The organism is Roseicyclus mahoneyensis (assembly GCF_003148775.1).
Classification (GTDB): Bacteria; Pseudomonadota; Alphaproteobacteria; order Rhodobacterales; family Rhodobacteraceae; genus Roseicyclus; species Roseicyclus mahoneyensis.
Genome location: NZ_QGGW01000001.1, coordinates 731014 through 788684, shown reverse-complemented (window position 1 = coordinate 788684; position 57671 = coordinate 731014). Strand labels below are relative to the sequence as shown.

Below are 57671 nucleotides of genomic sequence, written 5' to 3'. Positions count from 1 at the left end.
ACGCGCCCGGGTGGTTAGCTCAGTTGGTAGAGCGCTTCGTTTACACCGAAGATGTCGGGGGTTCGAGTCCCTCACCACCCACCAATCCCCCGTCTCCAGATCCCGCCGATCTCATGGCGCTTCGATCATAGCGCTCTTGCGTGATCCGTGCGGGGCGAAGTCGTGCAGGTTCTGCCTCCGCGACCTAAAATTTTCCGACGGTCCGGCGTTGTCTGAGCAAACAGCTCTTTGAGGACACGATCATGCTCGACAGCGCCCCAGCAGAAACTGCGATCGACGAAGCCCAGTCCGCCTTGTTGCGCATGGTCGATGCAACACAGGCCGTGATCCACTTCACCGTGGACGGGATCATCTTGCAGGCGAACGCCAATTTCCTCGCGGCGCTTGGATACACGGCCGATGCGATCGTGGGCCAGCATCACAAGATGTTCGTCTCCCCAGATTACGCGCGCAGCCCGGACTACGTGCGATTCTGGGACAAGTTGCGTTCAGGCCAGAGCTTTACGGATCAATTCCCCCGCATCACCCGGACCGGCCAGACGATCTGGATTCAGGCGACCTATGCGCCCGTCTTCGACCCTGCGGGCAGGGTGAGCCGCGTCATCAAGATCGCGACCGATGTCACCAAACGGCGTCAGGTGATCGATGACCTTGCCCATGGGCTGGAGCGGCTGCGCGACGGTGACCTGACCTGCCGGCTGGCGGTCAGTGATCTGCCGGATCTTGCGATTCTGGGCGAGGCGTTCAATCGCACCACAGAGGGCTGGCGTGCGCTGGTCGGGCGGCTGTCGCTTGTGACCGATACGGTCGGCACCATCAGCGGCACGATCGGCGCGCTGTCCACGGATCTGTCCGAACGGACAGCCACGCAGGCCTCGGCGCTTGGTCAGACCGCCGCCGCCGTGGCGCAACTGACCCAGACCGTGAAAAGCGCGGTCGAGGATGCGCAGCACGCCGACGGGATTGCCTCCGAGACCCGCAAGAAGGCCACCGGCAGCAGCAAGCTGGTCGAAGAGGTGATGGAGGCGATGACCCGCATCCAGAAATCGTCTGGCCGTATTTCCCATATCGTCAGCACCATCGACGCAATCGCGGTGCAGACCAACCTTCTCGCGCTCAACGCGGCGATCGAGGCGGCCCGCGCCGGTCCTGCCGGGCGCGGCTTTGCGGTGGTTGCCTCGGAAGTCCGGCAGTTGTCGCAACGCAGTTCGGAAAGCGCCCGCGAGATCGCAGAGCTGGTCGATGAAAGTGGTCGCCACGTGGCCGATGGCGTTGAACTCGTCAACAACGCCGGCCGCGAACTGAGCGGCATCTTTCAGGGCATCGAGCATCTGTCCGAAACCATGGCGCGGACCGCCGCCGAGATCGCGGCGCAATCGGCAACGCTGTCGCAAATCAACGGGGCAGTCGGTCAGCTTGACCGGGTCACGCAAGAAAACGCGAATATGGTGGTGCAGACCACCTCGGCGGCGCGGGCGCTGTCGGAAGCCTCGGACAACCTGACCTCCGAGGTGTCGACCTTTCAGGTCGTGGATGCGCGGCCCGGCGTCGATCCGCGCGCAGCCCTTGCCTTGTGGGGCCGGATCGCGCGCGGCTGAGGCGCGCGGGGCAAGGCGCGCGGGGCCGTCATTACCGCGCAACCAGTCATGGCCCGTCGCGCAGACCCATTGCCGCCGCGCGCGCGCCGGGGCAGGGTGCACGCCATGATGATCCGACGCGCAACTCCCGCTGACCTGCCCGCCATCGGGGCGCTGCATGCTGCCAATTGGCGACGGGATTATGCAGACCTTCTGCCCGACAGCGTTCTGGGCGCCACCACCGAGGCGGCGATGCGGCAGCGCTGGGGCGCGGGCGCCCTGGACGGCCCGCTGTCGGTGCTGGTGGCGCTCGATGGGCCCGGGCTGGTGGGTTCGTCGCCTTCGATCCTGCCGACCCTTCGGGCGTGCATGTCGATGCGCTGCACGTCGCGGCGAGACAGCGCGGCCGTGGCATTGGCGGGGCGTTGCTGGCGGCCGTGTCGCTCTCGGCGAAAGGGCAGCCGGTCTGGCTCGAGGTGCTGGAGGGCAATGCCTCCGCCCGCGCCGTCTATGCCGCTTGGGGCGGGGACGAGGGGCCGGTCTTCGAGGATGTGGTGCTGGGGGCGGTGGTCCCGGCGCGGCGCGTGACATGGGCCGACAGCCGCCGCCTTGCCGATCCAGCGAAGGGCAGAGCCCGCAGATGAGCCCGCAGGCCCGCGCGATCCTCTTCGTTCTGGTCGCGGTGTTTTGCGGCTCGGTCAATGACAGCGGGATCAAGATGTTGTCGGGCGATTACCCGCTGCACCAGACGGTGTTCTTCCGCTCGGTCGTTGCGCTGACGGTCAGCATGGCCTTTCTCTACCACGAGGGCGGGCTGGCCCTGTTGCGCACCGACCGGCCGGGGCTGCATGCCTTGCGCGCAGGGCTGGTGATGATCTCGAACATGACCTTTTTCGCGGCGCTCGCGGTGATGCCGCTGGCGGCCGCGACGGCGCTGTTCTTCGTCGCGCCGCTGTTCATCACGCTTCTGGCCATCCCGGTGCTGGGGGAGCCTGTCGGCCGTCACCGGCTGACCGCGATCGTCGTGGGGTTGGCGGGGGTGGCCGTGATGATGGCGCCGGGCGTCGACTGGGGGGATATCGGGCGGGCGAGCCTGCTTTTGCCGCTGGCGGCGGCGGCCTGTTATTCGTGGATGCAGGTGCTGACCCGCAAGCTGGGGGCGCGGTCGACCGCCTCGGCCATGGCAGTCTATATCCAGGCCAGTTTCCTCGGCTTCTCGGCGCTGTTTTATGTCGTCGCGGGCGATGGTCGTTTTGCCGAAGGGGCGACGCATCCTTCGGTGGTGTTCTTGCTGCGGGCCTGGGTCTGGCCTGCGACGGCGGATGTACCGGTCTTCGTGCTGATCGGTGTGATGTCGGCGATGATCGGCTATTGCATGGGCATGGCCTACAAGCTGGGCACGGCCTCGGTCGTGGCGTCTTATGAATATGCTGCCTTGCCGCTGGCCATCTTGTGGGGCTGGCTGATCTTTGGCGAGGTGCCGCGCGCGGCGGTCTGGGTCGGCATCGTCCTGATCGCGGGGGCGGGGCTTTACGTCTTTGCGCGCGAGCGGGCGCAGGGCCGCACCTTGGCTTCGGCGCGCCCGATCCGGCGGATCTGAGAAATCGGGCGGGCCGCGCGAAAGGGCGCTTGACGGCCCGGACTGGGGAACCTAAAGCACCCCTCACGCGCGGTTGTAGCTCAGTTGGTTAGAGTACCGGCCTGTCACGCCGGGGGTCGCGGGTTCGAGCCCCGTCAACCGCGCCACTTCTTCCTTTTCGCTACCGTCCTTGCGGCTGGTGAAGCGTCTGTGGGCCTGTCACGAGCGCATGACCTTGCCCGCAAGGTGTCGGCCCGCCTCCGTCATCTCGCGCGCACGGTGGAGGATCGGTACCAGCCACGACATCACCGGTTCGCCCCAGAACCTTGCGATGATCAGGGCGTCATCCGCGTTGGCCGCCAACCATTTCAGGGCCTCATAGCTGGCATTGCCGACAACGCCCTGCACGCTTGCCTGCATGATGCCGCTGGTGGCCAGAATGACCAACCAGTTGCGCACCAAGGGCGTTCGCAAGCCGCTGAACTGATCCTCGACCGCACCATCCGCCGCCGCCCGCGCGAGGGAGGCCACTTGCTGCGCCGCCAGCGGGCTTTCGGCAATCGCCTCGGCCAGCCGGGTTTCCGCCTCGATCTCCGCCTGATCGCGGCGCAGCAGCTGGTTTTCCCGGATCCGGTCCAGCAGCAAGGTGACTTCGGGTGTGCCAAGCGTCAGCCCGGGCCCGATATCCAGCACGACCGCCAGCGTTTGCACCATGTCCCGGTCCGCCATCGGTGCAAGCTGCCGATGCGCCCGGCGCAACGTCTCGATGCACAGATGCACCCGCACCGGTTCCATCGCGCTGAGGCCGCCGTGCAGGCGGTCGCGCAACCGACAGGCCTCGCGGTAGATGCCATCGTCTTGATTGGCCGAGATGCGGATCAGATCTTTGACCCGCTCCTCCAGTTCGTCGAAAAGGGCGGCGCGCAGCGGATCATCATCCGGCCGCTCCAGCGGCGCCGACAGCAAGTCAATCGCACCGTCCACAACCTGCAAGGGCAGGGCCGGGTCCGGGGCAGGGGCTGCCGTTCGGGTCTGCTCGGCCCCATACGGCAAGGGCTCCGGCCAGGGCGGCAGGGTGCGCAGATAGGCCAGTGTCTGAGATGTGCGCGTCTGATCGTCCTCGATCGCCGACAGCCGCGCCAACTCGGGATCGCGCAGGGCAGGGGTGTCATGGAACCATAGGTTGGCTGTCTCGGACTCTCCCAGTTTGGCCAAGTCACGAAGGGGACGTAGGTCGATGACGTGTGTGCCGCTAAGCTTGAGCCTGTTCAGCGCAGTTAGGCCCGCGAGGGGGGTAATGTCCGCGACCTGAGTGCCGTCCAGCCCGAGTGATTCCAGTGCTGGGAGACCAGACAAGGGGGAGACGTCGGCGACCAGTGTATTGTTGAGCCCAAGCAACTGCAGCGCGGTGAGACCTGCCAGGGGAGAAATGTCGACGATCTGTGTCCGGTCAAGCCAGAGCGATTGCAGCGCGCTCAGGCCCGCCAGAGGAGAGATATCGGCGACCTGACTGCGGGTCAGATAGAGCGATTGCAGACCGGGGATGCTCGCAAGGGGGGAGATATCGGCGACCTGTGTGCGATCAAGCAAGAGCACTTGCAGCATGGTGAGGCAGGACAGGGGGGAGATATCTTCGATCTTCGTGCTCTCGAGCGAGAGCGCTTGAAGCTCTTTGAGACCCGAAAGGGGCGAAAAATCTGCGACTGGAGTGCCCGCCAACCTGAGCGATTGTAGCGCGATGAGGCCCGCTAGAGGAGAGATATCGGCTACTTGAGTGTCACTGAGATCGAGCGACCTCAGCACAGTTAAGTCCCCGAGGGGGGTGACGTCGGTTACCTGCGTGTGGTTGAGCCATAGAACCTTAAGCTCGTTGAGGCCCGTGAGGTGGCTAATGTCGGCGATCCTTGTGCCGTCCAGCCTGAGCGATTGCAGTGCGGTTAGCTCCGTTAACTCGGGGGGCAACCGGTTTAGCGCAGCGAACCGATCCTCGCTCAAGTCAAGCTCCGTCCCACCCGCCGCCTTGACCCGCGCGATCTCCTCCAATGCTGCCGCGTAGGCGTCTTCTGCCGCGCCCATCCCTGCCTCCGGTCCAATTCCGCTCGATCCTCCGCCATCCGGCGGCCTGCGCCAAGCGCGAACTTGGGGGCAAAGCCTGCCGTTTCGTGCTTGACCGCATCCGCCCCCTCGGCTACCTCCGCCACCACGCGCGGTTGTAGCTCAGTTGGTTAGAGTACCGGCCTGTCACGCCGGGGGTCGCGGGTTCGAGCCCCGTCAACCGCGCCACTTTCTCTCTTATCCTTGGCCCCGCTGGACCTGCCCGCGCCTTGCGCTAGGCTTGCTCGCCATGCGCTTCCTTGTCCTCGCCCTTGCCTGTATTGCCACTCCCGCCGCTGCCCAAGAGACACGGCCGGTGACGCTCGACCCCGCCGCTGTATTGGCTTTGGCCGCCGAGCCTTGGCGTGACCGGGCGGGCTTTGTCGCGCGGCTTGAGGCCGTTCTTGGCCCGGTTACCCTCGACCAGCCGGACTTGCCCGAGACGCTTCACGGCGACGATCCCTTCCTGTGGTCCCTGACCGGGCGGTTCGGCGCGCCTTTGCCGGGCAGCACCGTGGCAGGCGGGATCATAGCTTGCGCGCGCTACGGCCTGGCCACGCGTGACCGGCTAAGCGGGACGGCCTTTTCGGACCGCGAGGTCTTTGCGCTCTTTGCGGCCACCCAGCCCGCCAATGACGATGCAGTGGCCTGGCCCGAGACCGGGCTGGCGCGGCTGGCTTGCATGATTACATGGGATGACACCCGCCGCGTCGCCATCATTCCGGAGGCCGCCGCGCGCGGGGCGGTGTTTGCGCTTTTCGCCTCGGTCACGCGGGACGATGACGCCAGCCTGCGGGGCGGAGCCCCGGCAGGCCATGCGCCGATCTATGGCGCCGAGGGATACCGGCTGGAGGGGCGGGGCGGACTTGAGACCAGCGTGATGCGGCTCGATCGCGGCTTGATCGAGTTGCAGCTCAGCCATCAGGTGATCCGCTTCCGGTCCTACCTGCTCAATGGCGGCATGTGAGCGGGGAGCCAAGGACCGGGGCATCGAGCACGGTCCCGCGCCTGTGCCTCCGGCGGGAGTATTTTCGAAGCAAAAACGGGGTGGCTCAGCCCCGGTGGATCCAGCCGCCGCCCAGCACCCGGCTGCCATCGGTGTGGTAGAAGACGCAAGCCTGCCCCGGGCTGACGCCTTCCTCGGGGGTAAGCAGCGTCACCTCGGCCTCGGTGGGGGACAGCGGGCGGATCACCGCGGGGCGCGGCGGGCGGGTGGAGCGGATCTTGACCTCCACCTCCCACTCGTCCCGCGAGGTCAGCGGCACGTCGCCCAGCCAGTTGATCTCGCGCAAGGGCACGGTGCGGGTCGAGAGCATGTCCTTTGGGCCGACGACGACCTGCCGCGTGTCGGGGTCGAGCTTGACGACGTAAAGCGGGTCGGCAAGGCCCCCGATGCCAAGGCCGCGGCGCTGCCCGATGGTGTAGTGGATCACGCCGCGGTGCTGGCCCAGAACGGTCCCGTTGGCATCCACGATGTCGCCGGGGTCGGCAGCGCCCGGGCGCAGTTTCTCGATCACGGCGGCATAATCGCCATTGGGGACGAAACAGATGTCCTGACTGTCGGGTTTGTCGGCGACGGGCAGGCCGTATTTTGCTGCAAGTGCCCGCGTCTCGGCCTTGGACGCCAGATGGCCCAGAGGGAAGCGCAGGAAATCGAGCTGGTCCTGCGTGGTCGAGAAGAGGAAATAGGACTGGTCGCGCGCGGCGTCCGTTGCGCAATGCAGCTCGGCCCCGTGCGCGCCCGTCTTGCGCTGGATGTAATGACCAGTAGCCATGCAATCGGCGTCCAGATCGCGCGCGGTCTGCAGCAGATCCTTGAACTTGACCCTTTCGTTGCAACGGATGCAGGGCACGGGCGTGGCGCCCGCCAGATAGCTGTCGGCGAACTCGTCGATCACGGCCTCGCGGAATGTGTTCTCGTAGTCCAGCACATAATGCGGGAACCCCATGGTTTCGGCCACGCGCCGCGCATCATGGATGTCGCGGCCCGCGCAGCACGCGCCCTTTTTCGCCAGCGCCGCGCCATGGTCGTACAGCTGGAGAGTCACGCCCACAACGTCATAGCCTTCCTCGGCCAGCCCTGCGGCCACGACCGACGAATCGACCCCGCCCGACATGGCGACCACCACGCGGGTCTGCGAAGGCGGCTTGGCGAAGCCGAGCGAATTGAGCGTGTCGGGCCGGTCGAGGGCCATGGCGGCGTCCTTTGGTCGGAGCAGGCGGGCAGGGGGTTTCGTGGGGAATATAGGAAAATCGCGCCTATCCACAAGCGCCGCGCTTACCTCGAATTAAGCCGGGCCTGCGCAAGTGTCGCTTGGCACGACCACAGGAGAGATGGCCAGCAATGTACATCCGACGCATTCCGGGGCCCCATGCGGTGACCCTGCCTGACGGGCGCACGATGACGCGCGCCGATCTTCCCGCACCCGCGACCCAGCGCTGGGTCGCCAGCCGCAAGGCCGCCGTGGTGCAGGCCGTGGATGGCGGTCTGATCACCGCCGAAGAGGCGCTGGAGATATGGGGCCTGTCGGTGGAAGAGCTTGACAGCTGGCGCGGTGCGGTCGCGCGCCATGGCATCCGGGCGCTCAAGGCGACGGCGCTGCAACGCTTTCGCAATTGATATCCCGCATGCTCTCAAAATGAACGCAGAAACCTGTCGAAAAGGGTAACTTGAAATTAACCATTTCGGCGGACGCTCAGGAGAACCAGATTGAGATTCGGAGTGACCTGATGCGCGTTTTGCTTGTCGAAGACGACCCCACCACGTCCCGCAGCATCGAGATGATGCTTCGTCATGCCAACCTCAATGTCTACGCCACCGATCTGGGCGAGGAAGGCATCGATCTGGCAAAGCTCTATGATTACGACATCATCTTGCTCGACCTGAACCTGCCCGACATCCATGGCCATGACGTCCTGCGCCAGTTGCGCAGCGCGCGGGTCAACACGCCGATCCTGATTCTTTCGGGCCTCGACGATCCTGATACCAAGCTCAAGGGCTTCGGGTTCGGTGCCGATGATTACCTCACCAAGCCCTTCCACCGCGAGGAACTGGTGGCGCGCATACATGCCATCATCCGTCGCTCCAAGGGGCATGCGCAATCGGTCATCAAGACCGGGCGCATCGCCGTCAACCTCGACGCCAAGACCGTGGAGGTGGGCGGGCAGACCGTGCATCTGACCGGCAAGGAATACCAGATGCTCGAACTGCTGAGCCTGAGGAAGGGCACGACCCTGACCAAGGAGATGTTTCTCAACCACCTTTACGGCGGCATGGACGAGCCCGAGTTGAAGATCATCGATGTCTTCATCTGCAAGCTGCGCAAGAAACTCTCGGTTGCGACCGGCGGGCAGACCTATATCGAGACCGTATGGGGGCGCGGCTACGTGCTGCGCGACCCTATTGCGGGTCAAGATGCGATGGGCATCGCCATGAACGCCTGACGCGGGCTGGAAATCTGCACGCGACCCTCCTAAACCCAATCACACCAGACCGGGCAGGAAGGGAGGGGGCAGCCGCATGGCCGATGAGACCGATCGCGCGACGGAGCGAGCCGCTGCCTTGACCGAGACAGACGCGCGCGTGCGGCTAGGCGAACTGGCACGCCTTCTCGAAGGTGCCAACCGCGCCTATTACCAAGATGACGCGCCCGAGCTTACGGACGCGGAGTACGACCGGCTCAAGCGCGAGAATGCCGCGATCGAGGCGCGCTTTCCCGCGCTCAAGCGCGCCGACAGCCCCAGCGACCGGATCGGGGCCGTCCCTGCCGAGGGGTTCGGCAAGATCATCCACGCTCAGCGCATGCTGTCGCTGGCCAATGCCTTCGACGCGGCGGATGTGGCCGATTTCGTGACGGGCATCCGGCGCTACCTGAACCTGCCCGAGGACGCACCGCTGGACTTTACCGCCGAGCCAAAGATTGACGGGCTGTCGCTGTCGCTGCGCTACGAGGGTGGGCAGCTCGTCAGCGCCGCCACCCGCGGCGACGGTGAGACCGGCGAGAATGTGACCGCCAATGCGCGCCAGATCGCCGATATTCCAGACAAGATCACCGGCGCGCCCGATGTGCTTGAGGTGCGCGGCGAGGTCTACATGAGCCACGCCGATTTCGCCGCGCTGAACGCGCGCCAAGAGGCGTCTGGGGGGAAAAGCTTCGCCAATCCCCGCAACGCCGCTGCCGGGTCACTGCGCCAGCTTGACGCCGCGATCACCCGGGCCCGGCCGCTGCGCTTTTTCGCCTATTCCTGGGGTCAGATTTCCCAGCCTCTTGCCGCCACGCAGGCGCAGGCCATCGCGCGGCTGGCGGCCTTGGGCTTTCAGACCAATCCGTTGACCCGCCGCTGCGAGTCGCTGGAGGCGATGCTGACCCATTACGCCGGCATCGAGGCGGCCCGCGCGACGCTGGGCTATGACATCGACGGCGTGGTCTACAAGCTTGACGATCTGGCGCTGCAGGATCGGCTTGGCCTGCGCTCCACCACGCCGCGCTGGGCCATCGCGCATAAATTCCCCGCCGAGCTGGCCTGGACCCGGCTTGAAGCCATCGACATTCAGGTCGGCCGCACCGGCGCGCTCAGTCCTGTAGCGCGATTGGTGCCCGTCACCGTCGGCGGTGTCGTGGTGTCTAACGCCACGCTGCACAACGAGGATTACATCGCGGGGCGGGATGCGCGCGGGCACACCATCCGCGACGGCAAGGATATTCGCGTGGGCGACTGGGTGCAGGTCTACCGCGCGGGCGATGTGATCCCCAAGATCGCCGATGTCGACCTGTCGCGCCGCCCTGAAAGGGCGCTGCCCTATGTGTTCCCGACGGCTTGCCCGGAATGCGGATCGGATGCCGTGCGCGAGGAAGGTGACGCCGTGCGCCGCTGCTCCGGCGGGCTCATCTGTCCGGCGCAGGCGGTCGAGAAGCTGAAACATTTCGTCTCGCGCGCGGCCTTCGATATCGAGGGTTTGGGGGCGAAGCAGGTTGAGGCCTTCCATGCTGATGGATGGGTGAAGGAGCCCGCCGATATATTTGATCTAAAAGAGAAATACGGTCAGGGTTTGCAGCAGCTCAAGAACCGGGAGGGGTGGGGCGAGAAGAGTGCTGCAAACCTGTTCGACGCGATCGACGAGCGTCGGCGCATCGGGCTGGGCCGGTTGATCTTTGCCCTTGGCATCCGCCATGTCGGCGAGGTGGCGGCGAGCGATCTGGCGCGCCACTTCGGCACCTGGGCCGCCTTCATCGACACGGTCGACCTCGCCGTGCGGGAGCCTGCGGCCGCAGCGCCGGACGCCAAGGCGCGCAAGGCTTGCCTTGCCGACAGTCCCGCCTGGTCCGAGATCACCGCCATCGACGGCATTGGCGAAGCGGTCGCCGTGGCGCTGACCACCACCCTGTCACAAGAGGCCGAGCGCGCCTCGATCGACCGGCTGATCGCCCATCTCGACATCATGGCCCCGCCCGCGCGCAAGACCGATGGCAGCCCGGTGGCGGGAAAGACCGTCGTATTCACCGGCACGCTCGAAAAGATGACCCGCGCCGAGGCTAAGGCGCGGGCCGAGGCTTTGGGGGCCAAGGTCGCGGGCAGCGTCTCGGCCAAGACCGACATCCTTGTCGCCGGGCCCGGCGCGGGGTCCAAGGCCACGAAGGCCGCCGAACTGGGGATCGAGACGCTGGACGAGGATGGCTGGCTGGCCTTGATCGCCGGGGCGGCGCCCGGCGATGGCTGAGGGGCCGTCGCATCCCAAGGGGCGGCCGGAAGAGCTATGGCCGCTCTTTGCGGGGCTTGAGACGCTTGACGGTGTTGGCCCAAAGACAGCCAAGCATTACAAGGCATTGGCTGTCGAGACGCCGAAAGACCTGTTGCTGACCCTGCCCATCGGCGGCGTGGACCGGGCGCGCGCGACCTCGATCCGCGACGTGCCCCTGCCCGGCGTGGCGACGGTCGAGGTGACGGTGGGCTTGCACCGCGCGCCCGCGGGCCGCGGCCCCTATCGCATAGAGGTGGAGGATGCCAAGACCAGTTTCCAGCTCGTCTTTTTCCATGCCAAGGGCGATTACCTCGCGCGCATCCTGCCCACGGGCAGCCGCCGCATCGTGTCAGGCAAGGTGGAGCTGTTCGACGCCATCGCCCAGATGCCGCACCCCGACCATATCCTGCCGCCCGAGGAGTCGGACGAGATCCCGCCCTTTGAGCCGGTCTATCCGCTGACGGCGGGCGTCACGCAAAAGGGAATGCGCCGGGCCGTCGCCTCGGCGCTGGAGCGTGCGCCGATCCTTGGCGAATGGATCGACATTCCCTTGGCCGAGCAAAAGAACTGGCCCGCCTGGCATGACGCCATCGCCGCCGCCCATGCGCCGGCCAGTGCTGCCGATCTGGCGCGGGGCGCACCGGCGCGGGAGCGGCTGGCTTTTGACGAGCTGTTCGCCCACCAGTTGACGCTGGCCTTGGCGCGCGCCTCGGCTCGCCGGGGCAAGGGGCGCGTGACGCAAGGGAACGGGCGTTTGCGGCAACAGGTGCTGGCAAGCCTGCCGTTCCGTCCGACGGCCGCGCAGATGCGCGCCATCGACGAAATTGCCGCCGATATGGCGGAGCCGACCCGGATGAACCGGCTTTTGCAAGGTGACGTCGGCGCGGGAAAGACTCTGGTGGCGCTGATGGCGCTCTTGGTCGCGGTTGAGGCGGGCGGGCAGGGTGTGATGATGGCGCCGACCACGATCCTTGCGGGTCAGCATTACGCCAATCTCAAACCGCTGGCCGAGGCGGCAGGTGTGGTGATCGAGTTGCTCTCGGGGCAGGACAAGGGGGCGGAGCGGCGCGCGAAACTCGCCGCGCTCGGGCGGGGCGACATCCAGATCCTTGTGGGCACCCATGCGGTGTTCCAGTCCGACGTGGCCTTCGCCGACCTGCGGCTGGCCATCGTCGACGAACAGCACCGCTTCGGCGTGCGCCAGCGCATCAAGCTGGGCGAAAAGGGGCAGGGCGCCGATGTGCTGGTGATGACGGCCACGCCCATCCCCCGCACGTTGAGCCTTGCGCAATACGGCGACATGGATGTGAGCGTGCTGGATGAAAAGCCGCCCGGTCGCACGCCGGTGACAACCGCGCTGGTGTCCTCGGGGCGGATAGACGAGGTGGTGGACCATTTGCGCCGCGCGGTGGCCGAGGGGCGGCAGGCCTATTGGGTCTGCCCTCTGGTCGAGGAAAGCGAGAATTTCGACGCGACCGCTGCCGAAGAACGGTTCAAGCTCTTGCGCGCCGCCTTGGGTGAAGGGGTGGTGGGGCTGGTCCACGGCCAGCTGCCGCCCGACGAAAAGACGGCCGCGATGATGGCCTTTGCGCAGGGCGAGACGCGGGTGCTGGTCGCCACGACCGTGATCGAGGTGGGCGTGGATGTGCCCAACGCCTCGATCATGGTGATCGAACAGGCCGAGATTTTCGGCCTTGCGCAACTCCACCAGTTGCGGGGCCGCGTCGGCAGGGGGGCGGCCGCCTCTACCTGCCTGTTGATGTATCGCCCCCCTCTGGGCGAGACGGCGCGGCGCCGGTTGATGGTGCTGCGCGACACCGAGGACGGGTTCCGCATCGCCGAGGAGGATCTGGCAATCCGCGGCGCGGGCGATGTGATCGGCACCGCACAATCGGGTCTGCCGCGGTTCCGCATCGCCGATCTGGAGGCGCAGACGGGGCTGATGGCCTTGGCGCAATCGGCGGCGCGCACGCTTTTGGTGCGCGATCCCGGTCTGATCGGCCCGCAGGGGCAATCTGCCCGCGTGTTGCTGTGGCTGTTGGAGCAGGACAAGGCGATCCGGCTGATTTCGGCAGGGTGACCCGTTTTGTTCGCCTATGTTCTCAAAAAGTTCTTGACCTGTGGTCGGGAAAATGAGAACAAAGCGGTAACACGACGGCAATAGGAGCGAAGCCCATGACCCGCATCACCGAGTTTCTGGCCCGCAACGGCGACACCCTGCTGGGTGACACCGCAGGGGTTCTGGCACTGGCGATATTCACCTACGGGCTGTTGCACCTGCCCGGCCTCGTCTGAGTTTTTTCGGTTTCTGCCTGCGGTCCGACAGGGCCAACGGGTGCGGCGACTGTCCCCGCCCGCACCCTTGCCAAGCCCGGATTGCCTCCCGGGACGTGGTCTTGTCGATGGATACGCTGACTGCCGCCGCCCTCCTGTCCGGAGGTGCGGCGGTTTTTTCTTGTGGCGCCTTTTATGCGCAGGCGGTGGCGCGCTCGGCCTCGGCCATGGCTTCGGCGGTGGCCTCGAGCGAGAGCAGGATCGAGGCGTGGCGGTTGCGATAGTCGCGCGCGGGTTCCAGCACGTCATAACCGTGGAAGGGGGCTCCGGGCGCAGGCCCGCTGTCACGCAACATGGCGCGCAGCGCGTCGCGCGCGGCCTCCACCTCGGGTTTTGTGCGACCAAGGATGTCCGCCCCCATCAGGGCGGCGGCGGCCTGTCCCAGCGCGCAGGCCTTCACATCCTGACCGAAGCGGGCGATCCGCCCGTCCGCCATGTCGAGATCCACCGTCACCGTCGAGCCGCAGAGCGGCGCGCGTTTGCGCAGGCTGACTTGCGGGTCCTTGAGGCGGCCGGCATGCGGAATATCGGCCGCCAGCGCCAGAATGCGCTGCGAATAGAGCTTGATCAGATCAGTGTCGCCGGACATGGGTTTCGCCTCAATCGCTGCGCTTCTATAGGTAGCGGCGTGAGGCGATTTTGCAAAGAGGAACCCCATCCCCATGGCCGAGTTCGATGCCAAGACCCTGCGTTATGACGCCAACGGCCTGATCCCTTGCATCGCGCAGGAGGCCGCGACGGGCGAGGTGCTGATGCTGGCATGGATGAATGCCGAGGCCGTCGAGTGCACGCTGGAGACGGGACGCGTGACCTATTGGAGCCGGTCGCGCGGGGCGTTCTGGGTCAAGGGTGAAAGCTCGGGCCACGTGCAGGAGCTGGTGGAGCTGCGTCTGGATTGCGACCGCGATTGCCTGCTGGCGCTGGTGCGTCAGACAGGGCCTGCTTGCCACACGAACCGGCGGGTGTGTTTCTACACGGCCGTGCGGGACGGGCAGGAAGTCGAACTGATGTCGCCCGAGTGACGGGTCGGTCGCGGGCATATTTGTGGAAAGATGAAGCCTGTCAGAGGCCGATCTTGCGGCGGATGTCCTCGGGCGTGGCGCCCTCTGCCCGGTAGGTGCGGATCGCGCGGGCATCGTCGCGCTTGGCCAGACGCTTGCCGGTATCGTCGCGGATCAGGCGGTGATGGTGGTAGATCGGGGGCGACAAACCCAATTCCCATTGCAAGAATCGTTGCACGAAGGTGGCCTCGAACAGGTCTTCGCCGCGAATGACATGGGTTACACCGCTTTGCGCATCGTCGAGGATGACCGCGAAGTGATAGCTGGCCGCCATGCCAGGACGCGCAAGGATCGGGTCGCCCACGCGCGTCAGAAGATGTTCGGCCGTGACCTCGTGCCGGCCGGCATGGGTCGGGCCGGTTTCGGTAAAGGCGGGCATGCGGGGCGGCGGGCCAACCGTTTTTGACAGATCGTAGCGCAGGGCGTCGGTCGGTTGCCGGTCGCCATAGGCACGACTGCGGCAGGTGCCGGGATAGATGCGGCCATCGGGGCCAAAGGCAGGCACGCCTTCTTGCGGGGCGGAGGCAGCGGCTTCGATATCGCGGCGCGAGCAGGTGCAGGGATAGACGGCCCCCTGTTCCGCGAGGTTATGGATCGTCTGGCTGTAATGCTCGAAATGCTCGGATTGGCGTCTTACATTGCCGTCCCAGGCAAGACCAAGCCATCGCAGATCTTCGAAGATGAGCTCCTCCCATTCCGGGCGGCAGCGCGATTGGTCGAGATCGTCGATCCGAAGCAGGAATTCACCCCCGGCCGCCCGGGCCATGTCATGGCCCAGGATGGCGGAATAGGCGTGGCCGAGGTGCAAGGGGCCTGTGGGAGACGGGGCGAAGCGGGTTCGAAACGTCATTTCAGCCGATGATCTGTGTGGCGAAGATCACGTTTCGTCTGAGGATCAAGCCGCATCGGCCCGCGTCGTTCCCAGCCACTCCTGCCAGGCGGCCTTGGCGCGGTCGGTATAGGCTTTGTAGCGGTCCTTGCGGCCGCGGCGACCTGCTTTCAGCCCTTCGACCGGCGGGAAGAGGCCGAAGTTGACGTTCATCGGCTGAAAGGTCTTGGCCTCGGCCCCACCGGTGATGTGATGGACAAGCGCGCCCATGGCGGTAACCTGCGGGACGGGTCTCAGGGTTTCGCCCCGCAATTCGGCGGCGGCGAGGCGGCCGGCCAAAAGGCCCATTGCGGCAGATTCGACATAGCCCTCGACCCCGGTGATCTGGCCCGCGAAGCGGATGTTGGGCCTTGAGCGCAAGCGCATCTGATCATCAAGCAAGGTTGGCGAGTTGATGAAGGTGTTGCGGTGGATGCCGCCAAGGCGGGCGAAACTGGCGTCTTGCAAGCCGGGGATCATCTTGAAAACAGATGTTTGCGCGCCATACTTCATCTTGGTCTGGAAGCCCACGATGTTGTAAAGCGTGCCCAGCGCATTGTCGCGGCGCAGTTGCACCACAGCCCATGGCTTGACGGTCGGGTCATGCGGATTTGTCAGGCCCACGGGTTTCATCGGTCCATGGCGCAGCGTCTCGCGGCCGCGTTCTGCCATCACTTCGATGGGCAGGCAGCCGTCGAAATAGCCAGCGGTCTCGCCCTCGTGGAACTCGGTCTTGTCGGCAGCGAGCAGCGCGTCGATGAAGGCGTCGTATTCCGTGCGCGTCATCGGGCAGTTGATATAGGCACGCTGTTCGGCCTCGGTCTCGCCCTTGTCGTAGCGCGACTGTTCCCAAGCCACGGACATGTCGATCGTGTCGGCATAGACGATGGGTGCGATGGCATCGAAAAATGCCAGACTGTCCTGTCCGGTCTGGGCCGCGATGGCCTCTGCCAATGCGCCGGAGGTCAGCGGCCCGGTGGCGATGATCGCGGGGCCATCGGGCAGGGCGGTGATCTCGCCCCCCACCACTGTGATGTTGGGATGCGCGTGCAGCCGGGCTGTCACGGCCTCGGCGAAAGGGTCGCGGTCGACGGCCAGCGCGCCGCCTGCGGGGAGGCGGTGGGCATAGGCCGTTTCCATGATGATGGAGCCCGCAGTGCGCATTTCCCAATGCAGCAGGCCAACGGCATTTTGTTCGTCGTCATCCGAGCGGAAGGAATTGGAACACACCATTTCCGCCAGCGACCCGGTGCGATGGGCGAAGGTGCCGACGGCGGGCCGCATTTCGTGCAGCGTGACTTTGATGCCGGCCTCGGCGGCCTGCCACGCGGCCTCGGAGCCGGCCATGCCGCCGCCGATGATGGTGAGGTCTTTGTATGTCATGTCGGCGGATGTAGCGCGTGAAGCTGCGGGATGCAAAGGGCCTCTCAGCCCTCTGCCCCCGGTGTGCTATCTTCCTCTTCGGCCTGATCGGCGATCCAGGCCACACTGACGACTTCTTCGCCCTTGGCGGTGTTGAACACCTTCACCCCGCCCGCGCTGCGCGAACGGAAGCTGATGCCCTCGACCGGTACCCGGATGGATTGGCCGGTCGAGGTGGCCAGCATGATCTGGTCATGGATTTCGACCGGGAAGCTTGCCACCAGCGCGCCACCGCGCATCGCCTTGTCCATCGCCATCACGCCTTGGCCGCCGCGACCGCGCACGGGGTAGTCATGGCTTGACGACAGCTTGCCCGACCCGCTGGCGGTGATGGTCAGGATCAGGTCCTCGGCTGCCGACATCTCCGCATAGCGATCGGGCGACAGTTGGCCCTCGGCGACGGCGTCCTCATCCTCGTCGGTCTCGATCTCTTCCTCGGGCGCACCGGCCATCAGGCGGCGCTGCTTAAGATAGGCGGCGCGTTCCATCGCTTCGGCCTCGAAATGGCGGATCACGGCCATCGATACGACACGGTCGCCCTCCGCCAGACGGATGCCGCGCACGCCGGTGGAATCGCGGCCCTTGAAGACCCGCACCTCGGTCGTGGGGAAGCGGATCGCGCGGCCAAGAGCCGTCACCAGCATGATGTCGTCATCTTCGGAACAGATGCGCGCGTTCACAAGGCTCACGGATCCCTCCTCGGGCAGTTTCATCGCGATCTTGCCGTTGCGCATGACATTGGTGAAATCCGACAGCGCATTGCGGCGCACGTCCCCGTCCGAGGTGGCGAAGAAGATCTGCAATTCGTCCCAATGCGCCTCGTCCCGGTCGACGGGCATGACGGCGGCGATGCCGGTGCCGGGCTCGATCGGCAAGATGTTGACGATGGCCTTGCCGCGCGACGACCGGCTGCCCAAGGGCAGGCGCCATGTCTTGAGCTTGTAGACCATGCCGCTGGTGGTGAAGACCAGAAGCGGCGTGTGCGTGTTGGCCACGAACAGCGACGTCACCACGTCGTCATCCTTGAGCGCGCCGCCCGCCACACCCTTGCCGCCGCGCTTTTGCGCGCGGAAGTCCACAAGCGGCGTGCGCTTGATGTAGCCGCCCTGCGTGATTGTGACGACCATGTCCTCGCGCTCGATCAGGTCCTCGTCGTCCATGTCGCCCGACCAGTCGGTGATCTCGGTGCGGCGGGGCACGGCGAAAAGATCCTTCACCTCGGCCAGTTCGGCCGAGATGATCGCAAGGATGCGCTCGCGCGAGCCGAGGATGTCGAGGTAATCCTTGATCTTGCCCGCAAGCTCCTGCAGCTCGTCGGTGACTTCCTTGACGCCCAGTTGCGTCAGACGCTGGAGCCGCAGATCGAGGATGGCGCGGGCCTGCACTTCGGACAGGTTGTAGGTGCCGTCCTCGTTGGCGGTATGGGTCGGGTCGTCGATCAGCTTGATAAAGGGCAGGATTTCCTCGGCGGGCCAGCGCCGGGTCATCAGTTTCTCGCGCGCCTCGCCCGCGTCGGCGGATTGGCGGATGGTGCGCACCACCTCGTCGACATTCGACACGGCCACGGCCAGACCGCAAAGCACATGCGCCCGGTCGCGCGCCTTGCGCAACTCGAACGCGGTGCGGCGCGCCACCACTTCTTCGCGGAAATCGAGAAAGGCGGTCAGGAATCCGCGCAGCGTCAGTTGTTCGGGCCGCCCCCCGTTCAGCGCCAGCATGTTGCAGCCGAAATGCGTCTGCATCTGGGTGAAGCGGAACAGCTGGTTCAGCACCACCTCGGGCGTCGCGTCACGTTTCAGCTCAATCACCACGCGCACGCCGATCCGGTCGCTCTCGTCGGCAACGGCGGAAATGCCCTCCAACTTCTTTTCGCGCACGAGATCCGCGATGCGCTCGATCATCGACGCCTTGTTCACCTGATAGGGGATTTCGTCGATGATGATGGCGTAGCGATCCTTGCGCACCTCTTCCACACGGGTCTTGGCGCGGATGATGACGCTGCCGCGCCCCTCGAGGTAGGCTTTGCGCGCGCCCGCCCGGCCGAGGATCATCGCACCGGTGGGAAAATCGGGGGCGGGGATATAGTCGATCAACTGCTCTGACGTCAGGTCGGGGTTCACGATCAGCGCCTGGCAGGCGTCGATCACCTCGCCAAGATTGTGGGGCGGGATGTTCGTCGCCATGCCGACGGCGATGCCGCCCGCGCCATTGACCAGCATGTTGGGAAAGCGCGCGGGCAGAACCGTGGGTTCTTGCTGCTTGCCGTCGTAATTGTCCTGAAAATCGACGGTGTCCTTGTCGATATCTGCCAGAAGATAGGCGGCGGGCTTGTCCATCCGCACTTCGGTGTAGCGCATGGCCGCCGGGTTATCGCCGTCCATCGAGCCGAAATTGCCCTGACCGTCCAAAAGCGGCAGCGACATGGAAAAGGGCTGCGCCATGCGCACCAGCGCGTCATAGATCGCGCTGTCGCCGTGGGGGTGATACTGGCCCATCACATCGCCCACGGGGCGGGCGGATTTGCGATAGGATTTTTCGTGGGTGTTGCCGGTTTCGTGCATGGCAAACAAGATGCGCCGGTGCACCGGTTTCAGCCCGTCGCGCAGGTCGGGGATCGCCCGGGAGATGATGACCGACATCGCGTAATCGAGGAACGAGGTCTTCATCTCGGCCGCGATATCGATCGACGGGCCGTGATGAGGCGCGCGCTCGGGGGCGTTTTCGGTATCGTTCTCAGGGGGTTCGGGGGTATCGCTCACGGGGTCCGCCTGTGTCTGTGGCCGCGTCTATATCTTGTTGCGGCGTAGTATACGTTCCCCGGATATGGGGTGCAATGGCGCAGGGCGATTGCGATTGGCAGCCACCCAGAATGATTGCCAACAGATTGTTTTTATTGATTTTTAAAATCTCTGAGGCAAGCTCGTGTCGTGGAAGAGGCAACACCAGAGGTGCCCATGAAAACGACCGAGACCGAGCTGATGCTGAAGGGCTACGGACTGACCACCGCCGAGATGGTCTACCGGATGCCCGATTACCGCAATGTTCTCAACACCTTCGTCTGGCAAGACTACGATCTTGCGCCCGATCATCCGCGCCTGTTCGAGTTCATCGAGTTCTGGCAGGGCAGCATCGAGGCGCCGCTGCATTCGGTGCGGTTTGTGCATCGCAAGATGATCTCGCCCGGCGAATGGCGCAACGTGACGGGGGAGTTCACCTACCACTAGGGCGCAACCCTTGCGCCGCGCGGGCCCGCGCGGCCGCGAGCCAGAACGCCACCAACACAAGGCTTGCGATGCCGTTCCACGATGCCATCGACAGGCCCAGCATCGACCATGGCACATCCGTGCACATTACGACCGCGCCGCCCTGGGTAGGGTCGAGCAGCGCGGAGATGTCCATCGCGCGCAGATCCTCGCCGCCGCCCGTGCAGCTGAGATTGAGCGTCCACCAGCCGCGTTCGACGCCGGTGTGCATCAGCGCGATGCCCGCACCCGTCAGCATCGCCGCAGCGCCCGCAAGGGCGACAAGGGCGTGCGGCAGGGCAAGCCCCACGCCACCAATGACGATGGCGGCGGCATGCGGCCAGCGTTGCCACAGGCACATCGCGCAAGGGGCAAGCCCGCCGATGTATTGAAAGGCAAAGGCGCCCGCCAACAGGCCCAGCGACCCCAGCGCCGCCAGCGCAATCAGATGTGTGCGTTGCATATGCCCCTCATGCTCCCAGCCATGTTCTGATCAGGCTTGCCACGGTCGCGCCCGCCACCAGCAACGTCCCGATCCAGGCCATGCCCAAGACTGCGCCGAAGATCACCAACATGCCATCGCGCTGCAACAGCCCCATCGAAACGATCACCACGGCAAAGCCCGGCACCGTGTTCGTGCCCGGCAAGGGCACGAGGATCGAAGCGCTGAACAGCACCAGCACGACTCCAACCACCTGATCCAGAGGGCGCCGCGTGAGCGCCGCAAGCCGGGGGCGGCTTACCGCCTCGATCCGGCGCAGCCAAGGTCCTGCCCGGCGGGCCAAACCCTCGAGGGTCGTCTTGGCCACCGTCCGTGTGCCCAGCTTTTGCGGCAGCCACGGTGTTTCGCGACCGAGCAGGATTTGTCCCGAGACAAACATCAGCGGCAGGGCGACGATCTGGGGCAGGCCATAAAGGAACGGGATGCAGCACGGCAGCGCCAGCACCAGCAAGAACAGTCCGAAGGCCCTCTCATGCAGCTGCTCCAGGATCCAGTCCAGCGTGACGGCGTCGCCCTGCGCGTCTTCGGCCAGTCTGTTCAGGCGTTGCGAAATCGTCAGTGGCTCACCGGCAGGTGCCGTCATTGACCTGTCTCCTCCTGTGATCCCGAACACGCTGCGTCATCACGACTCGTGGCCATCGGTAGCAAACCCGGCGTGGGCTCGCCAGCGTGCAGCGGACCGATGCCGGACACTGCTCCGCCCCTTGCGACCACGCCATGATTTGGGCTGGACGAGATACGGCGCTTTCGGTATCCGGACAAGCGTTGCCCGAGTGGCGGAATGGTAGACGCAGCGGATTCAAAATCCGCCGCCGCAAGGCTTGCCGGTTCGAGTCCGGCCTCGGGTACCACAATCATGACATATTGATCGCATCCGTTCCGATTCGTGGAACAATGGGTGGAGCGAGGCGAGGCACCTGTCCTTTTAGACAGGTCTAAGTCGCATGAAACATGGCGGAATTGTGTCTGTCGTCGCCGAGACGTGACACACTGTTTCCAGATCGTCTGCACTTGCCATGCAGTCAGACCCAAGCTCAGCACCAGGGTCCAAGCCCGCCCAGCTATCGAAAGATTGGTGGTTAACGCCAATGATACTTGATCATACCAAGGGCAGAGCGGTGGTTGGCGACGGTCTCGGCCTCATATGTTTGCCTCAACGCCTCGGCTTGCCCATGGCCGCAACTGGTCAAAAAAGCGGCACGTTTTGCATAGGTCTTAAGATATTCTCGAAACTTTTTGCTTTCTGTTCTGCACTCATTCCGGATATCAGAACGCAAGCCCAACTGGGGGGCGATGTTTGCTAAGGCCACGGGGGCGGCCGCACGACCTGCGCTTTGAAACGCGGGGACGCTATGCGCGGCGCGCGGTCATTTGGACCGACGTCTCGCATGTTCGAAAGGGATGCCTTGAGCCATCCTGAGTAGCACGCTTGTGCACTTGCGGCACGGGAACGTCTCCTTTTTTCGTGGCGGCGGTCGGGCGCGCTGCCATTTGTCTTGCAGGGATCGTTCCGCGGTTAGTCACATATAGCAGCCCGGGAGGCCGGGATTCGCGACGCCGGACCGGCGCCGAAAGCGGGAGATACGACCATGACCTTGTTTTTCACGAGCAAAACTGCTTCGATTTCTGGCCGGATGTTCACCGACACCAATGGCGACAACAGCGAATTCAACGCTGCTGGCGGCTTCGAGGTCGGCATCGGCGGACAGACGGTTCAGTTGCTCGATGCGCACGGTCGTGTCGTCAAGACGACGCATACCGACAACTTCGGCAATTACAGCTTCTCCAATCTGGCCAAGGGCGACTATTTCGTGAAGTTCCCCACCCAGACAAATACGGGAACGCTGGTCCAAAAGGATGCCGCGGATTTCACCGCTGACAGCGATGCTAACGTGACGACCGGGATCACAGACCGCATCCACCTGGCCCAGGGGCAGAAGCTGCGTGAGGTCGACGCGGGCTACGCCGACCCCATGACATCCGCCATTCTCGGCCGTGTGTTCAATGACACAAACGGAGATGACACGGAATTCACTGATGGCGGCGGCTTTGAGCCTGGCATCGAAGGTGTGAGCGTCCAGCTGCTTGATCGGTCCGGAAACGTGGTTCAGTCCACCCAGACCGATGCTTTCGGTCTCTACAGTTTTCAGGGGCTTGCGGCGGGTGATTACGTCGTGAAGTTCCCGACCGAACTGGGTAAACTGGGGCTGGTTGCCAAGGATGTCGGAGATTTCACCGGTGACAGCGACGCGGATGTGACGTCCGGATTGACGGATGTGGTTCACCTGGGGTTCGGCACCGTTCTAGCCGAAGTCGACGCTGGTTACCGGTCCGACGTCACCGCTGACTTCATCGTCGAGGGCACGTCCGGCGCCGATTTGATCGACGCGGCCTACACCGGCGACCCCGATGGCGACATGATCGACGCGGGCGACAATGCCACCGGCGGCGACGAGGATGTCGTGGATGCGGGCGCGGGCGATGATACGGTTCTTGCCGGCGCGGCGGACGACACCGTCTTCGGCGGTTCGGGCGACGACAGCATCGACGGCGGCGCGGGCAATGACGTGATTTTCGGCGATCAGTCGTTGGGGCTGGCCGACGGCAACACGGCGAGTGTCCGCGAGAGCCTGAACTGGAGCCTTGTGGATGACCCCAACGGCCCCAACCCGATCGACAATGGCGATCCGATTGACGGGTTCACCCAAAACACCGGCAGTGTGAACGTCACCTTCAAGGTGCTGCACCCTAATGGCCACGTGCTGAACCAGTTCGAGAACACGGCCCAGAACATCGCCGGTATCGACAGCGGATCCGAGACAATCAACGCGACCAGCTCGTTCTATTCCGAGACGCGCGGCAAAGGGAATTCGGAAAGCTACGAGCTTGGCTTCTCGACGCCGGTCGAAAACGTGTCATTCCGCATCAACGACATTGACGGCGATGGCGTGGTGCGGGTGCAGGCCTTCGACGCAGCCGGCAACCCGATCGAGATCGAACTGACCGCGGGCAACCGGATCACGCTTCTGGACACCGATGCCGTGCCGGGTGTGGACACCGCGGATTCGAACGGTGGCTATCTCGAGGATACCGCGCCGGAATATTCGCTCCTGGTCGAGATCCCCGGCCCGGTGGCGCGCATCGTCATCACCCACAGCCAGAACGGCTTCAACAATTCGGGCGTCAACGTCACCGACGTGTTCTTTGATGTGCCGGTGGTGGCCGATCCCGAAGGGCCGGGCAACGACACGCTCGTGGGCGGTGCCGGCGACGACCTGATATTTGGCGAGACAGGCAACGACTCGATCCTCGGCGGCACGGGCAACGACACGCTGTATGGCGATGACGCGCCCGTGGGCACGCCGATCGGGCCGAACCTGATCGTAAACGGGTCCTTCGAGGACACGACGGGGATGACGCCGACCTTCTACGGGTTTGTCGCCGTCAATGGCGTGATCCCCGGCTGGACCGACACCAGCGGCAACGAGATCGACGTCCACAACGACAGCCGCGACGGTCAGGTGGCCACCGACGGCAACAACTGGCTCGACCTTGAGGCCAGCCCCGGCAACAACCGCATCGGCCAGAACGTCGCGGGTGTGCAGGACGGCCTATCCTATCGCCTGACCTTCGATGTCAGCGACAGCCAGTTCCTGACCTCGATCGACGGGCCGGACGAGAACCTCGTCAATGTCTACTGGGGCGGCCAACTGATCGCGACCATCGACCCCAGCAATGTCGGCGAGAGCGATTTCGAAACCATCACGCTCGACCTGATCGGCGGTGCGGGCAACGGGTCCAACCGGCTTGAATTCGAAGGTCTGGGCCGTGAAGACGCGTTTGGCGCAGCGATCGACAATGTAAGCCTTGTGCAACTGTCGCAGGCGACCGGCCCGGCGGGCAATGACACCATCTTCGGCGATGACGGCGATGACGTGATCTTTGGTCAGGGCGGCGATGACAGCCTTGTGGGTGGCATGGGCAACGATGTGCTGGATGGCGGCGACGGCAACGACACGCTGATCGGCGGCAACGGTGACGACACCGTTCTGGGTGGTTCGGGCGACGACATCCTGCGCGGCAACGAAGGCAACGACTTCCTCGACGGTGGCGAAGGCAACGACTCGATGGGTGGTGCCGAGGGCAACGATACCCTGCTCGGCGGCGCGGGGAATGACACCCTCAACGGCGGCTCGGGCGATGACGTGCTTGACGGCGGCACCGGCAACAACAGCATCACCGGCGGGTCGGGCAACGACTGGATCGTGGCGCTCGAGGGCAACAACACAATCAATGCCGGGATCGATGGCACGCCGGATCGCGGATTCCCCTTCTTCGGGTTTGCCGACAGCGATCCGAACGATGACCGCGATACGGTCCTCACCGGCTTTGGCGATGACCTGATCAGCACCGGAGATGATAACGACATCATCACCTCGTTGGGTGGCAACAACACTATCGACGCCGGTTATGACGACGACAGCATCACCACCGGCGATGGGGATGACCTGATCATCTCGGGCGAGGGGTCGGACACGGTCTTTGCCGGTGGCGGCAACGACACGATCTACGGCGGTCTTGGCTCGTCGGTGCCCGACAGCTTCAACGTCATCGACTTCGATCTCGACGGCAACCCGGTCGACCCGATCCGCGACAACGGCCGGGATTTCCTCGACGGCGGCGACGGCGACGACCTGATCTTTGGCGAGGATGACGACGATACGATCTATGGTGGTGCCGGAAACGACACGCTGGACGGTGGCATCGACAATGACCTGATCTTTGGTGGCGATGGTGATGACCTGATCATCGGTGGCCAGGGTGCCGACACGATGGACGGTGGGTTCGGAAACGACACCTTCAAGATCGGGCTCTATACCGATCCGCTGACGGGCGACGTCTATGCCGAAGGTGCCGGCGATGTGATCATCGGCGGCGAAGATCCTGACGGCAAGGATGTCGACGTGCTCGACCTGTCCGGTGCTGGCCCGCTCAAGATCATCTTCGACGATGCGATCGACCCCACCGGCACCCCGGGCGAATCCGGCAAGGTCATCTTCTACAAGGATGCCGCCCAGACCCAGATCGCGGGCGAGTTGATCTTCAAGGAAATCGAGAACGTCATCCCCTGCTTCACTCCCGGCACGCTGATCGCGACGCCGCGTGGCGAGGTGCCGGTGGAGAACCTGCGCGTCGGTGACCGGGTTATCACCCGCGACAACGGCATCCAGGAAATCCGCTGGGTCGGCACCCGGACGCTCGACCGGTCGGAACTGGCGCAGAACCCGAACTTCAAGCCGATCCTGATAAAGAAGGGAAGCCTCGGCCATGGCCTTCCGGAACGCGACATGGTCGTGTCGCCGCAGCACCGGCTTCTGATCGCCAACCAGATGACCGAGCTGTACTTCAACGAAACCGAGGTTCTGGTTCCGGCCAAGCATCTGTTGAACAAATGGGGCATCTCGCAGCTCGAAACGCTGCGGACGACCTACATCCACTTCATGTTCGACCAGCACGAAGTGGTCTTGTCCAACGGGTCCTGGACCGAAAGCTTCCAGCCGGGCGAGCAGACGATGAGCGACATGGGCGAACACGTCCGGTCGGAAATCTTCGCGCTCTTCCCCGACTTGAGGACCAAGGACGGGATCGAGAACTACGCCGCCGCGCGCCGGTCCCTCAAGGCGCACGAGGCTCAACTGCTGCAGCTCTGAGCCCTGCGGCCCGGGTCTCCGGGTGCCTGCGCGGGCGAGGAAAAGGGAAAAGGGGCGGCCTGCAAGGGCCGCCCCTTTTTCATGCCGGGCGGGTCGCGCGCCAGGCCGCCCAGGCTTCGGGCGTGTCGAGATCGACCACCGCCCGGTCATCGGCCAGTGGCAGAAGATGCACGCGCGCAGCCTCGCGTGTCAGGATGGATTTCGCGCCGGTATCACCGGTCAGGCGGGCCAGATCGGGCAGAAGATCGGCCGGAAACAGGACCGGGTGACCGGGTGTGCCGTCCTTGGTCGCGGCGCGCAGGATCGCCTTGGGGGATTGCGCGGCAAGGCTGACCATCAGGTATAGATCGTTGGCCGTGATCTCGGGCATGTCTGCCAAGGCCAAGAGCACCGGGCCGGACAGCCCGTTCACGCCCGCGCGGATGGATGCGGCCATGCCATCGGCATCTTCTGCCTCGACGATCTCCACCGCCAGCACGTCCAGCGCTGCGCGGCGCAGGGGTTGGACCGGGCCCAGCACCACGCGCACCGGCGCGCCCGCCTTGACCGCGCGCCCGGCCATTAGGCGGATCAATGGCAGGCCGCCCACATCCTCCATCAGCTTGTCGCGGCCCCTCATGCGCGAGGAACTGCCCGCGGCCAGCAACACGATGGTGGGGGCCGGCACGGTCTCAGGCCCGCATCCGTGGATCATCCCATAGCGGCGCCGTCACCACGCGGGCCGGTCGCCGCTCGCCCAAGATCTCGATCTCGACGGCCAGCCCCTCGGCGATGCGGTCGGCAGGCAAAAAGCCCATGGCGACCGATTTCCCAGACCCATGCGCATACCCGCCCGAGGTGCAGAAGCCCACAACCGCATCCTCCAGCCAGATCGGCTCGTAGGCCACCACATCGGCATCGCCCGCCGCGACGACGAATTGCGCCAGCCGCCGGGCCGGGGGGCTTGCCCGCTCGGCCTCGGCGGCCGCGCGCCCGATGAAATCGGTGTTCTTCTTCCAAGCGATGAACCGGTCGAGGCCGGTCTCGGCGGGGGTGTAATCGGGCGAATATTCCCGCATCCACGAGCCGAAGAACCGGTCAAGACGGAGCGACATCATCGCGCGCATCCCGAATGGCTTGATCCCGAATTCCTGCCCCTTGTCCCACAAGAGCCGCCACAGCGCGCGGACCTCCATCGCGTCGACGTAGATCTCGTAGCCCAGATCGCCGGTGTAGCTCACGCGTTGCACGATGGCGTCCGACAGGCCGATGGGCAGGCGACGCACGTCCATGAAACGGAACGCCTCGGGCGCGACATCGGCACGGGTGACGGCCGCCAGCAGATCGCGCGCGCGGGGCCCTGCAATCTGGAACCCGCTGCGGCTGTCCGAGATGTTCGTGACCTGAACATCGCCCTGCAACCATTTGTCGAACCAGCGCAAATGGTAATCTTGCGCACCATAGCTTGCGGTCAGTTGGAACTCGGTTTCCGACAGGCAGGAGACGGTGAAATCGCCGATGATCTTGCCTTTTTCCGACAGCATCGGCGTCAGCGACAACCGGCCCGGCGCGGGGATGCGGCCCGCCATCACCCGGTCGAGCCAGGCCCGCGCATCCGATCCCGTCACGCGGTATTTGCCAAAGTTCTGCAGCTCGTTGATGCCGACCGAGTTGCGCACGGCCTGCACCTCGCGCGCGGTGGCCTGCCATGCGTTGGAGCGTCGAAAACTCGGCGTCTCGTAGCGCGCCTCGCCGTCGGTGGCGAAGTAATTGACCACCTCCAGCCCGTATTGCTGGCCCCAGACCGCGCCCATGGCGTCGAACGTGTCATACATCGGCGTCGTGCGATGGGGACGGGCGGCGGGTTTTTCCTCGTTGGGATAGACCACGGAAAACCGCGTCTGGTAGTTCTCGATCACCTTGGGCAGCGTGTAGCCCGGCCCGATCCAGCGCCCGAAACGGGCGACATCCATCGCCATCACGTCGCGCTCGCATTCGCCCTCGACCATCCATTGCGCCAGCATCAGGCCCACGCCGCCGCCTTGCGAAAAGCCCGCCATCACGCCGCAGGCCGACCAGTAGTTGCGCAGCCCCGGCACCGGGCCCACCAGAGGGTTGCCGTCGGGGGCGAAGGTGAAGGGGCCGTGGATCACCGATTTCACGCCCGCGCGTTCCAACACGGGGAATCGGCGGTAGGCAAACTCGATGCTGGCCTCGATCTTGTCGAAATCATCGGGCAAAAGCTCGTGGCCGAAGCCCCATGGTGTGCCATCGACGGCCCAGGGGCGGCAGGGTTGCTCATAGAAGCCGATGCACAGACCGCGCCCCTCTTGCCTCAGATAGCTTTCGCCGGCGGGGTCCATCACATGCGGATGCTCGCCCCCTGCATCGAGCATGGCCATGATCTCGGGCACATCCTCGGTCACGATATACTGGTGTTCCATCGGGTGCAGCGGCAGGTAGCAGCCCGCCATCGCCGCCACCTCGCGCGCCCAGAGGCCTGCCGCATTGACCACATGTTCGGCGTGGATGGTGCCCTTGTCGGTCACAACGTCCCATGTGCCGTCGGGGCGGGGATTGGTTGCGATCACCTTGGTATGCAGCACGATCTCTGCCCCGCCCATCCGCGCGGCGCGTGCATAGGCGTGGGTCGTGCCGGAAGGGTCCAGATGCCCGTCGAGAGGATCATAAAGCGCGCCGAGGATGCCGTCGGTGTTCGTGATGGGCGAGAGCTTGCGGATTTCCTCGGGGCCGATGATCGCGGTGTCGTTGCCCATGGTGCGGTGTTTCGCGCGCTCGGCCTTGAGCATGTCGAAGCGTTCGGGCGTGTCGGCCAGCGTGATGCCGCCGACATGGTGCAGACCGCAAGACATGCCTGTCAGCGCCTCTAGCTCGCGGTAGAGGCGGATGGTGTAGCCCTGCAGCGCGGCCATGTTGGTGTCGCCGTTGAGCGTGTGGAACCCGCCGGCCGCATGCCATGTGGACCCGCTGGTCAGTTCCGAGCGCTCAAGCAGCATCACGTCCGACCATCCCATCTTGGTCAGATGATAGGCGGCCGAGCAGCCGACGACCCCGCCCCCGATGATGCAGACCCGTGTGGTGGTTTTCATGTCAGCCTCCGCCTGTGTTCGCGGGCATCAAAGGCGCGCACCCCGGCCGGTTCATGTCAGAAAGCGACATCGGCTGGCGCGCTTGAACCGCCCGGCTCAGCCCAGTTTCCGGACCTTGAGGCGTGTCAGCCGGTTGCGGTCGCGTTCGGCGACCTCGAACCGGAAGCCATGGAAGCTGAAGCATTGGCCCACCACGGGGATGGTCTGTGCCTCGTGGATGACAAGGCCCGCGACCGTGTTGGCCTCTTCGTCGGGCAGGGTGAAATCGGTCGCGCGGTTGAAGTCGCGGATCGTCATTGACCCGTCGATCAGATAGTTGCCATCGGGCGCCGGTGTCAGCTCCGGGGCCTCTTTGACGTCGAATTCATCGGTGATCTCGCCCACGATTTCCTCGAGGATGTCCTCGAGCGTGATGAGACCGCGCAGCGCGCCGTATTCATCGACCACCAGCGCGAAATGCGTGTGACGGCGCAGGAACTGGCGCAGCTGGTCGTCAAGCGTGGTGGTCTCGGGGATGAAATAGGGTTTCACCGCCACATCCATGATCTTGAAGCCCGAGATGCCCGGTGCATCCTCGCCGCGGGTCAGGCGGTCGACGGCGCGCAAAAGGTCCTTGGCATGGACAAGACCGATGACGTTTTCCGGCTCGCCCTTGAAGACCGGCAGACGGGTGTGGGGCGATCGCAGCGCCTGGCTCAGGATCACCTCAGGGTCGGCCTCGCCGTCGATCATCTCGATGCCGGAGCGGTGGAGCATGATTTCCTCGACCGTGCGCTCATGCAGGTCGAGCGCGCCCAGCAGGCGGTCGCGCTGTTCCTTTTCGACCGTGCCTTCGGAATGGCCGATCGACAGCGCGCCCATGATTTCCTCGTGTACCGACAGCATGTTGGCGCTGGCGTCGATCTTGACGCCGAAGATGCGCAGCACGCCACGCACGATCAGGCGCACGATCGCCACGACCGGGGCCATGACGGCAATGACCAGCCCGATGGGCCGCGCTGCGCGCGCCGCCGTCCGCTCGGGGTCGTTGATGGCGTAGGTCTTTGGCAGGACCTCGGAAAAGATCAGGACAAGCGCGGTCATCACCAGCGTGGCGATGGCCACGCCGCCTTCGCCGACAATGGCGGTGAAGAGCACCGTCGCCAGCGAGGTGGCCAGGATGTTGACCAGGTTGTTGCCCAGCAAGATGCCGCCGATCAGCCGCTCGCTGTCTTCCTTGAGCACCAGCGCGCGCTGCGCGCCTTTCGCGGCCCCGTCGGAGCGATCGGCCATCGCGCGCAGCTTGCCGCGCGAAGCTGCCGTCAGGGCCGTTTCAGACCCCGAGAAGATGCCCGAGCAGACGAGCAGCACAAAGATCACGGCGGCCGTGATCCATGTCGAGGGGTCGGCCAGTGCGGCCGCGGTATCTGTCATCGTGGAGGGTTCCATGGCTTGGTTATGGAGTGTGGCGCGCGTTGCTGCAAGATGGCGTGCTTGCGCCCGACGGTCGATGTTGCAGGGGGGCTCTGCCCCCAACGGCCTGCGGCCGTTGCCCCGGGATATTTGCAAAACGAAGAAGGGCGCGCGCGGCGCCTTGATGCGGGATCAGCGCGTCGCCAACGGGTGGTTTTCGAGGACGAGGCGCTTGAGGCGGTCGTCGAGGATGTGGGTGTAGATCTCGGTGGTGGCGATGTCGGCGTGGCCCAGCAGCGTCTGGATCGCGCGCAGGTCTGCGCCGTTTTGCAACAGGTGGGTGGCGAAGGCATGGCGGAGCGTGTGGGGCGTGATCTTGGCCGGGTCGAGCTTGGCGGCCAGAGCCAGTTCCTTGATCAGCGTGAAAAAGCGGATGCGCGTCAGATGTCCCTCCCTGGCTCGGGAGGGGAAAAGGAAGGGCGAGGGTCTGGCACCGGTTTCCATACGCGCGCGATCCTCCTCGGCGTCGCGGTGCGCGAGCCAGTCAGTGATCGCCACGCGCGCGGGTGGCGAGAGCGGGACCATGCGGTCCTTGTCGCCCTTGCCGCGCACCAAAAGAAGTTGGGGATTGCCGCGCACCGCCGCCACAGGCAGCGAGACCAGTTCGGTGACCCGCAGGCCCGTGGCATAGAGCACCTGCATCAGGCAGGTGTTGCGCAGCCGGTCGGCGGGGGTGCGGCCATGGGTCGTGGCCGCAATGAGCAGTGCGTCGACCTCGGCCATGCTGAGCGTGTCGGGCAGGGCCCGGCGCTTGCCCGGCCCCTTGATCTGCAGCGCCGGGTTGTCTGGGCGCCAGCCTTCGTCGACCGCGAAGCGGTAGAACTGCTTGAGCGCCGAGAGGCGGCGCGCGCGGGTGGCGGGGGCCAGCCCCTGCGCGTCGAGATGCGTCAGGTAGGCCTCGACCGCGGACCGCGCTGCATGGCTGAGGTCGCCGCCCTGGCGGGCAAGCCAGTCACGGGCATCTTGCAGGTCGCGGCCATAGGCCAGCCGCGTGTTGCGCGCAGCACCTTGTTCGGCGGCCTGCGCGTCGAGGAAGACGGCAATCTTGCGGGTGTCGTCTGGCGGGGCGGCCATCGCGGTCATTCGGCCAGCAAGACGAGTTGCAGCGCCGCGCGCCGTGCCACATCTTCCAACCCAACGGTGCGGTAGAGTGTGAGTGCGTCGGTGACATCATCGGGGTCGCGGTCCGGGTCGGAGAGGACGAGGGCCGCGCGCAGCAGCGCCTCGCCCAGACGGTCGTTGTCGAGAAACCAGGCATAGCGATGGTCCGGCAGGGTGTCGGCATAGGCCCCTGACACGGCGGCGGCCATCAGGCCCGCGCCCGTGGGCAGTTCGGCGGTCTGGCCGGTGGCAATGGCGAAGGCGAAACGTTCCGCCTCGCTTTGCGCCACCGCCGCCTGCGCCACCTGTTCATAGCGCGAGGACAACAGCGCGATGCGCCGCGCAAGCAACCCCGCCTCGCCCGTGAGCGGCAGGCGCATCAGGGGATCGGCATAGATCTCGGCAAAAGCGACCTCGAGGCCCGCGGCCACCATCGCCTCCCATGCCGGGGCAAGATGGGCGGTGGTGCTGGCCGTGTCGCCAGCAAGGATGGCGGCGTCGAAGCGTTGCAGCGCCGCGACCCGGTCCCAGACCCCGCCCGAGGCCGAGGGGACGCGCGCGGTGTAGATCGCCAGCCACTGTGCCGGTTCGATCGCGCCCGAGCGCGTCAGGCGTTCGGCGGCGTCCAGTTGCGCGCGCCAGCCGGCCAGATCGCTGAGATCGGCATGGGCGAAGGCCAAGGGCAGGCGGGCGGTCGAGGGCCGTTCGCCGATCGCCGATCGCATCTGAAAGGTCAGCGGTGTCAGGGCCGTGTCGGGCGGCAGCGGGTCCTCGCCCTCGAACAGTTCGGGGTCGAGAAAGCGCGCGATCAGGTCGCCCTCCTCGGTGGTGATCCGTCCCAGCGCCTCGCCGGTGCCTAATGTGAGCGCGGCGGCCGACCAGTCGCCCGAGCGCGCAAGGCAAAAGATGCGTGCGGGTAGCGTGGGGGCGATGTCGGGGTTGGCGGCCATCGCCGTGCAGGCCCGTTCGGCGTGGTCCGATAGAAGCGAAATGTCGAACCAGCGGCGGAAGACCTCGGGGTTGCGCGGGGTTGCGCGTTCGATCAACGCCTGCGCCGGGTCAAGCGCGCCGCGTGCCAGCAACAGGTCGAGGCGCGCCAGAAACAAGGCCGCGCGGTCAGGGTCGGCATCGACGGGCGGGTCAAGTTCGGCCAGCACGAGGGTTTCGGTAAAGCTCTGGATCGCGGGCAGCCCCTGCACCGGTTGCGCCCCGATCAGGCGGGCGAGCGTTTCGGTCTCGGAACTGCCCCAGAGGTCGCGCGGCAGGCCGGTGATGGCAGGGGGCAAGAGGCCGATCGCCTCGATCTCGACCGCGCCGATGGGCATGACGGTGATCTGGGGTGGCAGGGCCGAGGTGGCGACATTGGCATGCGGCCGGGTGATGGTGTCAGACAGCCATTCGGGGGCTGTCATCTCGGGCAGGTCGGACAGATCGCCGGGGTTTTGGGCCTGCGCAAGGACAGGCGGGGCGCAGATCACAAACAGGCCGAGCGCCGCAGCGGCGGGTTTAATCGACATCGATCTCCACCGGCAAGGTCACGGTCTGCTGCGCGGGGACGAGATAGCCGGAATAGGAATAACCGATCAGGCCAAGTCCCCCCAGCATGATCAGGATCAGCACAAAGCGAATGATGCGCCCCATGGTCTTGCGCTCCTTGCCTCAGATCACCTTCCACGCGTAGATCGCGCGGATCGGCGTTTGCCGCCGTTCTGAAATCCTTATAAGGCATGACCGGCGAAATTGCGCCAGTCAGAGGAAAGTTTTTTCGGGGCCATGGGCGAAACGACGCCACAATCGCGTGAAGACCGGGGCGAAGCGCTGTGCCGCACCGTTGTCCTTGTGGGGATGATGGGGGCGGGCAAGACTGCCGTGGGTCGCGCGCTGGCCACGCGGCTGGGGGTGGAGATGCGCGACTCGGATGCCGAGATCGTGAATTCCAGCCAGCTCTCCATCGCCGAGATCTTCGAGCGTTACGGCGAGCCCTTCTTTCGGGAAAAGGAAAGCGCCGTCATCGCCCGGCTGCTCGAAGGGCCGCCGTCGGTCCTGTCGACGGGGGGCGGGGCCTGGATGGCGGAGGCCAACCGAGGGCTTTTGACGGCAAACGCCGCGGTGGTCTGGCTCAAGGCCGATCTGGAGCTGCTCTGGTCGCGGGTGCGGCACAAGACGACCCGGCCGCTGCTGCGCACCCGTTCGCCCAAGGCCACCCTGACGGCGCTTTATGCCGACCGCGCGCCGGTCTATGCGCTGGCGCCGCTGTCGGTCGAGGTTCATGCCGATTGGTCGATCGAAGAGACCGCCGAACATGTCATGACGGAACTGGCGCGCGTGGGCGCTGTGGAGGGATATCGCGGATGAACGTGACAGTGCATGTGCCCTTGGGCGAGCGCGCCTATGACGTGCGGATCGGGGCGGGCCTGATCGCGCGGGCAGGCGAAGAGATCGCGCCCTTGCTGCGGCGGTCGCGGGTCTGGATCGTGACCGAGGAGACGGTGGCGGGCCTGCATCTGGTGGGGCTGGAGGCAGGGTTGCGCGCGGCCGGTGTGCAAGCCGCAGCGCTGGTGCTGCCGCCGGGCGAGGGCACGAAAAGCTGGCCGCACCTGATCCGGGTGGTCGAATGGCTGCTGGAGGAGCGGGTCGAACGGCGCGATGTGGTGCTGGCCTTCGGCGGTGGCGTGATCGGCGATCTGGTGGGGTTCGCCTGCGCGATTGTGCGGCGCGGCGTGCGGTTCGTGCAGGTGCCGACTTCGCTGCTGGCGCAAGTCGACAGCTCTGTCGGCGGCAAGACGGGGATCAACACCAGCCACGGCAAGAACCTTGTGGGCAGCTTTCACCAGCCAAGCCTCGTTCTGGCCGATATCGATGTTCTGGGCACGCTTGCGCCCCGCGATTTCCGCGCGGGGTACGGCGAGGTGGCGAAATACGGGCTTTTGGGGGATGCAGATTTCTTCGACTGGCTGGAGCTGAACGGGCCTGCCTTGGCGGCGGGCGACGCGGGCCTCAGGGCCGAAGCGGTGCGCCGGTCGGTGCAGATGAAGGCCGACATCGTGGTGCGTGACGAGACCGAGCAGGGCGACCGCGCGCTGCTCAATCTGGGCCATACCTTTGGCCATGCGCTGGAGGCCGCGACGGGCTATTCCGACCGGCTCTTGCATGGCGAAGGCGTGGCCATCGGCTGCGCGCTGGCTTTTGATCTGTCGGCGCGGCTGGGGCTGTGCGCACAGGAGGAGCCGAGCCGGGTCAGGGCGCATCTGGCCGAGATGGGGATGAGGTGCGACATGTCCGACATTCCGGGCGATCTGCCGGATGTGGACGGCCTGGTGGCGCTGATGGGACAGGACAAGAAGGTGGTCGACGGCCAGCTGCGCTTTATCCTTGCCCGCGGGATCGGGCAGGCTTTCGTCGCCGCCGATGTTCCTGTGGAGGCGGTGCGGGGCGTGTTGTCGGATGGATTGGACGGTTAGGGCCGCATTTTCGGGCGGCCTCAATCCTTCCCGCGATAGGGCTCGACGTATTGCAGCGCCATGTCCCACGGAAAGAAGATCCAGGTGTCCTGGCTGACGCCGGTGATGAAGGTATCCACCATCGGCTCGCCCTTGGGCTTGGCGTAGATCGTGGCGAAATGTGCCTTGGGGTAAAGCTGGCGGACCAGTTCCAGCGTCTTGCCGGTGTCCACAAGGTCATCGACGATCAGCACACCCTCGCCATCGCCCATCATCGCGTCGTCGGGGCTTTTCAGCACCTCTGCCTCGCGCTGGGTGTCAGCCTTGCCGCCGCCCGCGTGGTAGGATTTCACGCTGATCGTGTCGACGGTGCGGATATCAAGCTCGCGCGCCACGATCATCGCGGGCGCCATTCCGCCGCGTGTGATCGCCACAACCGCGCGCCACGCGCCATCCGCGCCCGGCCCGCGCTTGTCCAGCCGCCAGGCCAGCGCGCGCGCGTCGCGGTGCAACTGATCCCAGCTGACGTGGAAGCCTTTTTCATGGGGCAGGGGCGTGATCATGCTGTCAGCCTTCCTTTTTCTCGAGCGACATGTCCGGCGCTTCGGGGTTCTTCATCCCGATGACGTGGTAGCCTGCATCGACATGCAGAACCTCGCCGGTCACGGCGCTCGACATGTCCGACAGCAGGTAAAGCGCGGATTGCCCGACCTCGTCTTGTGTCACGGTGCGCCGCAGGGGCGAGTTGTATTCGTTCCATTTCAGGATGTAGCGGAAATCGCCGATACCGCTGGCTGCCAGCGTCTTGATCGTTCCCGCCGAAATCGCGTTCACCCGGATGCCGTCACGGCCCAGATCCTCGGCCAGATACATCACGGATGCTTCCAGCGCGGCCTTGGCCACGCCCATCACGTTGTAATGCGGCATGACCTTTTCGGCGCCGTAATAGGTCAGCGTCAAAAGCGAGCCGCCATTGGGCATCATCTTTTCCGCGCGCTGGCAGACGGCGGTGAAGGAGTAGACCGAGATGTTCATCGTCATGGCGAAATTCGCGGGGCTGGTCTCGACATAGCGCCCGCGCAGCTCGTTCTTGTCGGAGAACCCGATCGCATGGACCACGAAGTCGAGGCTGCCCCATTCCGCCTGCAGCGTCTCGAAGAGCGCGTCAAGCGACCCCTCGTCACCCACATCGCAGGGGATCATCAGGGTCGAACCAAGGCTGCCCGCCAGCGGCTGAACGCGCTTCAGAAGCGCCTCGCCCTGGTAGGAAAAGGCCAACTCGGCCCCTTCGGTGGCCAGTGCCTTGGCGATGCCCCATGCGATGGATTTGTCATTGGCCAGCCCCATGATGAGCCCGCGCTTGCCAGTCATCAAACCCATCTCAAGTCACCGTCCGTTCTGCGTTTCTGCTGGATCGCTTAAGGCATCGCCCGCAAGGCATCAAGAGACGCAACCTTGCACGGCGCGCATCCGGGCGCTAGCTGACGCGAGTAGGTGACAGACAAGGGGACATGGCATGAGCGACCGAACTGGCATTTTCGCGGGCGATGACCCTTTCGTTCTGGCCCGTGCTTGGTTGGCCGAGGCCGAGGCCGCCGAGATCAACGACCCCAATGCCATCGCGCTGGCCAGCGTCGACTCCGACGGCCTGCCAAATGTGCGCATGGTCTTGCTCAAGGAGATCGAGGCGCCGGGCGCGGGGCAGGGGGCCTTTGTCTTCTACACCAACTACGACAGTGCCAAGGGCCGCGAGATCACGGCCTCTGGCAAGGCGGCCTTCGTAATGCACTGGAAATCGCTGCGGCGCCAGATCCGGGTGCGGGGCACCGTCACGCGGGAGGAGGGCGCGCAGGCCGATGACTATTACGCCTCGCGCTCGCTGAAAAGCCGGCTTGGGGCATGGGCCTCGAAGCAATCGCAACCGCTGTCGGGCCGCGCCGCGCTGGTGGCCGAGGTGGCGCGCGTGACCACCCAACAGGGCGTCAATCCCGCCCGTCCGCCGTTTTGGGGTGGCTTCCGCATCACCCCGGTTGAGATCGAGTTCTGGGCCGACGGACCGTTCCGTCTGCATGACCGGTTTCGCTGGACCCGCCCCGAAGCAGGCGCTGCGTGGGACGTCTCGCGCCTGAACCCCTGACCGCCCAGAAGCCTGTCTGGCCGTGCCCTGACGTTGCGGAAGCGGCAGAGGTCTTTCCATTTCACGAAGCGTGAATTTTCAAGTAGCTGTTATGTAGATGTATTTTTGCCTTGTATCGACGCCAGCACCACTGCCATCCTGTCATGGGATGGCGTTGTGAGGGGCGGTGAGATGGGATATGCCATAATGGCCGACGAAAACGGGAGCGGCGCGGCGCAGCTGAGCGGCCGCGTGAAGTGGTTTGATGCCGGCAAAGGGTTCGGCTTTCTCCTTGACGAGGAGGGTGGTCCGGACATCTTGCTGCATGCGAATGTGTTGCGGAACTTTGGTCAGGGCTCTGTCGTCGAAGAGGCGCGCGTCACCGTTATGGCGCAAAATACCCCGCGTGGCATTCAGGCCGTCGAGGTGCTGTCGATAGAACCGCCCGAAGGCGCTTCCCTGGATGGCGACATCGTGGGTCTTGCGCCCGATGTGGCCTTTGTGGCTGCGCGGGTGAAATGGTTCGACCGGGCGAAAGGCTTTGGCTTTGCCAATGTCTTCGGGCATCCTGAGGATGTGTTCGTGCATGTGGAGGTCTTGCGTCGCTGTGGTCTTGCCGACCTGCAACCCGGTGAGGCGGTTGCGATCAAGGTCGTCGACGGGCTGCGCGGCAAGATGGCCGCCGAAGTGCGCAGCTGGGATTACATCTGACCCAATCTTGAGAGACCGTCTGTGCGTTTGTTCATCTCGTTGCTGGCCGCCACCTTTGCGGCGTTGGTGCTTCCCCACGCCGCAGAGGCTGCTTGCAGCGAGGACCGCCTCGAGATGCGCGGCGATTTCGGCATCGTGCGGTTTCGGGTCGTCATCGCCGATACGCCGCAGTTGCGCGCGCGCGGTCTGATGCATGTGCCCGAGATGCCGCGAATGTCCGGCATGCTCTTCGTCTACGAGCGTCCGCAAAGCGTCAGCTTCTGGATGGAAAACACGCTTATCCCGCTCGACATGATTTTCGCCGACGAGACGGGGCTGGTGCGCCGGATCCACGAGAATGCCGTGCCGCTGGACCGAACGTCGATTCCGGGCGGCGATGGCATCCAGTATGTGCTCGAGATCAATGGCGGCATGGCCGCGACGCTGGGCCTGTCCGAGGGTGATCAGATGCGCCATCCCGCCATCGTCCAAGACATCGCCGCCTGGCCCTGCGTGGTCGAATGAAGCGCCGGGGGCTTTCCAATGCGCAACGGGCGCTGTAACAGAACCTTCGTCGGGGCGTAGCGCAGCCTGGTAGCGCGTCTGTTTTGGGTACAGAAGGTCGTGAGTTCGATTCTCGCCGCCCCGACCATTTCCATTTTTGCCCTCTACCTGTGGCCATCGTGCCGCGCAGTGCAACCATATGTTGTGGCAGGTCCCGTCGCGCCGCGCCGGTCTTGGCTGCATTTGCGCCGTCGGGCTTGTGGAGAAACTTCACCCATTGCTTCGGGTCCGTTGCGCAAGCCTGCTCGAGAAAAGGAAATTCCGCTTTCTGAGTGGGATTTAATGATTTGGGGATGAATCATTGCCTCACGGTCGGCAAGCAGGACCGGTGCGATTGCAACAAGAAAATCTGTAACGCGCCGGTAAAAAAAGCGTTGACCGCGGGGGGCGTCCTACGTCAGTTTGTGTGAGCCGGTACGAACGCCACAACATATGGTGGGTGGCGGCAGGGACGGGGCACACCCACACAACCATCACACCGCCTGCGATGCACAGGCGCAAACGACCCTTTGGGGCTTGGTCGTTGGGGGTGTTTGGCGTGCCGCCAACCACAAGACGGTCAGAGCGCAACGACGCTGGCAGACCGCGGACCGGAAACGAAGGGCTAAAAGGGGCAGCCACAATGAAGATTGAACGCAGATTTACTCGCGCCGGCGCAGATGTTTACGCCGATCTGGATTTCACCACCACCACCTCCGAGATCCGCAATCCGGACGGCACCGTGGTGTTCAAGCTCGAAAACGTCGAAGTGCCCCTTGGCTGGAGCCAGGTCGCCTCCGACGTGATCGCACAGAAGTATTTCCGCAAGGCAGGCGTGCCCGCGCGGCTCAAGCCCGTTCGCGAAAAAGGCGTGCCCGAATTCTTGTGGCGGCAGGTCGCCGATGAACAGGCGCTTGAGGCGCTGCCGCAAGACGCCCGCTATGTCGGCGAGATCTCAGCCAAGCAGGTATTCCGCCGTCTGGCTGGTGCGTGGGCCTATTGGGGTTGGAAAGGGGGCTATTTCACCTCCGAATCCGACGCCGAGGCCTATTTCGCCGAAATGCAGCTGATGCTGGCGCGCCAGATGGCCGCGCCCAACAGCCCGCAATGGTTCAACACCGGCCTGCACTGGGCCTACGGCATCGACGGCCCGGCGCAGGGCCATTTCTATGTCGACTACAAGACCGGCAAGCTGACCCGCTCGACCTCGAGCTACGAGCATCCGCAGCCGCATGCCTGCTTCATCCAGTCCGTCGCCGACGATCTAGTGAATGACGGCGGCATCATGGACCTGTGGGTCCGCGAGGCGCGCCTGTTCAAATACGGCTCGGGCACCGGCACCAACTTCAGCCATCTGCGCGGCGAGGGCGAGAAATTGTCGGGCGGCGGCAAGTCGTCGGGCCTGATGGGCTTTCTCAAGATCGGCGACCGGGCAGCGGGTGCGATCAAGTCGGGCGGCACCACGCGGCGCGCGGCCAAGATGGTCATCGTTGACGCCGACCACCCCGATATCGAGGCTTTCATCGACTGGAAGGTGATCGAGGAACAGAAGGTCGCAAGCCTTGTCGCGGGCTCCAAGAGCCACGAGAAAATGCTCAACGGCATCTTCACCGCGATCCGCGAATGGGATGGCAGCCGTGAGGCGGCCGTCGACCCGGCGCAGAACGAAGCGCTGAAAAAGGCGATCCGGGCGGCGAAATCTGCCTCTATTCCGGAAACCTATGTGAAACGGGTTCTGGATTACGCCAAGCAGGGCTACACGAGCATCGAATTCCCGACCTATGACACCGATTGGGACTCCGAGGCCTATTCCAGCGTGTCCGGCCAGAATTCCAACAACTCGATCCGTGTAACCGATAACTTCCTGAAAGCGGTTGAGCGTGACGAGGATTGGCAGTTGCTGAACCGGGTCGGCGGCAAGGTGGCCAAAACCATCAAGGCGCGGGAGCTGTGGGACAAGGTCGGCCATGCCGCATGGGCCTGCGCCGATCCGGGCATCCAGTTCCATGACACGGTCAACGCCTGGCACACCTGCCCCGAGGATGGGGCGATCCGCGGGTCGAACCCCTGCTCGGAATACATGTTCCTCGATGACACGGCCTGCAATCTGGCGTCGATGAACCTGCTGACCTTCCATTCGGGCGGCAAGTTTGACGCCGAAAGCTACATCCACGCCTGTCGGCTCTGGACCCTGACGCTGGAAATCAGCGTGATGATGGCGCAGTTTCCGTCCAAGGAAATCGCGCAACGGTCCTACGACTTCCGCACGCTGGGTCTGGGCTACGCCAACATCGGCGGCCTGTTGATGAACATGGGCCTTGGCTACGACAGCCCCGAGGGGCGTGCGATGTGCGGCGCGCTGACCGCAATCATGACCGGCGTGTCCTATGCCACCTCGGCCGAGATCGCGTCGGAGCTTGGCGCCTTCGCAGGCTTTGCCAAGAACCGCGAGCACATGCTGCGCGTCATCCGCAACCACCGTGCGGCCGCCTATGGCAAGACCGACGGCTATGAGGGGGTGAATGTGAACCCCGTGGCCCTCGACCATGCCAATTGCCCCGACCAGCGGCTTGTGGCGCTGGCCCGGCAGGCATGGGACGAGGCGCTGGCCTTGGGTGAGCAGCACGGCTACCGCAATGCACAAGCGACCGTGATCGCGCCGACCGGCACCATCGGTCTGGTGATGGATTGCGACACCACCGGGATCGAGCCCGATTTCGCGCTGGTCAAGTTCAAGAAACTGGCCGGTGGCGGCTATTTCAAGATCATCAACCAGTCCGTGCCGGGCGCGCTGGAAACCTTGGGCTACAGCTCGTCCCAGATCGAGGAAATCATCGCCTATGCGGTCGGTCATGGCACGCTGGGTCAGGCACCGGGCATCAACCACACCGCGCTGATCGGCCATGGCTTTGGCCGGACCGAGATCGAGAAGATCGAAGCAGCCCTGCCGTCGGCCTTCGACATCCGCTTCGTGTTCAACCAGTGGACGCTGGGGGCGGAGTTCTGCACCAAGACGCTGGGCATCCCGGCTGACAAGCTGAACGATCCCACCTTCGAGATGCTGCGCCATCTGGGCTTCACCAAACCCGAGATCGACGCGGCCAACGACCATGTCTGCGGGACCATGACTCTTGAAGGCGCGCCCTTCCTCAAGACGGACCACTATCACGTCTTCGATTGCGCCAACCCCTGCGGCAAGAAGGGCAAGCGCTACCTCGGCGTCGACGCGCATATCTACATGATGGCGGCGGCGCAGTCCTTCATCTCGGGCGCGATCTCCAAGACGATCAACATGGCCAACCATGCCACGATCGAGGATTGCCAGAAGGCCTACGAGTTGTCGTGGTCCTTGGGCGTGAAGGCCAACGCGCTCTACCGGGACGGCTCCAAGCTGTCGCAGCCGCTGGCATCCGCGCTTGTCGAGGATGACGAAGACGCGCAGGAGGTGATGGAGTCCGGCACGACCATGCAAAAGGCGCAGGTCATCGCCGAAAAGATCGTCGAGAAGATCGTCATCAAGGAGGTCATCAAGGCCCACCGCGAAAAGCTGCCCTCGCGCCGCAAGGGCTATACGCAAAAGGCCATCGTCGGCGGTCACAAGGTCTATCTGCGGACCGGTGAGTATGAAGACGGCAACCTTGGCGAGATCTTCATCGACATGCACAAGGAAGGTGCAGGCTTCCGGGCGATGATGAACAACTTCGCCATCGCGGTCAGCGTCGGCCTGCAATACGGCGTGCCGCTGGAGGAATTCGTCGACGCTTTCACCTTCACCAAGTTCGAGCCGTCGGGCATGGTGCAGGGCAACGAGGCGATCAAGAACGCGACCTCGATCCTTGACTATATCTTCCGCGAACTCGCGGTCAGCTATCTGGACCGCACCGATCTGGCCCATGTCCAGCCGCAGGGCACCAGCTTCGACGATGTGGGCCGGGGCGCCGAGGAGGGCGTTTCGAACATCCGCGAGGTGCCCGAAAGCCGCGCCTCGACGCCGATCGAGGTGCTGAAGCAGGTCGCCTCCACCGGCTATCTTCGCAAGCGCGCGCCGCAGGAGTTGATGGTGTTTCAGGGCGGCATGGACCCTGTCGTGACGCTGGAAACGCTGATCCCCGAGGTCCGGGGCGGCGGCACCACCATTGCGGCTGTCGCCTCCACCACCGCCGTCACCACCGGCACGGTCAGCATGGATGCCGCGACGCGCGCCAAGATGCAGGGCTACGAGGGCGAGGCATGCGGCGAGTGCGGCAACTACACGCTGGTCCGCAATGGGACATGTATGAAGTGCAACACCTGTGGCGGGACGAGCGGGTGCAGCTGAGGTTTTGAGGGGCGTCCGCATCGGGCGCCCCTTTTCGAACGGGGTGGGATCCGCGAAACCTCCGGTTTCGCTACATCTCACTCCAAGCGTTTCCTTCGGAAACGCTTGGTATCCAGGGCGGGTGCGCTCGCCCTCGACGCGGATCAGGCGGCAGGCAGAAACCTCGGGCAGATAGATCAGAGCCTGATACGCGAGACTTGAACGGGGGGCCAATGGCCCCCCGCTTTTCTGTTAGATCAATGAGTGGCGGCGCGATCGTCACGCGCTCGGGCGGAACGTGTAACCCTCGCCCTCCGCCTCGACCGTGCCGATCCCGCCATGGCCCAAGTGAAAGCCCACCACCGTCAGCCCGTCCGCCGTGATACGGTCGAACAGCCGCATCCGCGTCGCTGCTGCCGCCTCCGGGTCCTGATCCGAGCCCGAGATCCAGCCGGGCCGGGCAAAGGCGATATGGTCGTTGCCGATCGCATCGCCCAGCACCATCACCGCATCAGACCCGTCACCGATGGTGAACACCAGATGCCCCGGCGTGTGTCCGGCCGTCAGCCCCGCCACCACGCCCGGCAGCACCTCGTCGCCATCGCCGATCCGGGTCACTTGATCCGCGATGACCTCCAGCCGCCGCTGCGCGCCGACGGCAAAACTGGCGCGCGCCTCGCCGATGCTGGCGACCGTCCCCTCGTCCATCCAGTAGTCGAATTCCACCCCGCCCATCATGTGCTCGGCATTGCCGAAAAACGGCTCGTCGAAATCATCGAGCACGCCCCACAGGTGATCGGGATGGCCATGGGTAAAGATCACATGGGTGATGTCGAACGGGTCGATCCCCGCCGTGGCCAGCGCATCGGGCAGGGTGCCCGCATTGGGCGAGAACTGCGTGCCCGCGCCGGCATCGAAAAGCGCGAGCGTGTCGCCCCGGCGCAGAAGTGTCAGGTTGCAGGGCGGGGTCAGGGGCGCGCTCGGGTCGATGCCGTATTGCGCCAGAATGGCGGCCAACTCGTCTTGCGGCATGGGCCCGAAAATGAAGTCGGCGGGCAGGTCGAGCCAGCCATCGCTCAGCGTGATGATCTCGGTGTCGCCCATCATCAGGCTGGTCTGCGTCCAGCCGCGACGGGGCAGGGCGCTGGCGGCCAGCGTGGCGGTGGCGCTCGCCATCAGGCGACGGCGGGTGATCTGCATGTCGGTCTCCTCCCGGGGTTGCAGCGGCACCCTAGCGCGGGAAACATATGCAGGAAAGTTGATATGTGATTGCGGGTGACCAGATCGGCGGCGCGCCGCACTTTAAGGTCAAGTTTACGGAAAACCTGCACAACGGGAACGATTGGGGGCAGACTGGCGTTAGGCGACCATTGCAGGGAGGGAGCGGGACCATGAAACCGGGTCATGTTGCGATCGGGGCGGCTCTTGTTGGCGCGGGGGCGCTGGCAGCACTCTGGGTGCCCTTGGGGCTGGTGGGGGCGCTGGCGCTTCTTGCGCTGCTACGCATCTGCTGGTTGGAGGACAATATTGTCTCCGACCTCTTTGGTCGGGACCGCTTGCCGCCCGGCTACCGCAGCACGGCCGAGCTCAGGCGCCTGTTCTTCTTTCGCTGGTTCGGCATAGATCCAGAGGACTCTGGCGCGGAACAGTCGGCGCATCTGTTGGCAACGGCCATGCGGGCCGAGGTGCAGATCTGGGCCACGCTCTTGCTGGGAATGTCCGCAGCCCTCGTGGCGCAGAACGGTCTGTTCGGCCCAATGGTCAATCTGGCCATCGGTGCCGCTCTTTTCGTGATGGCGTTGACGCGCGCCGACCGTTTGGCGCTGTCTTTGGTCCATTGCGACAGCGGCAGGCCTTTGCCCGACCACATGCTGATCCCCAGTCGCCGTCGCGTGCTGGCGGCGCGCAAGCGCTAGGCGTCCCGCGCGACACCGTCGAAGGAGATCACCGGCGCCATCCGGGCTAGGATGTCATCGCTCAGATGGCACTTGATTTGATGGCTGTCGGCCACGGTGCGGGCGACAGGCACCTCGGTCTCGCAGCGGTTGCCCGACACTTCCGCTTTCCAGCCGCACCGCGTCTGGAACGGGCAACCGGATGGCGGGTTCATCGCCGAGGGGATATCGCCCTCCAGCACGATCTCGCGCTTCGTCACGCTGGTGTCGGCGATGGGAACGGCGGACAGCAGCGCTTCGGTATAGGGGTGGTAGGGCGGGCTGAAGACCTGTTCGGTCGTCCCGATCTCGACCACATGGCCCAGATACATCACCATCACCCGGTCACTGAGATAGCGCACGATGCTGAGGTCGTGGCTGATGAACAAAAGCGTCGTCTTTTCGCGGCGCTGGATCTCCATCAACAGATCGTTCACGGCAGCCTGCACGCTGACATCGAGCGCCGAGACAGGCTCGTCCGCCACCACGATCCGCGCGCCGCCCGCAAAGGCCCGCGCGATGCCCACACGCTGCTTTTGCCCGCCCGAGAGTTGTCGCGGCATCCGCTCGGCAAAGGCGCGCGGCAGCTTCACCAGATCCAGCAGCTCCAGCATCCGCGCGCGCCGGTCGGCGTCGCTGTCGCCCACGCCGAAAACCTCCAGCGCGCGAATGATCTGTCGCCCCACGCTCATCGAGGGGTTGAGCGTGTCGAACGGGTTCTGGAACACCATCTGGATCGAGGAAATCGTGCGCGTGTCGCGGTTTTCGATCGGGATGCTTTCGATCGAGCGGTTGTCGAGGAACACGCTGCCCTCGGTCGCCGTTTCCAGCCCCATCAACACCTTGGCGAGCGTCGATTTCCCGCAACCCGATTCGCCCACGATGGCCAGCGTCTCGCTTTCGCGCGCCTCGAAACTCAATGTCTCGTTGGCCTTGACCACCCGCGTCTCGCCGCCGCCGAACAAGGCACTGGCTGCCACCTCGTAGTATTTCTTGAGGTTCTCGACGCGCAGCACCACGTCGCCGACCTCGCTTTTCTGTGTGGTTTCGCTGACTGCCACGGGCGCGCGCCAGTCGATCTCGGCGTGGCGCAGGCAGCGGGTCTCGTGGCGGTCGCCCTCGGCCAGTTCGGCCATGGGAATATCGCCTGAGTCGCAGCGCCCGGCCTCGAAATAGCTGCAGCGCGGCCCGAAGTTGCAGCCCCGGGGCCGTTCATGGGGCAGGGGGAAATTGCCCGGAATGGCGACCAGCGGGCGGTCGTTCTTGTCGGCGCCCGGCAGCGGGATCGAGCGAAAGAGCGCCTGCGTATAGGGGTGGCGCATCTTGTCGAAGACATCGGTGATCGACCCGGTCTCGACCGCCTCGCCAGAATACATCACGCAGATCCGGTCGCAGGTTTCTAGTACCAGCCCGAGGTTGTGGCTGATGAACAGCATGGATGTGCCGTATTTCCGGCCCAGATCTTTTACAAGATCGACCACGGCAGCCTCCACCGTCACATCGAGCGCGGTGGTGGGCTCATCGAGGATCAGGAGGGAGGGTTTCGACATCAGCGCCATGGCGATAACGATGCGCTGCTGCTGGCCGCCGGACAGCTGGTGGGGATAGCTGCGCAACATGCGTTCCGGGTCGGGCAGGCGTACGTCGGTGACGACCTCAAGCGCGCGCCTGCGCGCCTCTTCGGCGGAAATGCCTTCGTGGATCATCGGCACCTCCATCAACTGCTGGCCGATGCGCATGGCGGGGTTCAGGGACGCCATGGGTTCCTGGTAGATCATCGCGATCTCCTTGCCCCGGATGGCGCGCAACTCCTCCGGCGACATGGTGTTCAGGTCGCGGCCCTTGAACTTGATCGAGCCGCCGACGATCCGCCCGTTCACACCCAGATCCTGCATCACGCCAAGCGCCACGGTGGATTTCCCGCAACCCGACTCGCCGACCAGCCCCATCGCCTCGCCGGGCATGACGGTGCAGGAGAAATCCATCACGGCGGGGATTTCGCGCAGCCGGGTGAAGAAGGAGATCGACAGGTTCTCGATCTCGAGGATCGGGCCGTCGTAGCTGTCCGGGACGACCGCTGAGGCATCGGGGGCTTGGTCGAGCATGCTCACGCACCTCCTTGGGGGCGGGACCAAATCTTCGTCCGAAGATTTGCAAGCTTCAGAATTTTCGTAGGAAAATTCTGCATGTCAGTCCTTCAGGCTTTCTTCGCGCAAACCGTCCGCAAGCAGGTTGAGGCCAAGAACAAGGCTCATCAGGGCAAGCGCGGGCGGCAGGGCAGGGTGCGGATAGACCGTCAGCAGGCGACGGCCCTCGTTGATCGTCGAGCCCCAGTCAGGAGACTCCGGCGACACGCCCAGACCGAAAAACCCCAAGGTTCCCAGCAAGATCGTGGTGTAGCCGATGCGCAGGCAGAAATCGACGATCAGCGGCCCGCGCGCATTGGGCAAGATCTCCCACAGCATGATGTACCACGGGCCTTCGCCGCGCGTCTGGCCCGCCGCCACATAGTCCCGCGTCTTGATGTCGAGCACGATGCCCCGCACGATGCGGAACACCGTTGGGGAGTTCACGAAGACGACCGAGACAAAGACGATCAGGAGGTTTCCGGGAATGTCGAAGAGGTCCAGCATCTCGGGCCAGAGCCGGAAAAGCCAGGGCAGGTTCGGATCGGACGGGTTCGAGATCAGCGACAGATAGGCAACACCGCCCAATATCACGGTCGCGCCCACCAGCAGGTTGCGCCGCGGCGGGTCGGTGCGGAAGCGCGAGTTGAACAGCACCACGAAGAAGATGATGGGAAAGATGAACAGCACCATCGACAGGTAGTTCGGGATGCCCGCCGCCACGATCTCGGGCGTGACCAGCAGGTAGAACAGCAAGATCACCGGAAAGGCGAGGACGAGGTTGGCCAGAAAGGTGATGACCGTGTCCAGCCGCCCGCCGTAATAGCCCGCAGGCAGGCCCAGCGTGATGCCGACCATGAAGGCGAAGACGGTCGCCAGAGGCGCGATCTTGAGCACCTCGAAGGCGCCGTAGATCACCCGGCTGAACACGTCGCGCCCGAGGTTGTCGGCACCCAGCAGATACCAGCCATATTGCCCCTCGGTGGGGTTGGGCAAGGGGCTGCCGGGCAACTGGTTGCGCATCTGGCTGATCACGGTGATCGGACCATGGGTCGCCACCATGCCGGAAAACGCGGCGGTGAAGATCCAGAACATCACAAGGCCAAAGCCTACCATGCCGATCGGGCTGTCGAACAGCTTGCCGTAAAGACCCAAGCGGCGCTTGAAGGTGATGGAGACCGCAAACAGCGCCACCAGCGACAGCCAGACGGGCGTCAGCCTTGCGGCCATCGCGCCCAGAATGCCGCTGCGGGTCGGGTCGGCCAGCACCATGCCGCCGATGATGTAGCCCACCACCCCCAGCACGAGCACGAGGACGGCGTATTTCATCGCCATGAGTGCGAAATCGACCGGCGTGCGTTGCAGGCTCAGCGTGTGGTCCGCATTCACCACCATCTCGCCGGGGCGCTGGCCTGCGAGCACAAGGGCGAAATTCGCCACGAAACCCGCGACGAACAGTGCCACGGCAAATCCCATCAGCGGGTTCAGGAAGGTGCCCAGATCACCGGACCATGTCAGCGGTTCCATGCTTGGTCCCCCTCAGGAAATGCGGATGCGCGGGTTGAGAAAGACGTACCCGATGTCTGAAATCAGCTGCGTGACCAGCACGACAAGGACGGCCACGATCGAACAGGCCAAAAGCAGCTCGATATCGTTGTTGGAGGCCGCCTGGACCAGCGTCCAGCCAAAGCCGTTGTAGTTGAACAGCGTCTCGACGATCACCACGCCCGTCAGCAGCCACGGGAATTGCAGCATGATGACGGTGAAGGGCGCGATTAGCGCATTCCTCAGCGCGTGTTTCAGCACGATGTTGCGGAAACTCACGCCCTTGAGCCGCGCGGTGCGGATATATTGCGCGGTCATCACCTCGGCCATGGAGGCGCGGGTCATCCGCGCGATGTAGCCCATGCCGTAAAGCGCGATGGTCATCACCGGCAGGGTAAAGTTCCAGAAGGTGACATTGTCCATCGCGCTGCGGGCCGAACCGAAGAACAGTGTGCCGCCCTCAAGCCAGCCCCATTCGACCAGCAAGGGCGACAACCCGACCTGGGACGAGGCCAGAAGCACGATGAAGATCACGCCCGAGACATATTCGGGCGTCGCGGTCGTGGCGATCGACAGGGTCGACAATGTCCGGTCGGTGCGCGAGCCCTCGCGCATGCCTGCCAGCACGCCGACCAGCAGGGCCGAGGGCACCATGACGGCAAAGGCCCAAAACATCAGGATACCGGTCAGTTGCAAGCGCCCGCCAATGATGCTCGACACTTCGGCGGCCGAGACGGTGGAATAGCCCAGATCGCCCTGCAAGAGCCCGCAGTAACGCGGCGCACCTTCGGGGTTCTGCCCGCGCGTGATGCAGCGCCCGCGCCATTCGCCATTGATCGGGTCCTCGCGCAGCCAGCCCGGCACCACGCCCAGCCATTCGCCGTAGCGCACCACCAGCGGCCCGCCATAACCGTTGCGGTCGAGCCATGAGATGACCTCGGCGTCGCTCATCCGCGCGTTGCCTTGCGTCTTGGCGAGCTTCTCGAGGTTTGGCGCAAGATTCGTGAGGAAAAACACCACGAAGGTCAGGCACAGCGCCGTCAGGGCCATCACGCCGACCCGGCGGAGGATGAAAAGAGCCATCTGTTTCCCTGTCCTTGCGACCCATCATTTCGGGCCTTGGGATGGTCCGCCACGGCGGGCCAATCCGGCTGCTGGGGGGACCCGCCGGCACTGGGCGGGAGATGGGGGCGCGCGACAGGCGCACGCCCCCTGTCAGGTCAGGCCGACAGGCCGAGGTGATGGACGTTGATCTCGAACTTCGGATGCATGTCCGCGTTCACCACGCCGGGGCGGTAATGCCGGAACAACGACCGCCAGTAAGGCACGATGGTGACCGCGTCTTCTTGCATGATCTGCTGCAGGCGGGCCATTACCTCGCGGCGGGCATCGGCGTCCTGAATGCCGTTGGCCTCGTCGAGAAGCTGGTCGAATTCCGCGTTGGAAAACGCGGTTTCGTTCCACGCCACGCCCGAGCGATAGGCAAGGTTCAGGATCTGCACGCCCAGTTCGCGGTGGTTCCATTCGGTCGCAGAGAAGGGAAAGTTCAGCCAGTCGTTCCAGAAGGTGGAGCCGGGCAGAACCTCGCGCGTCACCGTCATGCCTGCATCGCGCATCTGGGCCGCGACCGCGTCGCAGGTAAAGCGCGTCAGGCCATCGTCGAGCGAGACAAGGGTAAAGTTTGCATCGCCATGCCCCGCTGCCTGAAGCCGGGCCAACGCTGCCGCTTTGTCCACCACTTGGGCCGGCAGTTCGGCATATTCGGGGTGGATCGGGCAGACATGGTGGTTTTCGCCCACCGTGCCCTGACCGTTCATGCCCAGTTCCAGCACAACCGACAGATCGACGGCTTCGAGGATGGCGCGGCGCACCTCGACATTGTCATAGGGCGCGTTGAGCTGGTTGGGCCGCACGCAGACCGTTGCGCCTGTGGTCACGTCGGACCGTTCCCAGCCGACGGCCGAGAACAGATCGACGAATTCGCCGACCGTCTGGTAGGTCATGTCGAACTCGCCAGCCTCGGCGGCAGCGAACCATGCCGCCGGGTCAGTGCCGAGGTCGATGAAGGTGATCTCGTCCAGATAGGCCTCGCCCCAATAGGTGTGATCGGGGTTGCGTTCCATGCGGGCCGAGATGCCGACCTGATAATCGACCATCCGGTAGGCTCCGGTGCCCACGCCATGATCCAGCGGATTGGTGCCGATCAGGTCGCGGTGCATGATCGCGGCCGGGTAATCGGCCATGCCGGGGACCAGCGTGATGTCGGGGGTGGGCAGGTTGATCTGCACGGTCAGGTCATCGACCACGACGATCCCGCCATCGCGCGCCTGCCCGCTGTCGGCATCGACCAGCCCGCCCATGCGGGCGGCCATCGAATTGCCCTCGACCGTGGTGTCGCACCAGGCGGTGAAATTCGCGGCCACATCCTCGGCGGTGAAGGCATCGCCGTTGTTCCACGTCACGCCGGGGCGGACGCGCAGCGTGTATTGCGTGGCGTCCTCATTGGCTTCCCAGCCTTCGAGCAGCATGCCGCTGAAGCTGCCGTCGCGGTTGTATTCGACCAGATATTCGATCAGGCCGCGCGTCACGTTGCCGTGCTCGGACCAGTCATAGGTGCGCGGGTCCTTGAGGGCCAGAACGCCCTGCTGAATGCGCAGGCGGCCGCCCATCGCGGGGGTGGCGCGCTGCGCTATTGCGGGCTTCAGCCCGATCAAGCTGTAGGCTGCAGCCGCGCTAAGCCCCAAAGCGGTGGAGCGCACGAGAAACTCGCGACGGCTGAGCTGTCCCGCCTTGTATTCGCGGGCATACATCTCGGCGGCCGGATGGGTCGCCAGATGCGGGGTGGTGGTCGATGGCATGGTGTCGTCTCTCCCTGTGACTACTTTTCGGACGCCCGCAGACGGGCGCAGGTGGCATGGTGCGGATTCTTGTGTGACCCGTTCATGACCTTGTCCCAATTGCGCAGGCTTTGGGTCCCTGCGTCAATCGCAAGTTGCGAAGTGTCATGATCCATTTCCGACATATGCCTGCAGGAAAAACGACATCCGCAGGGATCGCAACCCCCAAAGCGGCTTTTTCTGCGGCAGCGCAGCGCCTTTGACAGGTGCCCGCCGATCCGCCGTCAGGTGCGCGCGGCCCGAACGGGCGCGCGCAGGGGCGCGCGGAACTCGGTCGGGGTGCGCCCGGTTGCCTGCTGGAAGGCGCGGGTGAAATAGGCGGCCGAGGAGAACGACAGCGTTTCGGCAACCTCGCGGGCGGGCATGTCGGTGTCGCGCAGCAAGCGGCGCGCCTCATGCATCAGGCGTTCGGTCAAGAGCGCATGCGCGGGGCGGCCCGCCGCCTCGCGGCAGATACGGCTGAGATGGGTGGGGGTGACGCCCAGCGCCTCGGCATAATCGGCGACGCCGCGCCCGCTGCGAAAGCGCGCCTCCATCATCGTGCCGAAAAGCTCCGCCAGACGATGCGTGCGCTCGCGCAAGATCGACCCCTCACCCCTCGACAATTCCCGCTCCATCCAAGCCGAGATCAGCAGGCCATAGCCCGTCATCGCACGGTCCATCGCCGGGGCGCGGGCGGCCAGTTCGCGTTCGATGCGTTCCAGATGGCTGGTCAGGCTGGCCTGCGCCTCGATGTTGGAGATGCGCAGGTGAAATGGCTCGGCCGGCAGGCCCAGCGCATCGCCGGGCGGCAGGTGCAGTTCCAGACCCTGCAATTGCGACGGCAGTTCCAGCGCCATCTGCACGCCCGCCGGGACAAAGACGGCCGTGTTGGGACCGTAACCGCGCGTCAGGCAATTGACCGTGACGCGCCCCTGACCGCGCGTGATCCAGTAGAGCCGGTGTTGTGGGCGGCCGTGCAACAGCTCGATCCGCCAAGGCTCCTGCATCCGCAGCTTGCCCAGCGACAGGACGCTGAAAGGAGGACGCGAGTCGGTCATGGCCCGGAGGCTGTGGGCGGGGTCGGGAAAATGCAAGGCTTTGGTGCGCAGAGGCCGAGTATTGGCCTGAAAGGACCTGATTTGTGCAAACCGGGCCTGTCCTGCCCCCTCATGGCTGCGCGATCCGGCTCCAGCCGTTCATCCGGGCCCTGAACCACGTGCGTTGCCGCTTGGCATATTGGCGGCTGGCGATGATCGCGGCCTCTCGGGCCTGTGCCAGCGTGATCTCGCCTTGCAGATGCGCGATTAGCTCGGGCGCGCCGATGGCCTTGCGCGCACCGCCTGCGTGGTCCCAGCGGGGCAGGTTCGTGCGTGCCTCCTCCAGCGCGCCAGTATCGAGCATCTTGTCGAAGCGGCGCGTGATCCGGTCGGCCAGCCAGTCGCGGTCGGCGTCGATCAAGATCGGCAGCGCCGCATCAAGGGGCAGGGGTGGTGGCCCGGTCTCGGCCTGCCAATCCGACAAGGGGCGCCCGGTCGTGCGCAGCACTTCCCACGCGCGGCGCAGGCGGGCGGGGTTTTGTGTGTCGATCCGCGCCAGGATGACCGGGTCGCCCCGTTCCAGATCGGCGATCAGGTCGGCGGGCGCGCATGCCTCGGCTGCCGCCCGCACCGCTGGCGGCGTCGGCGGGATCTCGGCCAGACCCTCGGTCAGCGCGCGGAAATAAAGGCCCGTGCCGCCCACGATGATCGGCCGCGCGTCGCCCTGCAACAGCGGCGCGACCGCGCGCAGCCACTCGCCCACGGAATAGTCGGCGTCAAAGGGCACATGTCCATAGAGCGCATGTTGCGCGCGCGCCTCCTCCTCCGGGCTCGGCCGGGCTGTTAGCACGCGCCAGCCGTCATAGACCTGCAATGCGTCGGCATTGATGATCACACCACCGCCCGTCTCGGCGATGGCCAGCGCCAGCGCCGATTTGCCCGACGCTGTCGGCCCGGCGATCAGGACCGGTAGGGACGGGGGGATGGCGCTTGGGTCGATCATGGGGCGCATGTCGCAGGGTCAGGGGGTGGAAGGGGCGTTGAACACCGGCCGCTTTTAGACCATGGTCCGCCCCGCGCAACCGCCCTCACAGACCTGTCCCAAGGAGACCGCCATGCCGGACGAACCCGATACCTCGTTCGCGCCGCTCTATACCCGTGTCATGCTCAAGATCTCGGGTGAGGCGCTGATGGGCGATCAGGGCTACGGCCTGCACCCGCCGACCGTCGAACGCATCGCGCGCGAGGTGAAATCGGTCCATGACCTTGGGGTCGAGATCTGCATGGTGATCGGGGGCGGCAACATTTTCCGCGGGTTGCAAGGCAGCGCGCAGGGCATGGAACGCACGACCGCCGATTACATGGGGATGCTGGCCACAGTGATGAACGCGCTGGCGATGCAATCGGCGCTGGAAGGGATCGGGGTCTTCACCCGCGTCATCTCCGCCATCACCATGAACGAGGTGGCCGAGCCGTATATCCGCCGCCGCGCCGTGCGCCATCTGGAAAAAAAGCGCGTCTGCATCTTTGCCGCCGGAACCGGCAATCCGTTCTTCACCACGGATACGGCCGCGACGCTCCGCGCCAACGAGATGAATTGCGAGGCGATCTTCAAAGGCACCAAGGTCGATGGGGTCTATGACAAGGACCCCAAGAAACACGCCGATGCAAAGCGCTACGAGACCGTCACCTATGACGAGGTGCTGTCGCAGCATCTGGGGGTGATGGATGCGAGCGCCATCGCGCTGGCGCGCGAGAACGATCTGCCGATCATCGTCTTCTCGCTCGACGAGCCGGGCGGATTCCGCGGCATCCTGGCCGGCCGGGGGACATACACCCGCGTCTCCTGAGCGGCGCGCTGCCCTGTCGCGTTTCGGTTCTGGAATCTTGACGCAACGCAGGCTATCACCGCGTCAAAAGGACCGAACGAAGGGCAGTCCCCCATGGCAGAAGACGAACTTGATATCGACCTCGATGACCTGACGCGCCGGATGGAGGGTGCGCTTGGCGCGCTGCGCACTGAATTTGCCTCGTTGCGCACAGGCCGCGCCTCGGCCTCCATGCTGGAGCCTGTGATGGTGGATGCCTACGGCAGCCCCACTCCGATCAACCAGGTGGGCACGGTGAACGTGCCCGAAAGCCGCATGGTCACGATCAACGTCTGGGACAAGGCGCTGGTCGGCAAGGTGGAAAAGGCGATCCGCGAGTCGGGGCTGGGCATCAACCCGCAGCTCAACGGCACGATCATCATGCTGCCGATCCCCGAGTTGAACGAGGAACGCCGCACGCAACTGACCAAGGTCGCCGCCCAATATGCCGAACACGCCCGCGTGGCGATCCGGAACGTGCGCCGCGACGGCATGGACCAGATCAAGAAGGCCAAGTCCAAAGGCATGTCCGAGGACGACCAGAAGCTATGGGAAGGCGAGGTGCAGGAACTGACCGATGCCCATATCGCCAAGGTCGATGCCGCGCTGGAATCCAAGCAGGGCGAGATCATGCAAGTCTGACCCTGACCATCGGGGCTGTATCTCATATCCCACACATGGCGCGGTGATGTTCCACGTCCCTGTTGCCCGGCCATGACGGTAGGGCAAACCTCACAACGGCGGCAGGGCCTGCGTCCATAAGGTGGGGACGGACAGCAAGTCAGGATCAAGGACGCGTGCAAATGACTTCGGACAGGCAACGCCCGGCACATGTGGCGATCATCATGGATGGCAACGGACGATGGGCGCAACTGCGTGGGCGTCCGCGCCTGTTCGGCCACCATCAGGGCGCCAAGCGCGTCAAGGAGATCGTGCGCGCCTGCCCGGGCCTCGGTGTCGATTACCTCACGGTCTTTGCCTTCTCGACCGAGAACTGGAAGCGCACCCAGACCGAGGTCGCGGGCCTGATGCGCCTGTTCAAAAGCTACATCCGCCGCGAGGCGCGCAGCCTGCACGAGGAAAACGTGCGCGTCCGCTTCATCGGCGACCGGGTCAAGCTGGAACCGGCGCTGGTCGACCTTATGGACGGCCTGGAACTGATGACGGCCGGCAACACCGGCACAAACCTCACCATCGCGCTGAATTACGGCGGCCGGGACGAGGTGACGCGGGCGGCGCGCCGTCTGGCCCATGACGTGGCGCAGGGCAAGCTCGACCCGCGCAAGATCAGCGACGAGACCTTGCCGCGCTATCTCGACACCCATGTCCTGCCCGACCCCGATCTGGTGATCCGCACCTCGGGCGAAGCGCGGATCTCCAATTTCCTGCTCTGGCAATCGGCCTATGCGGAATATGAATTCATCGATACGCTCTGGCCTGATTTCTCGGCGGCGGTCTTTGCCGATGTGCTGTCGCGCTTCGGCATGCGGGAACGCCGGTTCGGTTCGGTCAAGGCATGAGACCCTCTTGAGCCTCGCCCGCGACAGTTTCGCCGATCTGGCCACGCGCATGGCGACAAGCTTGGCGCTTGCGGTGGTGGGGCTGACGGCGGTCTGGGCGGGGGGCTGGTGGTTCACCGGACTGGTGGTCGTCATCGTGGCCACATTGGTCTGGGAACTGGTGGGCATGCTGGGCGGCGGGCCAAGGCGCGCGCTTGTGCTGGGCGGGATGGCGGGGGCCGCTATCCTTGCCTCCAAGCTGTTGCCGCCGGGCATCGCGCTGCCGATCTTGCTGGCCGTTGCCATCGCGGGGATCGGGGTGCTTGAGCGCAACCGGACGCTTTTCCTTGTAATGACGAGTGTGATCTTGCTGGCAGGCTTTGGCCTGATCTTGCACCGCGACGGTTTTGGCCTGACATGGATGCTGTGGCTGGTTTTGCTGGTCGCGGCCACGGATACCTTGGGCTATTTCGCCGGCCGCGTGTTGGGCGGCCCGAAATTCTGGCCTGCCGTCAGCCCCAAGAAAACATGGTCCGGCACAGTTGCAGGCTGGATCGGCGCGGGGCTGATTGGTTGGGGGTTCATGTCGCTGACCGGGTCGGGGGTGGAATTGATCGGGATTTCCGTCGCGCTCAGCATGGCCAGCCAGATGGGCGACATCGCGGAATCGGCGGTCAAGCGGCGCATGGGGGTCAAGGACAGCTCGAACCTGCTGCCGGGGCATGGCGGGGTTTATGACCGCTTCGACGGCCTTCTGGGCGCGGCCTTCTTGTTGGTCATCGTCGAAAGCGTCACCGCCTTCCCGCCGTCGCCGGTCTGAGGTAGGCCATGGGCATGCGCAGCGTCAGCATCTTCGGGGCCACAGGCTCCATTGGACAGAACACCGTCGACCTGATCGCGCGGGCGCCGGGGCAGTACCGCGTGGTCGCCCTGACCGGGTCGGGCAATGTCGCGCAGCTGGCTGCCGACGCGATCCGGCTTGGTGCCGAATTGGCCGTAACCGCCGACGCGGGCCGGCTCCAGGATCTGCGCGCCGCGCTGGCCGGAACGGGCATCGAGGCCGCGGCGGGCGAGACTGCGCTGGTCGAGGCCGCCGATCGCCCCGCCGACTGGATCATGTCGGCCATCGTCGGCGCGGCCGGCCTTGCGCCGGGGTTCCGCGCGCTGCGTCACGGCACCACCTTGGCGCTGGCCAACAAGGAAAGCCTTGTCACCGCCGGCCCCCTTCTTTTGCAAGAAGCGCGCAACCACGGCGCCACCATCTTGCCGGTGGACAGCGAGCATTCCGCCGTCTTTCAGGGCCTTGTCGGCGAAGATATCGCGGCCGTCGAGCGCATCATCATCACTGCCTCGGGCGGGGGCCTGCGCGACTGGCCGATCGAGGCGCTGGCCAAGGCGACCGTGGCCGATGCGGGCGCGCATCCAAACTGGGCGATGGGGCAGCGCATCACCATCGACAGCGCCTCGATGTTCAACAAGGGCATGGAACTGATCGAGACCAAGGAGTTTTTCGGCGTCACGCCCGACAAGATCGAGGCCGTGATCCACCCGCAATCCATCGTGCACGCGCTGGTGGGCTTTGTCGACGGGGCGCTGATGGCGCATCTGGGCGCGCCCGACATGCGGCACGCCATCGGCTATGCGCTGCACTGGCCCGACCGCCGCGACCTGCCGGTGTCGCGCATCGATCTGGCGCAGATCGCTACGCTGGAATTCTACGCCCCTGACCTGACCCGCTATCCCGCGCTGCGCATCGCGCGCGAGGTGATGGAGACGGGCGGGCGATCGGGCGCCGTGTTCAACGCCGCCAAGGAGGTCGCGCTGGACGGGTTCATCGCGGGCCGCATCGGCTTCATGCAGATGTCGGAGGTGGTGGAACGGGTACTTGACGCGATATCGCCCCGGCTTTGCCTCACTTCGCCCAT

46 protein-coding genes and 5 tRNA genes (1 of these 51 running past the window's edge) are annotated in these 57671 nt (G+C 64.9%); 28 read left to right on the top strand and 23 right to left on the bottom strand.

Annotated elements, in window-relative coordinates; genetic code table 11:
- Positions 1-8 precede the first annotated feature (8 nt).
- The 5 genes from C7455_RS03865 (at position 9) to C7455_RS03845 (ending at position 3323) form a co-directional block, all read left to right on the top strand.
- A tRNA-Val gene (locus C7455_RS03865) sits at positions 9-84 on the top strand.
- Positions 85-242: 158 nt separating this feature from the next.
- Positions 243-1598 (top strand): methyl-accepting chemotaxis protein, encoded by a 1356-nt coding sequence (locus tag C7455_RS03860; RefSeq protein ID WP_109665593.1) that lies wholly within the window; start codon positions 243-245, stop codon positions 1596-1598.
- 167 nt (positions 1599-1765) lie between these two features.
- Positions 1766-2221, top strand: coding sequence for a GNAT family N-acetyltransferase (locus C7455_RS20575; protein ID WP_109665591.1), 456 nt, complete (start codon positions 1766-1768; stop codon positions 2219-2221).
- Entirely contained in the window at positions 2218-3177 is a 960-nt protein-coding gene (locus tag C7455_RS03850; protein WP_109665589.1) for a DMT family transporter, read from the top strand. The genes C7455_RS20575 and C7455_RS03850 overlap by 4 nt, the downstream gene beginning before the upstream one ends.
- A 69-nt stretch (positions 3178-3246) precedes the next feature.
- Positions 3247-3323 (top strand) — tRNA-Asp (locus C7455_RS03845).
- Between the two features lie 52 nt (positions 3324-3375).
- Here the strand turns inward: C7455_RS03845 and C7455_RS03840 are convergent.
- Positions 3376-5232 (bottom strand): leucine-rich repeat domain-containing protein, encoded by a 1857-nt coding sequence (locus C7455_RS03840; RefSeq protein WP_146199916.1) that lies wholly within the window; start codon positions 5230-5232, stop codon positions 3376-3378.
- Between the two features lie 130 nt (positions 5233-5362).
- Here C7455_RS03840 and C7455_RS03835 point away from each other — a divergent pair.
- Together C7455_RS03835 and C7455_RS03830 are read left to right on the top strand one after the other, a co-directional pair.
- Positions 5363-5439 (top strand) — tRNA-Asp (locus tag C7455_RS03835).
- Between the two features lie 61 nt (positions 5440-5500).
- Positions 5501-6217, top strand: a complete 717-nt coding sequence (locus C7455_RS03830; RefSeq protein WP_146199915.1) for a hypothetical protein — start codon at positions 5501-5503, stop codon at positions 6215-6217.
- 85 nt (positions 6218-6302) lie between these two features.
- On the opposite strand, the gene mnmA is transcribed toward C7455_RS03830, so the two are convergent.
- Positions 6303-7445 (bottom strand): tRNA 2-thiouridine(34) synthase MnmA, encoded by a 1143-nt coding sequence (mnmA, locus tag C7455_RS03825; RefSeq protein WP_109665580.1) that lies wholly within the window; start codon positions 7443-7445, stop codon positions 6303-6305.
- A 149-nt stretch (positions 7446-7594) separates the two neighbouring features.
- Between mnmA and sciP the strand changes: the two genes are divergently transcribed.
- From sciP to recG, 4 genes are all read left to right on the top strand, one after another.
- A complete protein-coding gene (sciP, locus tag C7455_RS03820; protein ID WP_109665577.1) occupies positions 7595-7870 on the top strand; it encodes a CtrA inhibitor SciP in 276 nt (91 codons plus the stop codon).
- A gap of 110 nt (positions 7871-7980) precedes the next feature.
- On the top strand, positions 7981-8694 hold the full coding sequence (gene ctrA, locus C7455_RS03815) for a response regulator transcription factor CtrA (protein ID WP_109665574.1): 714 nt from the start codon (positions 7981-7983) through the stop codon (positions 8692-8694).
- A 76-nt stretch (positions 8695-8770) separates the two neighbouring features.
- Entirely contained in the window at positions 8771-10969 is a 2199-nt protein-coding gene (gene ligA / locus C7455_RS03810; protein ID WP_109665572.1) for an NAD-dependent DNA ligase LigA, read from the top strand.
- Positions 10962-13070, top strand: a complete 2109-nt coding sequence (gene recG / locus C7455_RS03805) for an ATP-dependent DNA helicase RecG (RefSeq protein ID WP_109665569.1) — start codon at positions 10962-10964, stop codon at positions 13068-13070. Before ligA ends, recG begins: the two co-directional genes overlap by 8 nt.
- A gap of 387 nt (positions 13071-13457) precedes the next feature.
- On the opposite strand, the gene C7455_RS03800 is transcribed toward recG, so the two are convergent.
- Positions 13458-13913, bottom strand: coding sequence for an iron-sulfur cluster assembly scaffold protein (locus C7455_RS03800; protein WP_109665566.1), 456 nt, complete (start codon positions 13911-13913; stop codon positions 13458-13460).
- A gap of 73 nt (positions 13914-13986) precedes the next feature.
- On the opposite strand from C7455_RS03800, the gene hisI reads away from it, so the two are divergent.
- A complete protein-coding gene (hisI, locus tag C7455_RS03795) occupies positions 13987-14346 on the top strand; it encodes a phosphoribosyl-AMP cyclohydrolase (RefSeq protein ID WP_109665563.1) in 360 nt (119 codons plus the stop codon).
- A 40-nt stretch (positions 14347-14386) separates the two neighbouring features.
- Here hisI and gluQRS read toward each other — a convergent pair whose 3' ends face one another.
- Genes gluQRS through gyrA form a run of 3 tightly spaced genes read right to left on the bottom strand, consistent with a single transcriptional unit; the run spans position 14387 to position 19434 of the window.
- The gene (gene gluQRS, locus C7455_RS03790) at positions 14387-15235 is read right to left on the bottom strand and encodes a tRNA glutamyl-Q(34) synthetase GluQRS (protein ID WP_109665560.1); all 849 of its coding nucleotides are present in this window, start codon (positions 15233-15235) and stop codon (positions 14387-14389) included.
- A gap of 45 nt (positions 15236-15280) precedes the next feature.
- Positions 15281-16636: a methylenetetrahydrofolate--tRNA-(uracil(54)-C(5))-methyltransferase (FADH(2)-oxidizing) TrmFO gene (gene trmFO / locus C7455_RS03785; protein ID WP_109665557.1), complete on the bottom strand. Its 1356-nt coding sequence runs from the start codon at positions 16634-16636 to the stop codon at positions 15281-15283.
- A 44-nt stretch (positions 16637-16680) separates the two neighbouring features.
- The gene (gene gyrA / locus C7455_RS03780; RefSeq protein ID WP_109665554.1) at positions 16681-19434 is read right to left on the bottom strand and encodes a DNA gyrase subunit A; all 2754 of its coding nucleotides are present in this window, start codon (positions 19432-19434) and stop codon (positions 16681-16683) included.
- Positions 19435-19629: 195 nt separating this feature from the next.
- On the opposite strand from gyrA, the gene C7455_RS03775 reads away from it, so the two are divergent.
- A complete protein-coding gene (locus tag C7455_RS03775) occupies positions 19630-19899 on the top strand; it encodes an usg protein (RefSeq protein ID WP_109665551.1) in 270 nt (89 codons plus the stop codon).
- On the opposite strand, the gene C7455_RS03770 is transcribed toward C7455_RS03775, so the two are convergent.
- Together C7455_RS03770 and C7455_RS03765 are read right to left on the bottom strand one after the other, a co-directional pair.
- A complete protein-coding gene (locus tag C7455_RS03770) occupies positions 19886-20380 on the bottom strand; it encodes a disulfide bond formation protein B (protein ID WP_109665549.1) in 495 nt (164 codons plus the stop codon). The genes C7455_RS03775 and C7455_RS03770 overlap by 14 nt on opposite strands.
- 7 nt (positions 20381-20387) lie before the next feature.
- On the bottom strand, positions 20388-21002 hold the full coding sequence (locus tag C7455_RS03765) for an exopolysaccharide biosynthesis protein (RefSeq protein WP_109665546.1): 615 nt from the start codon (positions 21000-21002) through the stop codon (positions 20388-20390).
- 184 nt (positions 21003-21186) lie between these two features.
- Here C7455_RS03765 and C7455_RS03760 point away from each other — a divergent pair.
- Positions 21187-21270 (top strand) — tRNA-Leu (locus C7455_RS03760).
- Between the two features lie 738 nt (positions 21271-22008).
- On the top strand, positions 22009-26130 hold the full coding sequence (locus C7455_RS03755; RefSeq protein ID WP_109665543.1) for a Hint domain-containing protein: 4122 nt from the start codon (positions 22009-22011) through the stop codon (positions 26128-26130).
- A gap of 79 nt (positions 26131-26209) precedes the next feature.
- On the opposite strand, the gene C7455_RS03750 is transcribed toward C7455_RS03755, so the two are convergent.
- The 6 genes from C7455_RS03750 to C7455_RS20570 all read right to left on the bottom strand — a co-directional run bounded on the left by C7455_RS03750 (position 26210) and on the right by C7455_RS20570 (position 33413).
- A complete protein-coding gene (locus C7455_RS03750; RefSeq protein WP_109665540.1) occupies positions 26210-26824 on the bottom strand; it encodes a nucleotidyltransferase family protein in 615 nt (204 codons plus the stop codon).
- Complete coding sequence (locus tag C7455_RS03745; RefSeq protein ID WP_109665538.1) at positions 26802-29219, bottom strand: GcvT family protein; 2418 nt, start codon at positions 29217-29219, stop codon at positions 26802-26804. Before C7455_RS03745 ends, C7455_RS03750 begins: the two co-directional genes overlap by 23 nt.
- Positions 29220-29315: 96 nt before the next feature.
- A complete protein-coding gene (locus C7455_RS03740; protein ID WP_109666159.1) occupies positions 29316-30632 on the bottom strand; it encodes an HlyC/CorC family transporter in 1317 nt (438 codons plus the stop codon).
- Between the two features lie 171 nt (positions 30633-30803).
- Positions 30804-31745: a site-specific tyrosine recombinase XerD gene (locus C7455_RS03735; RefSeq protein ID WP_109666157.1), complete on the bottom strand. Its 942-nt coding sequence runs from the start codon at positions 31743-31745 to the stop codon at positions 30804-30806.
- Between the two features lie 5 nt (positions 31746-31750).
- Positions 31751-33289 (bottom strand): hypothetical protein, encoded by a 1539-nt coding sequence (locus C7455_RS03730; protein ID WP_109665535.1) that lies wholly within the window; start codon positions 33287-33289, stop codon positions 31751-31753.
- On the bottom strand, positions 33279-33413 hold the full coding sequence (locus C7455_RS20570) for a hypothetical protein (RefSeq protein ID WP_281269396.1): 135 nt from the start codon (positions 33411-33413) through the stop codon (positions 33279-33281). The genes C7455_RS03730 and C7455_RS20570 overlap by 11 nt, the downstream gene beginning before the upstream one ends.
- 132 nt (positions 33414-33545) lie before the next feature.
- On the opposite strand from C7455_RS20570, the gene C7455_RS03725 reads away from it, so the two are divergent.
- Entirely contained in the window at positions 33546-34127 is a 582-nt protein-coding gene (locus C7455_RS03725; protein ID WP_109665534.1) for a shikimate kinase, read from the top strand.
- Positions 34124-35233 (top strand): 3-dehydroquinate synthase, encoded by a 1110-nt coding sequence (gene aroB, locus C7455_RS03720; protein ID WP_109665532.1) that lies wholly within the window; start codon positions 34124-34126, stop codon positions 35231-35233. Before C7455_RS03725 ends, aroB begins: the two co-directional genes overlap by 4 nt.
- Positions 35234-35253: 20 nt before the next feature.
- On the opposite strand, the gene gpt is transcribed toward aroB, so the two are convergent.
- On the bottom strand, positions 35254-35775 hold the full coding sequence (gene gpt / locus C7455_RS03715) for a xanthine phosphoribosyltransferase (protein WP_109665529.1): 522 nt from the start codon (positions 35773-35775) through the stop codon (positions 35254-35256).
- 4 nt (positions 35776-35779) lie between these two features.
- Positions 35780-36592, bottom strand: coding sequence for an enoyl-ACP reductase FabI (gene fabI, locus C7455_RS03710; RefSeq protein ID WP_109665527.1), 813 nt, complete (start codon positions 36590-36592; stop codon positions 35780-35782).
- A gap of 136 nt (positions 36593-36728) precedes the next feature.
- Between fabI and pdxH the strand changes: the two genes are divergently transcribed.
- The 5 genes from pdxH (at position 36729) to C7455_RS03685 (ending at position 42879) form a co-directional block, all read left to right on the top strand.
- Entirely contained in the window at positions 36729-37349 is a 621-nt protein-coding gene (gene pdxH, locus C7455_RS03705) for a pyridoxamine 5'-phosphate oxidase (RefSeq protein ID WP_109665525.1), read from the top strand.
- Between the two features lie 171 nt (positions 37350-37520).
- Entirely contained in the window at positions 37521-38039 is a 519-nt protein-coding gene (locus C7455_RS03700; protein WP_245904200.1) for a cold-shock protein, read from the top strand.
- Between the two features lie 27 nt (positions 38040-38066).
- Positions 38067-38543, top strand: a complete 477-nt coding sequence (locus C7455_RS03695; protein ID WP_245904225.1) for a DUF192 domain-containing protein — start codon at positions 38067-38069, stop codon at positions 38541-38543.
- A 50-nt stretch (positions 38544-38593) separates the two neighbouring features.
- A tRNA-Pro gene (locus tag C7455_RS03690) sits at positions 38594-38670 on the top strand.
- A gap of 534 nt (positions 38671-39204) precedes the next feature.
- Positions 39205-42879, top strand: coding sequence for a vitamin B12-dependent ribonucleotide reductase (locus C7455_RS03685; RefSeq protein WP_109665520.1), 3675 nt, complete (start codon positions 39205-39207; stop codon positions 42877-42879).
- Positions 42880-43137: 258 nt separating this feature from the next.
- On the opposite strand, the gene C7455_RS03680 is transcribed toward C7455_RS03685, so the two are convergent.
- Positions 43138-44058, bottom strand: a complete 921-nt coding sequence (locus C7455_RS03680; RefSeq protein WP_109666152.1) for an MBL fold metallo-hydrolase — start codon at positions 44056-44058, stop codon at positions 43138-43140.
- Positions 44059-44249: 191 nt separating this feature from the next.
- On the opposite strand from C7455_RS03680, the gene C7455_RS03675 reads away from it, so the two are divergent.
- Positions 44250-44774 carry a hypothetical protein gene (locus C7455_RS03675; protein WP_109665518.1) on the top strand — a complete coding sequence of 175 codons (525 nt, stop codon included), beginning with the start codon at positions 44250-44252 and terminating at the stop codon, positions 44772-44774.
- On the opposite strand, the gene C7455_RS03670 is transcribed toward C7455_RS03675, so the two are convergent.
- The 6 genes from C7455_RS03670 to miaA all read right to left on the bottom strand — a co-directional run bounded on the left by C7455_RS03670 (position 44771) and on the right by miaA (position 53382).
- Positions 44771-46897: a dipeptide ABC transporter ATP-binding protein gene (locus C7455_RS03670; RefSeq protein WP_109665516.1), complete on the bottom strand. Its 2127-nt coding sequence runs from the start codon at positions 46895-46897 to the stop codon at positions 44771-44773. The genes C7455_RS03675 and C7455_RS03670 overlap by 4 nt on opposite strands.
- 84 nt (positions 46898-46981) lie before the next feature.
- Complete coding sequence (locus C7455_RS03665; RefSeq protein WP_109665514.1) at positions 46982-48445, bottom strand: ABC transporter permease; 1464 nt, start codon at positions 48443-48445, stop codon at positions 46982-46984.
- A gap of 12 nt (positions 48446-48457) precedes the next feature.
- Positions 48458-49546 carry an ABC transporter permease gene (locus C7455_RS03660; protein ID WP_109665511.1) on the bottom strand — a complete coding sequence of 363 codons (1089 nt, stop codon included), beginning with the start codon at positions 49544-49546 and terminating at the stop codon, positions 48458-48460.
- Between the two features lie 137 nt (positions 49547-49683).
- Positions 49684-51321 carry an ABC transporter substrate-binding protein gene (locus C7455_RS03655; RefSeq protein WP_245904199.1) on the bottom strand — a complete coding sequence of 546 codons (1638 nt, stop codon included), beginning with the start codon at positions 51319-51321 and terminating at the stop codon, positions 49684-49686.
- Positions 51322-51584: 263 nt separating this feature from the next.
- Positions 51585-52400 carry an AraC family transcriptional regulator gene (locus tag C7455_RS03650; RefSeq protein WP_109665508.1) on the bottom strand — a complete coding sequence of 272 codons (816 nt, stop codon included), beginning with the start codon at positions 52398-52400 and terminating at the stop codon, positions 51585-51587.
- Positions 52401-52509: 109 nt separating this feature from the next.
- Positions 52510-53382: a tRNA (adenosine(37)-N6)-dimethylallyltransferase MiaA gene (gene miaA / locus C7455_RS03645; RefSeq protein ID WP_109666147.1), complete on the bottom strand. Its 873-nt coding sequence runs from the start codon at positions 53380-53382 to the stop codon at positions 52510-52512.
- Positions 53383-53494: 112 nt separating this feature from the next.
- Here miaA and pyrH point away from each other — a divergent pair, with 112 nt between their 5' ends.
- From pyrH to dxr, 5 genes are all read left to right on the top strand, one after another.
- Positions 53495-54229 carry a UMP kinase gene (gene pyrH, locus C7455_RS03640; RefSeq protein WP_109666145.1) on the top strand — a complete coding sequence of 245 codons (735 nt, stop codon included), beginning with the start codon at positions 53495-53497 and terminating at the stop codon, positions 54227-54229.
- A 93-nt stretch (positions 54230-54322) separates the two neighbouring features.
- Complete coding sequence (frr, locus tag C7455_RS03635; RefSeq protein WP_109665505.1) at positions 54323-54889, top strand: ribosome recycling factor; 567 nt, start codon at positions 54323-54325, stop codon at positions 54887-54889.
- A gap of 161 nt (positions 54890-55050) precedes the next feature.
- Positions 55051-55767 carry a polyprenyl diphosphate synthase gene (uppS, locus tag C7455_RS03630; RefSeq protein WP_109665502.1) on the top strand — a complete coding sequence of 239 codons (717 nt, stop codon included), beginning with the start codon at positions 55051-55053 and terminating at the stop codon, positions 55765-55767.
- A 7-nt stretch (positions 55768-55774) separates the two neighbouring features.
- On the top strand, positions 55775-56566 hold the full coding sequence (locus tag C7455_RS03625; RefSeq protein ID WP_109665499.1) for a phosphatidate cytidylyltransferase: 792 nt from the start codon (positions 55775-55777) through the stop codon (positions 56564-56566).
- 14 nt (positions 56567-56580) lie between these two features.
- A protein-coding gene (gene dxr / locus C7455_RS03620; protein ID WP_109666143.1) for a 1-deoxy-D-xylulose-5-phosphate reductoisomerase crosses the window boundary here: on the top strand, positions 56581-57671 show its 5' portion. It continues 85 nt past the right edge of the window; 1091 of the gene's 1176 nt are visible here — the first part of the coding sequence; its start codon is at positions 56581-56583; the stop codon falls past the right edge of the window.

Excerpts from the sequence above, each read along its gene's own strand:
- C7455_RS03860 (WP_109665593.1), top strand. The coding sequence starts at position 243 with ATGCTCGACAGCGCCCCAGCAGAAACTGCGATCGACGAAGCCCAGTCC.
- C7455_RS03850 (WP_109665589.1), top strand. The coding sequence starts at position 2,218 with ATGAGCCCGCAGGCCCGCGCGATCCTCTTCGTTCTGGTCGCGGTGTTT.
- C7455_RS03840 (WP_146199916.1), bottom strand. The coding sequence starts at position 5,232 with ATGGGCGCGGCAGAAGACGCCTACGCGGCAGCATTGGAGGAGATCGCG.
- C7455_RS03830 (WP_146199915.1), top strand. The coding sequence starts at position 5,501 with ATGCGCTTCCTTGTCCTCGCCCTTGCCTGTATTGCCACTCCCGCCGCT.
- mnmA (WP_109665580.1), bottom strand. The coding sequence starts at position 7,445 with ATGGCCCTCGACCGGCCCGACACGCTCAATTCGCTCGGCTTCGCCAAG.
- sciP (WP_109665577.1), top strand. The coding sequence starts at position 7,595 with ATGTACATCCGACGCATTCCGGGGCCCCATGCGGTGACCCTGCCTGAC.
- ctrA (WP_109665574.1), top strand. The coding sequence starts at position 7,981 with ATGCGCGTTTTGCTTGTCGAAGACGACCCCACCACGTCCCGCAGCATC.
- ligA (WP_109665572.1), top strand. The coding sequence starts at position 8,771 with ATGGCCGATGAGACCGATCGCGCGACGGAGCGAGCCGCTGCCTTGACC.
- recG (WP_109665569.1), top strand. The coding sequence starts at position 10,962 with ATGGCTGAGGGGCCGTCGCATCCCAAGGGGCGGCCGGAAGAGCTATGG.
- C7455_RS03800 (WP_109665566.1), bottom strand. The coding sequence starts at position 13,913 with ATGTCCGGCGACACTGATCTGATCAAGCTCTATTCGCAGCGCATTCTG.
- hisI (WP_109665563.1), top strand. The coding sequence starts at position 13,987 with ATGGCCGAGTTCGATGCCAAGACCCTGCGTTATGACGCCAACGGCCTG.
- gluQRS (WP_109665560.1), bottom strand. The coding sequence starts at position 15,235 with ATGACGTTTCGAACCCGCTTCGCCCCGTCTCCCACAGGCCCCTTGCAC.
- trmFO (WP_109665557.1), bottom strand. The coding sequence starts at position 16,636 with ATGACATACAAAGACCTCACCATCATCGGCGGCGGCATGGCCGGCTCC.
- C7455_RS03775 (WP_109665551.1), top strand. The coding sequence starts at position 19,630 with ATGAAAACGACCGAGACCGAGCTGATGCTGAAGGGCTACGGACTGACC.
- C7455_RS03770 (WP_109665549.1), bottom strand. The coding sequence starts at position 20,380 with ATGCAACGCACACATCTGATTGCGCTGGCGGCGCTGGGGTCGCTGGGC.
- C7455_RS03765 (WP_109665546.1), bottom strand. The coding sequence starts at position 21,002 with ATGACGGCACCTGCCGGTGAGCCACTGACGATTTCGCAACGCCTGAAC.
- C7455_RS03755 (WP_109665543.1), top strand. The coding sequence starts at position 22,009 with ATGACCTTGTTTTTCACGAGCAAAACTGCTTCGATTTCTGGCCGGATG.
- C7455_RS03750 (WP_109665540.1), bottom strand. The coding sequence starts at position 26,824 with ATGATCCACGGATGCGGGCCTGAGACCGTGCCGGCCCCCACCATCGTG.
- C7455_RS03745 (WP_109665538.1), bottom strand. The coding sequence starts at position 29,219 with ATGAAAACCACCACACGGGTCTGCATCATCGGGGGCGGGGTCGTCGGC.
- C7455_RS03740 (WP_109666159.1), bottom strand. The coding sequence starts at position 30,632 with ATGACAGATACCGCGGCCGCACTGGCCGACCCCTCGACATGGATCACG.
- C7455_RS03735 (WP_109666157.1), bottom strand. The coding sequence starts at position 31,745 with ATGGCCGCCCCGCCAGACGACACCCGCAAGATTGCCGTCTTCCTCGAC.
- C7455_RS03730 (WP_109665535.1), bottom strand. The coding sequence starts at position 33,289 with ATGTCGATTAAACCCGCCGCTGCGGCGCTCGGCCTGTTTGTGATCTGC.
- C7455_RS20570 (WP_281269396.1), bottom strand. The coding sequence starts at position 33,413 with ATGGGGCGCATCATTCGCTTTGTGCTGATCCTGATCATGCTGGGGGGA.
- C7455_RS03725 (WP_109665534.1), top strand. The coding sequence starts at position 33,546 with ATGGGCGAAACGACGCCACAATCGCGTGAAGACCGGGGCGAAGCGCTG.
- aroB (WP_109665532.1), top strand. The coding sequence starts at position 34,124 with ATGAACGTGACAGTGCATGTGCCCTTGGGCGAGCGCGCCTATGACGTG.
- gpt (WP_109665529.1), bottom strand. The coding sequence starts at position 35,775 with ATGATCACGCCCCTGCCCCATGAAAAAGGCTTCCACGTCAGCTGGGAT.
- fabI (WP_109665527.1), bottom strand. The coding sequence starts at position 36,592 with ATGGGTTTGATGACTGGCAAGCGCGGGCTCATCATGGGGCTGGCCAAT.
- pdxH (WP_109665525.1), top strand. The coding sequence starts at position 36,729 with ATGAGCGACCGAACTGGCATTTTCGCGGGCGATGACCCTTTCGTTCTG.
- C7455_RS03700 (WP_245904200.1), top strand. The coding sequence starts at position 37,521 with ATGGGATATGCCATAATGGCCGACGAAAACGGGAGCGGCGCGGCGCAG.
- C7455_RS03685 (WP_109665520.1), top strand. The coding sequence starts at position 39,205 with ATGAAGATTGAACGCAGATTTACTCGCGCCGGCGCAGATGTTTACGCC.
- C7455_RS03680 (WP_109666152.1), bottom strand. The coding sequence starts at position 44,058 with ATGCAGATCACCCGCCGTCGCCTGATGGCGAGCGCCACCGCCACGCTG.
- C7455_RS03675 (WP_109665518.1), top strand. The coding sequence starts at position 44,250 with ATGAAACCGGGTCATGTTGCGATCGGGGCGGCTCTTGTTGGCGCGGGG.
- C7455_RS03670 (WP_109665516.1), bottom strand. The coding sequence starts at position 46,897 with ATGCTCGACCAAGCCCCCGATGCCTCAGCGGTCGTCCCGGACAGCTAC.
- C7455_RS03665 (WP_109665514.1), bottom strand. The coding sequence starts at position 48,445 with ATGGAACCGCTGACATGGTCCGGTGATCTGGGCACCTTCCTGAACCCG.
- C7455_RS03660 (WP_109665511.1), bottom strand. The coding sequence starts at position 49,546 with ATGGCTCTTTTCATCCTCCGCCGGGTCGGCGTGATGGCCCTGACGGCG.
- C7455_RS03655 (WP_245904199.1), bottom strand. The coding sequence starts at position 51,321 with ATGCCATCGACCACCACCCCGCATCTGGCGACCCATCCGGCCGCCGAG.
- C7455_RS03650 (WP_109665508.1), bottom strand. The coding sequence starts at position 52,400 with ATGACCGACTCGCGTCCTCCTTTCAGCGTCCTGTCGCTGGGCAAGCTG.
- miaA (WP_109666147.1), bottom strand. The coding sequence starts at position 53,382 with ATGATCGACCCAAGCGCCATCCCCCCGTCCCTACCGGTCCTGATCGCC.
- pyrH (WP_109666145.1), top strand. The coding sequence starts at position 53,495 with ATGCCGGACGAACCCGATACCTCGTTCGCGCCGCTCTATACCCGTGTC.
- frr (WP_109665505.1), top strand. The coding sequence starts at position 54,323 with ATGGCAGAAGACGAACTTGATATCGACCTCGATGACCTGACGCGCCGG.
- uppS (WP_109665502.1), top strand. The coding sequence starts at position 55,051 with ATGACTTCGGACAGGCAACGCCCGGCACATGTGGCGATCATCATGGAT.